The 56497-nt window shown below is 62.2% G+C and carries 54 protein-coding genes and 2 tRNA genes (2 of these 56 running past the window's edge); 23 read left to right on the top strand and 33 right to left on the bottom strand.

Features of this window, described 5'->3' with window-relative positions; translation table 11 throughout:
• On the top strand, positions 1 to 374 hold the 3' portion of the coding sequence (locus WNY80_RS11920; RefSeq protein WP_342887603.1) for a DUF808 domain-containing protein. It extends 565 nt beyond the left edge of the window; the window shows 374 of its 939 coding nt (coding positions 566-939); its start codon lies beyond the left edge, outside the window; its stop codon occupies positions 372 to 374.
• Between the two features lie 56 nt (positions 375 to 430).
• Here the strand turns inward: WNY80_RS11920 and WNY80_RS11915 are convergent, their stop codons facing one another.
• Both WNY80_RS11915 and WNY80_RS11910 read right to left on the bottom strand, forming a co-directional pair.
• On the bottom strand, positions 431 to 3541 hold the full coding sequence (locus WNY80_RS11915; RefSeq protein ID WP_342887987.1) for an efflux RND transporter permease subunit: 3111 nt from the start codon (positions 3539 to 3541) through the stop codon (positions 431 to 433).
• Between the two features lie 74 nt (positions 3542 to 3615).
• Positions 3616 to 4857 (bottom strand): efflux RND transporter periplasmic adaptor subunit, encoded by a 1242-nt coding sequence (locus tag WNY80_RS11910; RefSeq protein ID WP_342887602.1) that lies wholly within the window; start codon positions 4855 to 4857, stop codon positions 3616 to 3618.
• Positions 4858 to 5255: 398 nt separating this feature from the next.
• Here WNY80_RS11910 and WNY80_RS11905 point away from each other — a divergent pair, with 398 nt between their 5' ends.
• Positions 5256 to 5780, top strand: a complete 525-nt coding sequence (locus WNY80_RS11905; protein WP_342887601.1) for an NUDIX domain-containing protein — start codon at positions 5256 to 5258, stop codon at positions 5778 to 5780.
• A 21-nt stretch (positions 5781 to 5801) separates the two neighbouring features.
• On the opposite strand, the gene WNY80_RS11900 is transcribed toward WNY80_RS11905, so the two are convergent.
• Positions 5802 to 6965: an MFS transporter gene (locus WNY80_RS11900; protein ID WP_342887600.1), complete on the bottom strand. Its 1164-nt coding sequence runs from the start codon at positions 6963 to 6965 to the stop codon at positions 5802 to 5804.
• Between the two features lie 457 nt (positions 6966 to 7422).
• Between WNY80_RS11900 and WNY80_RS11895 the strand changes: the two genes are divergently transcribed.
• Both WNY80_RS11895 and WNY80_RS11890 read left to right on the top strand, forming a co-directional pair.
• Entirely contained in the window at positions 7423 to 7872 is a 450-nt protein-coding gene (locus tag WNY80_RS11895) for a DNA starvation/stationary phase protection protein (RefSeq protein WP_342887599.1), read from the top strand.
• A 131-nt stretch (positions 7873 to 8003) separates the two neighbouring features.
• Positions 8004 to 8249: a hypothetical protein gene (locus WNY80_RS11890; protein WP_342887598.1), complete on the top strand. Its 246-nt coding sequence runs from the start codon at positions 8004 to 8006 to the stop codon at positions 8247 to 8249.
• A gap of 288 nt (positions 8250 to 8537) precedes the next feature.
• Here WNY80_RS11890 and WNY80_RS11885 read toward each other — a convergent pair.
• Positions 8538 to 8614 (bottom strand) — tRNA-Pro (locus WNY80_RS11885).
• Between the two features lie 127 nt (positions 8615 to 8741).
• On the bottom strand, positions 8742 to 8990 hold the full coding sequence (locus WNY80_RS11880; RefSeq protein WP_342887597.1) for a hypothetical protein: 249 nt from the start codon (positions 8988 to 8990) through the stop codon (positions 8742 to 8744).
• A gap of 203 nt (positions 8991 to 9193) precedes the next feature.
• Here WNY80_RS11880 and WNY80_RS11875 point away from each other — a divergent pair, with 203 nt between their 5' ends.
• The 4 genes from WNY80_RS11875 to WNY80_RS11860 all read left to right on the top strand — a co-directional run bounded on the left by WNY80_RS11875 (position 9194) and on the right by WNY80_RS11860 (position 15905).
• Entirely contained in the window at positions 9194 to 10396 is a 1203-nt protein-coding gene (locus tag WNY80_RS11875) for a glycosyltransferase (protein WP_342887596.1), read from the top strand.
• Positions 10393 to 11532 carry a glycosyltransferase gene (locus tag WNY80_RS11870; RefSeq protein ID WP_342887595.1) on the top strand — a complete coding sequence of 380 codons (1140 nt, stop codon included), beginning with the start codon at positions 10393 to 10395 and terminating at the stop codon, positions 11530 to 11532. The genes WNY80_RS11875 and WNY80_RS11870 overlap by 4 nt, the downstream gene beginning before the upstream one ends.
• Before the next feature lie 189 nt (positions 11533 to 11721).
• A complete protein-coding gene (locus tag WNY80_RS11865) occupies positions 11722 to 12690 on the top strand; it encodes an efflux RND transporter periplasmic adaptor subunit (protein WP_342887594.1) in 969 nt (322 codons plus the stop codon).
• Complete coding sequence (locus WNY80_RS11860; protein WP_342887593.1) at positions 12687 to 15905, top strand: efflux RND transporter permease subunit; 3219 nt, start codon at positions 12687 to 12689, stop codon at positions 15903 to 15905. The genes WNY80_RS11865 and WNY80_RS11860 overlap by 4 nt, the downstream gene beginning before the upstream one ends.
• A gap of 40 nt (positions 15906 to 15945) precedes the next feature.
• On the opposite strand, the gene mog is transcribed toward WNY80_RS11860, so the two are convergent.
• From mog to WNY80_RS11845, 3 genes are all read right to left on the bottom strand, one after another.
• Complete coding sequence (gene mog / locus WNY80_RS11855) at positions 15946 to 16473, bottom strand: molybdopterin adenylyltransferase (protein ID WP_342887592.1); 528 nt, start codon at positions 16471 to 16473, stop codon at positions 15946 to 15948.
• Between the two features lie 112 nt (positions 16474 to 16585).
• On the bottom strand, positions 16586 to 18199 hold the full coding sequence (locus WNY80_RS11850; RefSeq protein ID WP_342887591.1) for a GMC family oxidoreductase N-terminal domain-containing protein: 1614 nt from the start codon (positions 18197 to 18199) through the stop codon (positions 16586 to 16588).
• A gap of 125 nt (positions 18200 to 18324) precedes the next feature.
• Entirely contained in the window at positions 18325 to 19050 is a 726-nt protein-coding gene (locus WNY80_RS11845) for a Crp/Fnr family transcriptional regulator (protein WP_342887590.1), read from the bottom strand.
• Positions 19051 to 19265: 215 nt separating this feature from the next.
• On the opposite strand from WNY80_RS11845, the gene WNY80_RS11840 reads away from it, so the two are divergent.
• Genes WNY80_RS11840 through WNY80_RS11830 form a run of 3 tightly spaced genes read left to right on the top strand, consistent with a single transcriptional unit; the run spans position 19266 to position 23582 of the window.
• The gene (locus WNY80_RS11840; RefSeq protein WP_342887589.1) at positions 19266 to 19994 is read left to right on the top strand and encodes an ABC transporter ATP-binding protein; all 729 of its coding nucleotides are present in this window, start codon (positions 19266 to 19268) and stop codon (positions 19992 to 19994) included.
• Positions 19991 to 22366, top strand: coding sequence for an FtsX-like permease family protein (locus tag WNY80_RS11835; protein WP_342887588.1), 2376 nt, complete (start codon positions 19991 to 19993; stop codon positions 22364 to 22366). Before WNY80_RS11840 ends, WNY80_RS11835 begins: the two co-directional genes overlap by 4 nt.
• Positions 22367 to 22370: 4 nt before the next feature.
• Complete coding sequence (locus WNY80_RS11830) at positions 22371 to 23582, top strand: HlyD family efflux transporter periplasmic adaptor subunit (protein ID WP_342887587.1); 1212 nt, start codon at positions 22371 to 22373, stop codon at positions 23580 to 23582.
• Between the two features lie 5 nt (positions 23583 to 23587).
• Here the strand turns inward: WNY80_RS11830 and WNY80_RS11825 are convergent, their stop codons facing one another.
• The 4 genes from WNY80_RS11825 to WNY80_RS11810 form a co-directional block, all read right to left on the bottom strand.
• Positions 23588 to 24196, bottom strand: a complete 609-nt coding sequence (locus tag WNY80_RS11825; protein WP_342887586.1) for an SCO family protein — start codon at positions 24194 to 24196, stop codon at positions 23588 to 23590.
• A gap of 3 nt (positions 24197 to 24199) precedes the next feature.
• A complete protein-coding gene (locus WNY80_RS11820) occupies positions 24200 to 24733 on the bottom strand; it encodes a copper chaperone PCu(A)C (RefSeq protein WP_342887585.1) in 534 nt (177 codons plus the stop codon).
• Positions 24734 to 24908: 175 nt separating this feature from the next.
• Entirely contained in the window at positions 24909 to 25304 is a 396-nt protein-coding gene (locus WNY80_RS11815; RefSeq protein ID WP_342887584.1) for a hypothetical protein, read from the bottom strand.
• 118 nt (positions 25305 to 25422) lie between these two features.
• Positions 25423 to 25782 carry a cupin domain-containing protein gene (locus WNY80_RS11810; RefSeq protein WP_342887583.1) on the bottom strand — a complete coding sequence of 120 codons (360 nt, stop codon included), beginning with the start codon at positions 25780 to 25782 and terminating at the stop codon, positions 25423 to 25425.
• A gap of 379 nt (positions 25783 to 26161) precedes the next feature.
• Here WNY80_RS11810 and fdhD point away from each other — a divergent pair, with 379 nt between their 5' ends.
• Genes fdhD through glp form a run of 4 tightly spaced genes read left to right on the top strand, consistent with a single transcriptional unit; the run spans position 26162 to position 29419 of the window.
• Positions 26162 to 27028, top strand: a complete 867-nt coding sequence (gene fdhD, locus WNY80_RS11805; protein WP_342887986.1) for a formate dehydrogenase accessory sulfurtransferase FdhD — start codon at positions 26162 to 26164, stop codon at positions 27026 to 27028.
• Positions 27025 to 27645, top strand: a complete 621-nt coding sequence (gene mobA / locus WNY80_RS11800) for a molybdenum cofactor guanylyltransferase MobA (protein ID WP_342887582.1) — start codon at positions 27025 to 27027, stop codon at positions 27643 to 27645. Before fdhD ends, mobA begins: the two co-directional genes overlap by 4 nt.
• On the top strand, positions 27642 to 28160 hold the full coding sequence (gene mobB / locus WNY80_RS11795) for a molybdopterin-guanine dinucleotide biosynthesis protein B (protein WP_342887581.1): 519 nt from the start codon (positions 27642 to 27644) through the stop codon (positions 28158 to 28160). Before mobA ends, mobB begins: the two co-directional genes overlap by 4 nt.
• Entirely contained in the window at positions 28157 to 29419 is a 1263-nt protein-coding gene (gene glp, locus WNY80_RS11790; protein ID WP_342887580.1) for a gephyrin-like molybdotransferase Glp, read from the top strand. The genes mobB and glp overlap by 4 nt, the downstream gene beginning before the upstream one ends.
• On the opposite strand, the gene WNY80_RS11785 is transcribed toward glp, so the two are convergent.
• Genes WNY80_RS11785 through WNY80_RS11770 form a run of 4 tightly spaced genes read right to left on the bottom strand, consistent with a single transcriptional unit; the run spans position 29420 to position 32910 of the window.
• Positions 29420 to 30235, bottom strand: a complete 816-nt coding sequence (locus WNY80_RS11785; protein ID WP_342887579.1) for a substrate-binding domain-containing protein — start codon at positions 30233 to 30235, stop codon at positions 29420 to 29422.
• Positions 30236 to 30257: 22 nt separating this feature from the next.
• Complete coding sequence (locus tag WNY80_RS11780) at positions 30258 to 31043, bottom strand: ATP-binding cassette domain-containing protein (RefSeq protein ID WP_342887578.1); 786 nt, start codon at positions 31041 to 31043, stop codon at positions 30258 to 30260.
• Positions 31036 to 31743 (bottom strand): ABC transporter permease, encoded by a 708-nt coding sequence (locus WNY80_RS11775; RefSeq protein WP_342887577.1) that lies wholly within the window; start codon positions 31741 to 31743, stop codon positions 31036 to 31038. The genes WNY80_RS11780 and WNY80_RS11775 overlap by 8 nt, the downstream gene beginning before the upstream one ends.
• 3 nt (positions 31744 to 31746) lie before the next feature.
• On the bottom strand, positions 31747 to 32910 hold the full coding sequence (locus WNY80_RS11770) for an Mrp/NBP35 family ATP-binding protein (RefSeq protein ID WP_342887576.1): 1164 nt from the start codon (positions 32908 to 32910) through the stop codon (positions 31747 to 31749).
• Positions 32911 to 33011: 101 nt separating this feature from the next.
• On the opposite strand from WNY80_RS11770, the gene WNY80_RS11765 reads away from it, so the two are divergent.
• On the top strand, positions 33012 to 33257 hold the full coding sequence (locus tag WNY80_RS11765; RefSeq protein WP_342887575.1) for a DUF3144 domain-containing protein: 246 nt from the start codon (positions 33012 to 33014) through the stop codon (positions 33255 to 33257).
• 8 nt (positions 33258 to 33265) lie between these two features.
• Here WNY80_RS11765 and WNY80_RS11760 read toward each other — a convergent pair whose 3' ends face one another.
• Complete coding sequence (locus WNY80_RS11760) at positions 33266 to 33955, bottom strand: DUF3306 domain-containing protein (protein ID WP_342887574.1); 690 nt, start codon at positions 33953 to 33955, stop codon at positions 33266 to 33268.
• Positions 33948 to 34472, bottom strand: a complete 525-nt coding sequence (locus tag WNY80_RS11755) for a DUF3305 domain-containing protein (protein WP_342887573.1) — start codon at positions 34470 to 34472, stop codon at positions 33948 to 33950. The genes WNY80_RS11760 and WNY80_RS11755 overlap by 8 nt, the downstream gene beginning before the upstream one ends.
• A gap of 162 nt (positions 34473 to 34634) precedes the next feature.
• On the opposite strand from WNY80_RS11755, the gene WNY80_RS11750 reads away from it, so the two are divergent.
• Both WNY80_RS11750 and WNY80_RS11745 read left to right on the top strand, forming a co-directional pair.
• Positions 34635 to 36623, top strand: coding sequence for a 4Fe-4S dicluster domain-containing protein (locus WNY80_RS11750; protein WP_342887572.1), 1989 nt, complete (start codon positions 34635 to 34637; stop codon positions 36621 to 36623).
• 126 nt (positions 36624 to 36749) lie between these two features.
• A complete protein-coding gene (locus WNY80_RS11745) occupies positions 36750 to 37013 on the top strand; it encodes a hypothetical protein (RefSeq protein ID WP_342887571.1) in 264 nt (87 codons plus the stop codon).
• A gap of 111 nt (positions 37014 to 37124) precedes the next feature.
• Here the strand turns inward: WNY80_RS11745 and WNY80_RS11740 are convergent, their stop codons facing one another.
• From WNY80_RS11740 to WNY80_RS11690, 11 genes are all read right to left on the bottom strand, one after another.
• Positions 37125 to 38147, bottom strand: a complete 1023-nt coding sequence (locus WNY80_RS11740) for a DUF6352 family protein (RefSeq protein ID WP_342887570.1) — start codon at positions 38145 to 38147, stop codon at positions 37125 to 37127.
• Positions 38144 to 38878 carry a biotin/lipoate--protein ligase family protein gene (locus WNY80_RS11735; protein WP_342887569.1) on the bottom strand — a complete coding sequence of 245 codons (735 nt, stop codon included), beginning with the start codon at positions 38876 to 38878 and terminating at the stop codon, positions 38144 to 38146. Before WNY80_RS11735 ends, WNY80_RS11740 begins: the two co-directional genes overlap by 4 nt.
• 8 nt (positions 38879 to 38886) lie before the next feature.
• Positions 38887 to 39078: a DUF6494 family protein gene (locus tag WNY80_RS11730; protein ID WP_342887985.1), complete on the bottom strand. Its 192-nt coding sequence runs from the start codon at positions 39076 to 39078 to the stop codon at positions 38887 to 38889.
• A gap of 26 nt (positions 39079 to 39104) precedes the next feature.
• Entirely contained in the window at positions 39105 to 39233 is a 129-nt protein-coding gene (locus WNY80_RS11725) for a hypothetical protein (protein WP_342887568.1), read from the bottom strand.
• A 19-nt stretch (positions 39234 to 39252) separates the two neighbouring features.
• Complete coding sequence (locus tag WNY80_RS11720) at positions 39253 to 40410, bottom strand: formate dehydrogenase subunit gamma (RefSeq protein WP_342887567.1); 1158 nt, start codon at positions 40408 to 40410, stop codon at positions 39253 to 39255.
• A 93-nt stretch (positions 40411 to 40503) separates the two neighbouring features.
• Positions 40504 to 41100, bottom strand: coding sequence for a formate dehydrogenase FDH3 subunit beta (fdh3B, locus tag WNY80_RS11715; protein ID WP_342887566.1), 597 nt, complete (start codon positions 41098 to 41100; stop codon positions 40504 to 40506).
• A 12-nt stretch (positions 41101 to 41112) separates the two neighbouring features.
• Entirely contained in the window at positions 41113 to 44031 is a 2919-nt protein-coding gene (locus WNY80_RS11710; RefSeq protein ID WP_342887565.1) for a formate dehydrogenase subunit alpha, read from the bottom strand.
• 53 nt (positions 44032 to 44084) lie between these two features.
• Positions 44085 to 44282, bottom strand: coding sequence for a twin-arginine translocation signal domain-containing protein (locus WNY80_RS11705; RefSeq protein ID WP_342887564.1), 198 nt, complete (start codon positions 44280 to 44282; stop codon positions 44085 to 44087).
• A 105-nt stretch (positions 44283 to 44387) separates the two neighbouring features.
• Positions 44388 to 45053, bottom strand: coding sequence for a molecular chaperone TorD family protein (locus WNY80_RS11700; RefSeq protein WP_342887563.1), 666 nt, complete (start codon positions 45051 to 45053; stop codon positions 44388 to 44390).
• A gap of 136 nt (positions 45054 to 45189) precedes the next feature.
• Positions 45190 to 45263 (bottom strand) — tRNA-Gln (locus WNY80_RS11695).
• 224 nt (positions 45264 to 45487) lie between these two features.
• Positions 45488 to 46069, bottom strand: a complete 582-nt coding sequence (locus tag WNY80_RS11690; RefSeq protein WP_342887562.1) for a biotin transporter BioY — start codon at positions 46067 to 46069, stop codon at positions 45488 to 45490.
• 172 nt (positions 46070 to 46241) lie between these two features.
• Here WNY80_RS11690 and WNY80_RS11685 point away from each other — a divergent pair, with 172 nt between their 5' ends.
• Entirely contained in the window at positions 46242 to 47150 is a 909-nt protein-coding gene (locus WNY80_RS11685; RefSeq protein ID WP_342887561.1) for an MBL fold metallo-hydrolase, read from the top strand.
• 7 nt (positions 47151 to 47157) lie between these two features.
• On the opposite strand, the gene WNY80_RS11680 is transcribed toward WNY80_RS11685, so the two are convergent.
• A complete protein-coding gene (locus tag WNY80_RS11680; RefSeq protein ID WP_342887560.1) occupies positions 47158 to 48075 on the bottom strand; it encodes a DUF1499 domain-containing protein in 918 nt (305 codons plus the stop codon).
• 180 nt (positions 48076 to 48255) lie between these two features.
• Here WNY80_RS11680 and WNY80_RS11675 point away from each other — a divergent pair, with 180 nt between their 5' ends.
• The 3 genes from WNY80_RS11675 (at position 48256) to WNY80_RS11665 (ending at position 50443) form a co-directional block, all read left to right on the top strand.
• On the top strand, positions 48256 to 48708 hold the full coding sequence (locus WNY80_RS11675) for a hypothetical protein (protein ID WP_342887559.1): 453 nt from the start codon (positions 48256 to 48258) through the stop codon (positions 48706 to 48708).
• A gap of 71 nt (positions 48709 to 48779) precedes the next feature.
• The gene (locus WNY80_RS11670) at positions 48780 to 50027 is read left to right on the top strand and encodes an aconitase X catalytic domain-containing protein (protein ID WP_342887984.1); all 1248 of its coding nucleotides are present in this window, start codon (positions 48780 to 48782) and stop codon (positions 50025 to 50027) included.
• A complete protein-coding gene (locus WNY80_RS11665) occupies positions 50024 to 50443 on the top strand; it encodes a DUF126 domain-containing protein (RefSeq protein WP_342887558.1) in 420 nt (139 codons plus the stop codon). The genes WNY80_RS11670 and WNY80_RS11665 overlap by 4 nt, the downstream gene beginning before the upstream one ends.
• On the opposite strand, the gene WNY80_RS11660 is transcribed toward WNY80_RS11665, so the two are convergent.
• Both WNY80_RS11660 and ppdK read right to left on the bottom strand, forming a co-directional pair.
• Positions 50427 to 51515, bottom strand: a complete 1089-nt coding sequence (locus WNY80_RS11660; RefSeq protein WP_342887557.1) for a YeeE/YedE family protein — start codon at positions 51513 to 51515, stop codon at positions 50427 to 50429. The genes WNY80_RS11665 and WNY80_RS11660 overlap by 17 nt on opposite strands.
• A gap of 176 nt (positions 51516 to 51691) precedes the next feature.
• On the bottom strand, positions 51692 to 54364 hold the full coding sequence (gene ppdK, locus WNY80_RS11655; protein ID WP_342887556.1) for a pyruvate, phosphate dikinase: 2673 nt from the start codon (positions 54362 to 54364) through the stop codon (positions 51692 to 51694).
• A 457-nt stretch (positions 54365 to 54821) separates the two neighbouring features.
• Here ppdK and WNY80_RS11650 point away from each other — a divergent pair, with 457 nt between their 5' ends.
• Positions 54822 to 55964, top strand: a complete 1143-nt coding sequence (locus WNY80_RS11650) for a DegT/DnrJ/EryC1/StrS aminotransferase family protein (protein WP_342887555.1) — start codon at positions 54822 to 54824, stop codon at positions 55962 to 55964.
• Between the two features lie 33 nt (positions 55965 to 55997).
• Here the strand turns inward: WNY80_RS11650 and WNY80_RS11645 are convergent, their stop codons facing one another.
• Positions 55998 to 56497 carry the 3' portion of an alpha/beta hydrolase gene (locus WNY80_RS11645; RefSeq protein WP_342887554.1) on the bottom strand. The gene runs 448 nt beyond the window's last position, so the window shows 500 of its 948 coding nt (coding positions 449-948); its start codon lies beyond the right edge, outside the window; it ends in the stop codon at positions 55998 to 56000.

Raw genomic sequence — 56497 nt, 5'->3', positions numbered from 1 at the left:
CAGTGCTGGTGAAGGCCGACGATGTCGGGCTCAAGATGGCCCAGGATGGCAGGTTCGAGGTCACCCGCAGCACGGGCCGCGCCATCGTGCGCGGCATGCCCGCCTTCATGGAAACGGTGGCCAGCATCGGCACCGCGGCCATGCTCTGGGTCGGCGGCTCGATCATCATTCACGGCCTGGAAAATTTCGGATTTTCCACCATCGGCCACTTTGTCGAGGACATGTCCGCCAAGGTGCGGGATGCGGTCAGCATTGCGCCGGATTTCCTTGGCTGGGCGGCAGAAGCCTCGATTAGCGGCGTCTTCGGCCTTGCTGTCGGACTGGTGCTGCTGGTGATCAGCAGCTCGGGCAAGCGCGTGTTTCAGCGCGGCTGAAACAGCGCTCCCCGAAGGATACGGTTATCAACGAATGATGCCCGCCTTGCCGCCGGTCATTCGCCCGGCGACAGCTCGGCCTGAGCGCCCTTGCGGCTGTTCAACTCGCTCGCCTCGCGCAATTCGGCATCAAGCCGCTGTTCCTCCTCGGCGGACGGCGTGGCGAAACGGGCCAGCAGCAGGTAGGCGACCGGGGTCAGGAACAGGGTGGCGATCATCGCCAAGCCGAGACCGCCGACGATCACCCAACCCAGTGCTATCCGCGCTTCAGCACCGGCACCGAAAGCCAGCAGCAACGGCACCGACCCGAGCACGGTCGAGATCATCGTCATCATGACCGGCCGCAGGCGGATGTTGGAGGCTTCCTCGATCGCCGTGCGGATATCCTTGCCGTTGTTGCGCAACTGATTGGCAAACTCGACGATCAGGATGCCGTTCTTGGCCATCACGCCCACCAGCAGCACAAGCCCGATCTGGCTGTAGACATTGAGCGAGCCGCCGGTCATGGCCATGGCGAAGATGGCGCATGCCAGTCCCAGCGGAACCGTCGAGATGATGATGAAGGCGCTGACGAAGCTTTCGAATTGGGCCGAGAGCACCAGCAGCACGACGATGATGGCGATGCCGAAGGTAATCAGCATGTCATTGGAAGACTGGTCCAGCGTCGCAGCCTCGGCAAGCGGGATGATGCGAACACCGGCAGGCATCAACGGCTCGGCAAGTTCGACCGCCGTGGACCAGGCGTCACCAAGCGCGAACGCCGGAGTCAGGCCGGCAGTGATCGAGACCGAGCGCATCTGGCTTTCGCGGCGAAGATCGGGTGCGACCGCCTTTTCAGTCAGTGTCGCAATCGTCGACATCGGCACGATACGGCCGTCCTTGGCCTTGAGATAGATCGATTCCAGATCGGTGGGATCGTTGATCGGGTTGTTGGTCGACATCAGCTTGACCGGAAACGACCGGTCGTGAATGAACACCTGCGCCACTTCCCTGCCGTCGAGCAGGGCCTGAAGCGCCTCGGCCAGTCCGTCGATGTTGACACCGAGATCGGAGGCGCGGGCGCGGTCTATCTGGACCGAGATCTGCGGCTGGGTGGTCTCGTAGGAGAGCTGGATCTGGCGGAAACGCGGGTCCTGTTCGAGCTTGTCGACCATCTGCCGGGCGACACCGGCGAGTTCATCGTAGCTGTTGCCGACGAAGGCAAACTGAAGGCCGTTGCCGGCACCGCGAATTCCCAGGCTGTTGGGCTGGATGGCAAATGCGCGCAAGCCCGGAACGGTCGCCACCGCACGGTTGAGTTCGGCGACGATATCGGCCTGCGAGCGCACCCGTTCACCCCAGGGCGCAAGGGTGAGCACCATGAACCCGTTGTTGGCCGAACCGCCGGTGCCGGCGATGGCGAAGATGTTTTGCACCTCGCCGCTGTCGAGCAGTGGCGTTACCAGGCGCTCGATCTCGGTCATGCGCGAACGGGTAAAATCGAGGCTGACGCCTTGCGGCGCGGAAATCCGGATAATTGCCACAGCCCGGTCTTCGGGCGGTGTCAGCTCCTGCGGAATGGTGGGTAGCAGCGCAAAGGCCGAGCCTGCGGCCAGCAAGGCGATGATGATGACAACCAGCGGCGCATCGAGCGCCCGGCGCAGCAGCTTCGCGTAAAGCCCTGACAGGTAGGTGCCGAAAGCTACGAAGCCGCTCTTCTTGGCGTTCACCTTGGACATGTCACGCCGCTTGATCAGCCTGGACGCCAGCATCGGGCACAGGGTCAGGGCGACGACACTGGAAATCATCACCGTGAAGGCCAGCACAAATCCGAATTCGGTAAACAGGCCGCCGGCCTGCCCGGGGAGGAACGAGATCGGAATGAAGACGGCCGCGAGCGTGGCGGTGGTGGTGATGACGGCGAAGAACACTTCGCGGGTGCCGATGACGGCCGCGGCGCGCACGCCCATGCCTTCATTGCGCTTTCGAACGATGTTCTCGAGCACCACGATGGCGTCGTCGACGACCATGCCGGTGGCCAGCACCAGCGCCAGCAGCGTCAGGATATTGACCGAGAACCCGGCAAGCCAGATCGCGGCAAAAGCACCGATCAGCGACACAGGCAGCGTGACGGCCGGAATGATGGTCGCGCGCCAGTCGCGCAGAAACAGGAAGATGATGCCGATAACGATAAGCACCGCGAGGACAAGCGTATTGCGGACCTCGTCGATGGCGCCACTGATGAAGGTGGCATCGTCACTGGTCACCCGGATGTCGACGCCTTCGGGCAGAATGGACTGGATCGCCTCGGTGGCGGCGCGCACGCCTTGCGAGATCTCGAGCGTGTTGGATGCGGACTGGCGGATGATGCCCATGCCGATGCCGGTACGGCCATTGGCGCGCAGCACGGAATCGCCCGGGTCGGCTCCAAGTGTCACGTTGGCAACATCGCGGAACCTTACCCGGTCGTTGATGTAGAGATCTTCAAACCCTTCCGGCGTGGTGACATCGGCGGTCGCGCGAACAACGATATCGGATGTCTGCGCGGTCAAGGAACCGGCCGGCACGTCAAGCGCCACATTGCTCAGGGCGCTGCGCAGATCAGCCAGGGTCAGGCCGAAGGCTGCGAGGCGGGTCTGGTCGACATCGACCCGGAAAATCTTCTCGCGGTCGCCATAGACATTGACGTCGGCGACACCCGGAACGGCAGCCAGGCGGTCCACCACCAGGTCCTCGACCAGGATGGTCATGTCCTGAACATTGTAACGGTCTGACGTGACCGCGAGACGCATCACCGGATCGGAATTGGCATCGGCCTTGATGATGCGGGGATCGTCGGCGCTGTCGGGCATGTTGTTGGTGACGCGGCCAAGCGCATCGCGGACATCGGAGGCTGCGACATTCAGATCGGTGCTGTCGGAGAACTCGATGGTGACCCGGCTGCGGCCCAGTGTCGAGGTCGACGACATCGAGGCAACACCGGCCACCCGCGCCACGGCCCCCTCGACGATCGCGGTCAGTTCGCGGTCGACGGTTTCGGGCGAAGCGCCGGCGAAATTGGTGGTGACGGTAATGACCGGCCGGTCGACATCGGGAAGCTCGCGGATTTCGGCACCATAAAGCCCGGCAAGGCCAGCCACGACGATGAGCAGGCTGATTACCGTTGCAAGCACCGGGCGGCGAACCATGAGGGCGGTGCCGCCGCCTGTTTCCACTTCACTCGCCGGCTGGTCCGGCTCGACAAGGTCTTCGTTTCGCTCGCTCATGCACCGCTTCCGCCGGATTTGCCGTTCTTCAATCTCTGGGCCGTCGGTTGCTGATCCGCCCCCTTCGGTTCGCTGCTGTCAGCCGGTTTCCGGCTGCCGCCGATGATGGTGACCGCCGCGCCGGGGCGGACGCTTTGCACGCCTTCGGTCACCACTTCGTCGCCAACCTCAAGGTCTGCCTTGACCAGAACGGAATCGGAGTTGCGCTGGATGATGGCAACATCGACGCGCTCGCCCTTGCCGTCGACAACCTTCCAGACGTAGGAGCCGGCCGAATCCCACTGGATTGCCAGCGGATCGACTGCCGGCCAGCGTTCGCCCTCGAAGCCGATGGTGACCTCGAACGACATACCAGCGCGCAATGTGTCATCGGGGTTGGCAATCTGGGCACGCACCCGCAAGGTACGGCTTGCCTCGTCGACGCGGTTGTCGACCGCGGAAATCGTACCGGTAAAGCGCTCGCCCGGACGGGAACTGGCGGTTGCGGTGACCTCCTTGCCGACTTCCATGCCCGAAGCAAAACGTTCAGGCACAAAAAACTCGATCAGGATCTGGCTGCGGTCATCGATGCTGGCGATCTCGCTCTGGCTGGTGACGTAGTCGCCGGCATTGACGGCCAGGATTCCAAGCGATCCGCTGATCGGCGCGGTAACGGTGCGGCGGGCGAGGTTGAGTTCGGCTTCCCTGAGCGCCACCTTTGCCGCATCAAACGCGTTCCGGGCCTGATCGGCCTCGACACTGGAGGCGGCGCGGCTGGCGACCAGGCTCTCCAGGCGCTCAACCTTGGCCTTGGCATCCTTGACGGTGAGCTTGGCCCTTTCGACCGCGAGCTCTTCCTGGGCGGCATCAAGGCGGATGAGCACATCGCCGCGTTCCACCTTGCTTCCCGGGCGGACCGGAATGTCGACAATCTGGCCCGAGACCAGCGTCCGTACCGATACCGAGCGGATGGCCTGGCCGGTTCCGATGGCGGTGAGCTTGTCGTTGACAATGCCTTCGCCAACCGGTGCGACAACGACAATTGCCTCGCGGGCCCCGCGGCGGCTGCCCGGGCCGCCTGCCCGCTGGGTCCCGGCGGCGTTGCCTTTCTCCGCGTCCGCAGACGGTGCAAACAGCGATATCCGTTCAAGTCCGTTGCGGACCAGGACATCATGCGCTCCGGGATAGACCCACGACCATGTCACGAACGCAACAGCGATCAGGACCAGCGACAAAAGTACTTGTTTCCAGAGTTTCAAATTCGTCTCTTTCACTAAAATCAGGCGAATCCCGCAGCCACCGCGCCTGCGGTTTCCTGCCTGGATCCGGATCCGGCATGCCGAAAACTCCGCGCTGAATTGTCTGTTCCGTTTGGGGACATAGCGCACCGTTCGCGAAAATCACCTTAACTATTAGACATCTTTCAGAATTTCGAAAGTCTGCATTTTCACGTTGCCCGACATTCTTTCGCGCCTACGGAAGTCCTGAAACGACAGCGGCAAGGACCGGGTGAGCATATCGGCGGCATGGACCATTGGCTACGGCTGACCTACATGCTCGACACAGGATGCAAACCCTGACTTGCCGCCCGGCTTTGGCGAGGTTATGGGCAAACTCCAAGCCGGGTGCCGGATTGCGCGAAGAACGGGACATGATCATGAACACGGCTCCAACAGTTATCCCGGCGATTGCAGCAGACGGATCGTTGTACCCGGTGGAAAAACTCAAGGCCCATACCGATGGGCTGTTTCACCTCGCCGTCTCGGTTTTCGTCTTTGACGGCGATCATCTGCTGATTCAGAAGCGGGCTTCATCGAAATATCATTGTGGCGGACAATGGGCCAACAGCTGTTGCACCCATCCGCACTGGAACGAATCCGTCGACAGTTGCGCGGAACGGCGGCTGACCGAAGAACTCGGATTTTCCGTGCCGTTGTCGCGCCGCAAGGTGGTCGAGTATTCCGCCGATGTCGGCAATGGTCTGCATGAGAACGAAAAGGTGACGATGTATACCGGCGTGGCCGACCGGACGACCCTCGAGATCCTGCCCAACCCGCTCGAGGTCGAGGACACCCGCTGGATCACGCGGGACGCGCTTCATGCCGAAATCGCGCAGCACCCCGAGCGGTTCACGCCCTGGATCCGGATCTACGCGGAACGGTATCCCGAGCTGACGTTCTGAGTTTGATCCCGCTATCGCCGCTCAGTCGGACGGATCCGGGCCGCGCATTCTGAGCGAGAGCTGCACCATCGCGATCGCAAGCGCCGAGAGCACCACGCAAATCCAGAAGGCGTTGACGCCGATCACGCCAAACGCGACGCCAAAGCTCGAGACAACCAGGATCGACAGCCCCTGCATCATCACCCCGAACAGGCTCTGCGCCTCGGCGGAGATGTCTTCGCTGGTGCGCTTGGCGATGAAGTAGAGGCAGCCGAGATAGGAGAAGGTGAAGGTCACCGCCTGACCCAGCTGCATGAGCACGATCACCCACAGCGGCGGCGACAGGGTCATGCCGATCCATCTGAGCACCGAGACCACGCCGGCAATCAGGATGAGAACGCGGGCGGGAAAGCGGATGTTGATGCGCTTCCAGGCAAACATGGTCGCGGCTTCCGCCCCGGCTCCCAGCGCGATCAGCAAGCCGATGGTGGATTCCGTCAGCCCCTGCTGTTTCCACACCAGCGACGAGAACGCGTTCATGACCATGTGGTTGGCAAACAGCACCGCGCCGGCAATCACCGGCAGCAGCACCCAGGGCCGGAATGCGGCGATGACTTCGCGCGACAGGAATGTTCCTTCAGGCTTGATGCGCGGCTGACCGGCATCGCGCAGCCGCGGCAGGCCGACTGCGGCGAGGAACCGCGCGAGGCAGGCAAAGGCGAACAGCCAGACGAACGAGGCTGCACCGAACCACAGGACCAGGTAACCGGTGACAAAACACATGGACAGGAAGCCGACGGTGCCCCAGGCCCGGGTCACCCCGAATGAAAAGCCAAGCCGCAATGACAGCCGCATGGTTGCCGCGTCGGCCACCGGACTGACAAGACCGGCCGGCAGTGTGGCCATGGTCCAGATCAGAAGGATCATCCAGAAGCCTTCGGCAAAACCAAGCAACAGCGAGCAGAATGCGGCCAGGCCGGTGCCGATCATGATCGCCTGTTTCCAGTCCGACGCCCTGTCGGCGAGGCGCCCGACGAAAACGCTGAACAGCAACATGCCCGCCATCGGCAGGGTGTTGATCACCCCGATCTGCGCGTCCGAGATGCCGCGCTCGTTGAGCCAGATCGGCAGGTAGGTGACCGTGACCGCAGGTGCCCAGAAGGCTGTGGCATAATAGCGGGTGGCTGCAAATTCCGGCTTGGACATCGGGGACAGGCCTTGAGCAAATCCAACAGGGAGCAAACCGTGCGGGCAACCGGTCCGACAAAACGAAACAGCCCCGGAAAGCTGATTCAGCTTTAGTCCAAACCGGCAGGCTGCGCCATGACCTATTGCCAGTGTTCATCCGCCAATTTGCGACGGTGGGCCGGCTGGGTGCCAACGGGCGACACGCGACGATTGACATGTGTCAAAGGCGGGCGTGCCATCCCTGTTAGCCTGCCTTGGTGACCGAACCACGCGCCCGGCAAGGCCTCGAGCACTCCAGAAAGTCTGATCTTCCGCATCGATAATGGGGGGTGGGACACGCCCGCTTTTTTACGACCAGCGGCGAGACCATCGCCCACCTCATCAAAGGCGGTGTCGCGACACTCGAGGCAAAACCGGACTTTGGCCACAACCGGAATTCTGCACCGAAACCCTGTCAAACGGAGAAACCGAAATCATGGCTGACAATTCCAAGAAAACCTGTGCCGACGCCCTGTCCAAGGTTCTGGCAAACGCCTACGTGCTTTACCTGAAAACGCACAACTACCACTGGAATGTCGAGGGCCCGAACTTCCGTTCGCTGCACTTGATGTTTGAAGAGCAGTACCAGGAAATGTGGACGGCGCTTGATGAAATCGCAGAGCGTATCCGGGCACTTGGCGAATATGCGCCAGGCACTTACGCAAAGTTTGCCGAGCTGGCGACGATCAAGGAAAACCAGACCATCCCTGCCGCCAACGACATGCTGGCCGAACTGCTGGCGGACAACGAGAAGATCATCACCATCATCGTGGAGGCCATAAAGGTTGCCCAGGACGCCGGCGATGAATCGTCCGTCGATCTTCTTATCGCTCGACAGACGGCACATCAGAAGGCAGCATGGATGATGCGATCAACGCTGGCCTAATTCAGCCGCGACGCCAATCCTTGCGTCTCATGAGAGGTCTTGCAGACAGTCTTGATCTGCAAGACCAATCGAGAGCGCGTGAGACGGAACGATGCCGCCCGGTCAGCGTTGGCGAGCGAAAGGAGTACTCCATGACAAGCAAGGACTACGAACTCGAACAGCGCAACGGCGGTTGGTCCTATGTGATCAAGGGCCGTCATTCGCCTGTCTATGCAAGCCGCGATGCGGCGATTGAAGCCGCCAAGGGTGATACATTCGATCAGGAACTCGACGACGAGCTGGAAGAAGGGCTGGAAGACACGTTTCCGGCCAGCGACCCGGTCTCGATCACCCGCAAAAGCCACACCGGAGGCCCGGACAGACACAAGAAGGATTGAACCCGAGTCCTCTGCGCCGGACTTGAAGGCAGCAAGCGAGATGCGCGTCGTCTCGCTGGCGGGTTTCTCCAGAATCGCGGCACCGGGCTCGGCAGCGCGAAAAACTGCACCGTTCGACGACGATGCCGCTGCCACACATGGCAGCGCTTCCTTCCAATGCCGGCCGCAAGCTTCGAGCCCGCATTGGGCCTTGCTTCCACTTTGGGCTGCAAGAGTGACAAGGCTCAGGTCAGCACTCCCCTGCCGACCAGCAAGAGAATGGGAAAGCTCAGTATTATCAAGATAAGCTGGTCGGAGTGAGAGGATTCGAACCTCCGACCCCGTCGTCCCGAACGACGTGCGCTACCAGGCTGCGCTACACTCCGTGACCAGCGGCTGGCTTATAGACCGGCAAAATCGTTGCTACAAGCCCCCAGCTGCGGAAAATCCTGGCTGAAGCGGATGATTTTTGCAATCCCGGCACCTGCCCGAATTGCTTTTGCCCGGATGCGGCTATTTCTGATCTTCCGATGGCGGCGTCTGCGCGGTCCCGGCTTCGCCGTCAAGCGGTGCATCGGGCTGTCCGGAGAGGAAGAACCCCCAGCCGACATAGGCCGAAAGCGCCAGGAAAAACACCAACCAGCCGGTGGAGCCCGAGAAAAACTCCACCCCGGTCCAGACCAGAAGCAGCACGAAGATGATGACCCGCCGCATCAGCGGCCGGTAAAAGGCGTGACCAAAATCTACCAGTGCCCATCTCATGGCGTCATCCTTCCTGGATGTGTCGTGTTTCCTGGGTCAATCGCCGTGCCGCGGGCCGCCATGTTCTGCGCATGCCAGCCCTGAAACGGGACTTCGCCGGACAAGAGACCCGATCCGCCGCGCCCGGTCAACAAGCAGAGCAAGCATGACACAAGTTTGATCTGGCAGGCTTGGATCAGACATGTGGCACATGAAAGCTCGCGATGGTTTACCTGACAGTCTGCCTGCCGACGCGAAATCGTCAGGCCTATTGCATCAAGACCATCGAGGCCATGGCCGCGGCGGACGGCGATGATTTCGAAGTCATCGTTGCCGACAACTCAGACGACCCTGCCCCGCTTGCGGACTATTTCGCCACCACTCTCAAGGACAGCCGATTCCGGCTGATCCCTCCCGTCCCTGCGGTGTTGTCGATGGTCGACAATTGGGAGCGTGCGCTTAAAGAGACCCGGGGGCGCTGGATTTCAGTCATCGGAGACGATGATTTCATCGACACGCGGGTGACCGGGCTGATCCAGCGGCTGGAGGTTCTCCACCGCGACGTCGATTCCATCAACTGGGATTGCATGATTTACCAGTGGCCGGACAACCGGCCGACCTCGACGCTTGCCAGCATTCCGATGAGCAGCGGCATCTCGGTGCACCCGAAACAGACACTGGCGGACCGCCTGTTCCGCTGGAGCGAAGGCAAGCGCCGTCCATCGGTGGGCATCGGCATCTACCATGGCGCGGTGAGAAAATCGCTGATGCAGCGTATCAAGGCAAGCTATGGAGACCGCTATTTCGAGCATCCGGTTGTCGATTGGGACAACACCTGCAAGGTCGTGGCGCAGGCCACCAAAATGGTTCACTGCGAACGGCCTTTCTCTGTTCTCGGCGCCTGCCTTGCATCCAACTCGGCGGCCAGCCATTCGCGCGAAGTGATGAAGCAGCGGCTCGATACATTCGAGCGCGAAAGCAAGGGCGGGATCGACCTGGTCCAGCCGGAGTTCCCGTTTTCGCTGATCGACCCCGGCGCGTCGGTATGCCTGACGATTGCAACTCTCACCGCTTGGTTCTGCCGCACCTATGCGATCGACCTCACCGGTTTCGGCCCCAATTTCGCCTCTGCCGCCATGGATGAATGCAAATATTGCTACACCCGCGAGGAATACGACGCCAAGGTCAGCTGTTTCGAGCGTGGCTTTGCGCTCTGGGAAGGCGGACAATGGGCAGGATTGTTCAAACCGGCCCCCTTCGTGGCGCCGAAGACGGTCAACGAGCTGTCGGGGCTTTCCGATGACGTGCTGCATATTCGCGAGACAGGCATCGCGCCCGCCACACCGGCCGAATTCTACCGGTTTGGCGAGAATGCGATCATGCCGGTCGAGCACCTTCTGGCTGGCACAAAGGTGTTCGCCCTGTGACCCTGCTGTCGATCTGCATCCCGGTGATGAAAGCGGACGCCGCGACTGCCGGCAATATCCGGCAGATGCTCGAGAGCACACGCAGCGATTTTGAAATCGTGATTGCGGATTTCACGGACGGCCCGGCAACCGGCCTGCCCGATCTCGTTCGGGAGCTGAAAGACAAACGGCTGCGGCTGGTTTCGCCCGGCCCGGATGACGGCGAAGCCCCAGCGGCAGATATCAGTGCCTGCTGGGACCGGATGATCCCGCAAACGCGTGGCGCGTGGATCAGCATCATCGGCGCATCCGACTATGCGGCGCCTGACATCGCCGAGGTGATCACGGCGGCGCTGAAGCGGGTACCCGACGCCGACGCGCTATCCTGGGGCCGGGCCGAATACATCCCGCCCGAACTCGGCACAGGGCGCGAGATTGCAAAAATTCCGACAGGGAGCCTCGTCACCCTGCCGGAGCAGAAAGACCTGATGCGGAGCCAGTTCTACTGGGACGGCGCCGGCGACCGGCCGGCGTGCGATTTCGGCGTCTGGCACGGCGCGGTCCGGCGGGAGCTGCTTGAGCGGACACGCGAGGCGTTTTCCAGGGTCTATTTCGAACAGGCAGCGCCGGCCATCGACAATATCTGCAAGACCGTCGTGCTTGCCCGGAGCGCGGTTTTCTGGGAGCGCCCGCTCTCGGTCCGGACCACGGCAGGCAGCCCTGCCCTGTCTGCCGACAAGGCAGAAGCAAAACCGTTCGAGGATTTCCCGTTCTCCGCCGCAATGGGAGCCGCAGCCTCCGCCGCGCTGGCGATCGAGGCATTCAAGCGGAGCTACGGCATAGAGCTCGACGGCTGGGAAGACAATTTCATCACCGCCTGCGCCCATGACTGCGAGACCGAGACTTCCGGGGAGCAGTTCCATGCGAGGAAGGCAGCTTACGCCAAGGCCATCGCGGACTGGCGTGGCAAACGGGTGCTGACGGGCTTCAAGCCGGAGTTCAGGCGCAACCCGAAACTGCCCCGCTTCCAGGGTGTCAGGAATGGCCACCTCCACTTCAACATGAAGATGGGCGACACCCGGACCGCGGGTGACTTCTACCGGATGATCGACGCGATGCTGTTCCCGGTTCATCTGCTCGACGACAAGCTCGCCTGAAACATCCGGTTCCCCGGTCTGCCAGCCCCCTCATTTGGCTCAAATTATTTTATATTTGCGATCTTACATATAAGCGCCTATATAGGTCGCAACTTGACACCGGGCGATTGATCTCGCGCAATGACAGGCGATCATTCCTCGACCATCTTCATCTGGTGTCCGCCCAGACCCTTTGAAATGAGGCAAACCATGAAAATGCTCAGCTTTGCGCTTCTTCTCTCCGTCTCCGCCAGTGTTGCGCAGGCCGAGACGTTGATGCTGTCGCCTACAGACGTCACCGAATGGAAAGCCGTGCAGGCGCGTGTCGAATCGCGCGACATCGTGCCGGCGCGCGCCCGTATCGGTGGGGTGATCGAGGAACTGACGATCAGCGAGGGCGACCTGGTCACTGCCGGACAGAAAATCGGCCTGGTCAAGGATGACAAGATTGCCTTCCAGATCGCGGCACTCGACGCACAGCTAGCGGCCTACGCCGCACAGCTTGAAACGGCAGAAGCCGAACTCAAGCGCGGCGAGACGCTGGTCGAACGCGGCGTTGTCACGCGGCAGCGGCTGGCGCAGCTGTCGACCGATGTCGAGGTGACCCGCAACCAGATCGCCGCGACGCAGGCTCAGCGCGCCGTGCTGACCCAGCAGGAGACCGAAGGCGCTGTCATTGCGCCCGCCGACGGACGGGTGCTGACCGTGCCCGCCAGCCGCGGATCGGTGATCATGCCGGGCGAACCGGTTGCGACCATCGGATCGGGTGGCTTTTTCTTGCGGCTTGCAGTGCCGGAGCGGTTTGCAGGCAGCCTGCAGGCTGGCGCTGAAATCCGCATTGCAACGGCAGGCGAAGAAGCCCAGGGCCGGCTGGCCAAGATCTATCCGCAGATCGACAATGGCCGGGTGATTGCCGATGTCGAGGTCGACAAGCTCGACACCGCCTTCGTCAATGCCCGCATCCTGGTCGAAGTACCGATCGGCACCCGCACCGCCCTGCTGGCGCCGCTGGAAGCGGTGGTGAACCGGCACGGCATCGATTTCATGTCGGTGGAAGACCACAATGGCGAGATCGTCGAACGCACGGTCATACTGGGTGCTGTTCAAGACGGCGAGCATTCCGGACTTGTTGAAGTGATCAGCGGCGTTTCGGCCGGCGACAAGGTGGTGTTGCCATGAAGACCACACCTTCCGGACTGGGAATCGCGGGCCAGCTGACGCGCGGTTTCATCACCTCCCCCCTCACCCCGCTGTTCCTGCTGGCGGCGTTCGCCTTCGGCATAGTCGCACTGCTGACGCTGCCGCGTGAAGAAGAGCCGCAGATCTCGGTTCCGATGGTCGACATCATGCTGGGCGCGCCGGGGCTGAAGGCCGATGATGCGGTCAAGCTGGTCACCGAGCCGCTCGAGACCATCGTCAAGAGCATTGACGGTGTCGAGCACGTCTACTCGCAGACCTCGGACAACAAGGTTCTGGTCACCGCCCGCTTCATCGTCGGCACGCAGACGGATTCAGCTATCCTGCGGGTGCATGACAAGGTGCGCGCCAATCTCGACCGGATCCCGGTCGGCATCCCCGAACCGCTGATCGTCGGCCGCGGCATCGATGACGTCGCCATTGTTTCCCTGACGCTGACGCCATCCCACGAAGGCGGGGAAACGGTCACCGCCAATGATCTGACCCGGGTGGCCCGCGAGCTCAGGACCGAACTGTCGAAAATCGACGATGTCGGGCTGACCTACCTGGTGGGCGACACCGACGAGATCATCCGCATTGCGCCCGACCCTAAGCGGCTGGCGCTCAATGGCGTGACGCTGCAGCAGCTTGCCGGCAAGGTCAGCGGCGCCAATCGCGCCTTTCCGGCAGGCGAAGTCACGATTGACGGCAAGTCGGCCGAACTGATGGTCGGCGAAACGCTTTACGCACCGGCCGAGATCGGCAACCTGCTGATCACCACCCGTGACGGACGGCCGGTCTATGTGCGTGACCTGGCCGACATCTCCTTTGCCACCGACAGCACGGCGCGGATCGTTGCAACGGTGACGCGTTCCGAGGACGGGACCGAAGGCGGCATCAACCGCACACCCGCCGTCACGCTGGCGATTGCCAAGCGCGCTGGCGCCAACGCGGTTCTGGTCGCCGAGCAGATCCTCGAACGCACCGAGGCGCTTGAGGGCTCCCTGATCCCGCATTCGATGGCGGTGGAAGTAACGCGTGACTACGGCGAGACCGCCAACGAGAAAGCCAACGAGCTGCTCTACCATCTGGGTCTGGCGACGGTGTCGATCATCATCCTGGTCTGGCTGGCGATCGGCTGGCGCGAGGCGCTGGTGGTGGCCATCGTCATCCCGGTGACGATCCTGCTGACCCTGTTTGCCTCAAGGGTGATGGGCTACACGCTCAACCGCGTCTCGCTGTTCGCGCTTATCTTCTCCATCGGTATCCTGGTGGATGACGCCATCGTGGTGATCGAGAACATTGCCCGGCACTGGGGCATGGGCGACGGGCGCGAGCGCAAGCAGGCGGCCATCGAAGCGGTGGCCGAAGTCGGCAATCCGACCATTGTCGCCACGCTGACCGTTGTGGCAGCACTGCTGCCGATGCTGTTTGTTTCCGGCATGATGGGCCCCTACATGAGCCCGATCCCGGCCAATGCGTCGGCTGCAATGGTGTTCTCGTTCTTTGTCGCGGTGATGGTGACGCCCTGGCTGATGCTGAAGATCGCGGGCCGCGCGCCGATGCACCATGGCCACGGTGAAGGCGAAGAGGCCGGCGGTGTGCTTGGCAGGATCTATCGTGCCGCGGCCCGCCCGATCCTTGCCAGCAAGACCAGTTCCTGGATCTTCCTGCTGGTCGTCGGCGCCATGACGCTGGGCTCGCTGTCGCTGTTCTACACCAAGCACGTGACGGTCAAGCTTTTGCCGTTCGACAACAAGTCGGAGTTGTCCGTTGTGATCGACATGCCCGAAGGCACCTCGGTGGAGACCACCGATGCCATCGCGCAGGCAATTGCCGGGGAAGTGCTCAAGCTCGAGGAAGTCAAATCGGTCCAGACCCATGCCGGAACCGCGGCGCCGTTCAACTTCAACGGCCTGGTGCGGCATTCGTTCCTGCGCTCGGAACCGCAGTTGGGTGATGTTGCGCTCAACCTCACGCCGAAGGGCGAACGGGACCGCTCGAGCCACGAGATTGCGCTTGATATCCGCTCGCGCATCGCCAGCATTCCGTTGCCGCAAGGCGCCAGCCTGAAGGTGGTCGAGCCGCCGCCAGGTCCGCCGGTGATGGCAACGCTGCTTGCTGAGATCTACGGCCCCGATGCGGAAACCCGCCGTGCGGTTGCGGCACGGGTGGAAGAGGCTTTCCGTTCGGCTGACTTCATTGTCGATATCGACAATTCCTGGGGCCAGCCGGCAGACAGGGTGCGGGTGAGGATCTCGACCGACGAACTCGAGTTCTTCCGGGTCGAGGAGCGGGACGTGTTCGACACGATCGCCATCCTCAACACCGGCCAGACCGTCGGCTATTCCCACCGTGGCGGCGGGCGCACGCCGGTCGCCATCCGGCTTGAACGCCCGCGTTCGGAACGCATGGTCGACGAGAGCTTCCTGACCACGCCGATCCCGGCCAATGTTCTGCCGGGTGACCGCTCGATCGTGGAGCTGGGTGACGTGGTGGACGTGTCCGAAGAACGCTCGTCGTTCCCGGTGTTTCGTCACAATGGCCGGGCCGCGGAAATGGTGATGGCGGAAATGGCCGGCACCTACGAAGCGCCACTCTATGGCATGATCGCGGTTCAGGAGGCTCTTGACGCGATGGACTGGACGGACCTTGAGAAGCCGGTGATCGCGCTGCATGGCCAGCCCGCCGACGAGCAGGTCTCGACCCTGCTTTGGGACGGTGAATGGGAAGTCACCTGGGTGACTTTCCGCGACATGGGAGCCGCCTTCGGTGTCGCCCTGCTCGGCATCTATATCCTGGTGGTCGCGCAGTTCGGCTCGTTCAAGGCGCCGCTGGTCATCCTCACCCCGGTGCCGCTGACCTTCATCGGCATCCTGATCGGCCACTGGCTGTTCGGCGCACCGTTCTCGGCCACTTCGATGATCGGATTTATCGCGCTGGCCGGCATCATAGTGCGCAACTCGATCCTGCTGGTGGATTTCATCCGCCATGCCCATGTTCCGGGCACGCCGCTGACACCGGTGCTGATCGAGGCAGGCGCGATCCGCTTCAAGCCGATCATCCTGACGGCTCTGGCGGCGATGATCGGGGCAGCGGTGATTTTGACCGATCCGATCTTCCAGGGACTGGCGATCTCGCTGCTGTTCGGGCTTGCCTCGTCAACGGCACTGACCGTGCTGGTGATCCCGGCGATCTACCGGGTGCTGCGGACCTGAAACGGTCCATAACCTTCCGGACTTGAAACTGCGCCGCCCGTCACTTCGACGGGCGGAATGCTTTCAGGATCTCATCATGGGTCTCGATGCGCCCTGCCCCGATCAAGTCAAGGCAAAACGGGATCGCCGGGAACACTGCCGTGAGGCAGGTGTCGATCGATCCGGGTTTGCCGGGAAGATTGACGATCAGGGTCTTGCCGCGGGTACCGGCGGTCTGGCGCGACAGGATGGCAGTGGGAACAAATTCCAGGCTGACCTTGCGCATCAGCTCGCCAAAGCCGGGCAGTTCCTTTTCCATCACCGCCTTCATCGCCTCGGGTGTCAGGTCGCGCGGGCTGGGGCCGGTGCCACCGGTGGTCAGCACCATATCCACCTTTTCCTCGTCACACAGCCGGATCAGCGTGTCGCGCACGCTTTCCAGCCCGTCGGGAATGACGTGCACCACGATTTCAGCCGGGCTCGACATGACGCGCTCAAGCCAGGCCTTGACCGCGGGACCGCCCAGATCCTCATACTCGCCGCGGCTGGCGCGATCGGACACGGTGAGGACGGCGATGCGAACGGTCATGTGAGTGGCTCCTGATGATCCGGGGAAGGCAGCGTCGTTTCTAGCAAGCAGCTGACCCACCGGCAACCGGCTCGACTGCCGCAGTTTCGGCCCCCTCGCCCAATCCCGGCATCTATGGTCTCGCGGCCGCCCTGATCATGTCAGCGGCCTTCTCGGCGATCATCACCGTGGGGGCATTGGTGTTGCCGCCGATCAGGGTCGGCATCACCGATGCGTCAACGACGCGCAAGCCCTGAACCCCGTGAACCTTAAGCTCCGGGTCGGTGACGGAAAGTGCGTCGCGTCCCATCTTGCAGGTGCCGACCGGATGATAGATGGTGTCGGCGCGGGCGCGGATATGCCCCATCAGCTCGGCGTCATCCATGCCCTCGCGGGTGTAAACTTCCCTGAGCCGGTACTTGCGCAGCGACGGCGCATCCATGATCTCGCGCGTGATCTTCGCCCCCTTGAGCATCAAGGCCGCATCACGCTCATCGGAGAGATATTTCGGGTCAATCCGCGGCGCGCGCATCGGGTCGGGCCCATCGAGCCCGACTTCGCCGCGGGAATAGGGCCTGAGAGCGCAGACATGGCAGGAATAGCCATACCCCCAATGCAGCTTGCGCGAATGGTCATCAACCAGGGCCGCAACGAAATGAAGCTGCAGGTCGGGGCGATCAAGACCCGGATCCGATTTGAGAAACGCGCCGCTCTCCGCACCCGGAGTCGCGACAAGGCCGGAACCATCACGTCGCCAGTCGAGAATGTGACGCAGCAGCTTGTAGGCGCCGACCGGGCCCAGACCCAACACCTCGGTATCACGGGTCTTGGCGGCGTAGATGAAATCGAGATGGTCCTGCAGGTTCTGGCCGACGCCGGGGAGATCCTTGAGCACGTCGATGCCCCTCGAGCGCAAATGCTCGCCCGGCCCGATGCCCGACAGCATCAGAAGCTGCGGCGAACTGAAAGCGCCGCCACAGAGAATTACCTCGGCGCGCGCGCTGACCTGATGGTCCGCCTTGCCCTGACGATAGGCCACGCCGGTGGCGCGCGTCCCGTCCATCACCACCCTGGTGGCATGCGCACCGGTGATCACTGTCAGGTTGGGCCGGTGCATCACCGGATGCAGATAGGCCGCGGCAACCGAGCAGCGCTCGCCCTGCCTGCCGTCGCGCCAGAACTGGGTAACCTGGTAGAGGCCCGCCCCTTCCTGCTCCGGGCCGTTGAAATCATCATTGCGGCGGATCTGCACCTCGGCTGCGGCATCGACAAAGGCGTGGCTGATCGGGCGCGGGCTTTGCTGCTCGCTCACCTGCAGCGGGCCGCTGCCGCCATGCAGGTCATCGTCACCGCGCACATTGCCTTCTGACCGGCGGAATATGGGGAGCACGTCCGACCAGCTCCAGCCATCGCACCCGGCCCTGGCCCAGTCATCGTAATCGGAAGGATGGCCCCGGACATAGAGCATGGCGTTGATGGCGCTGGATCCCCCCAGCGCCCGGCCACGCGGCTGGTAGCCGCGGCGGCCGCCAAGGCCCGGCTGAGGGATCGTCTCGAACGCCCAGTTGTTGATTTTCGGCCTGCCGGGCAGCATCGCGACCATGCCGAGCGGCGCACGCACCAGAATGCCCTTGCCGTCACCGCCCGCTTCAAGCAGGCAGACCTGTACCCTGGGATCCTCGCTCAGACGCGCGGCAAGCACCGAACCGGCGGACCCGCCGCCGACAATGACGTAGTCGAACTCCATGTGAGCCTCCTCCCAAAGACGGACAGGAAGACGAGCCTAGAGCAGAAGAGGATTGTTTCAAACAGGAATTGACGCGGCAATTGCAGAGCTGATCCGCGGAGGCGTGGCGTGTGGCTTCGGGTGACCTAGAAGCCGGCCTTGTCGGACAACCGGGCCAGATCGGGAACCGTGACATGGCGATTGTTGACGATGCGGATAACGTCTTCCTTGCGCAGTTTGGTCAATTGCCGGCTGACGGTTTCCATGGTGAGGCCAAGGAAATCGGCAATATCGGTCCGGCTCATCGGCAGGTCGAACGTCACCCAATCTTCTTCATTGTCGGGAAACGCATGGGTGGCGATCAACAGAAGAAAACTGGCGACTTTCTCGCCGGCGGTCTTGCGGCCAAGCGTCAGCATCCAGTCGCGGGCTTCGTCGAGTTCGGTCAGCGTCTGCTCGAGCAGCTTGTGCTCCAGTTCCGGCATTTCGCCGATCATGCGCTCAATGGCAGCCTTGGGGAAAGAGCAAACCTTGACGTCCGTGGCCGCCTCGGCGCTGACGCCGTTTTGCTTGCGGAACGGGCGGCCGAGGAAATCCGGGGCGAACTGCAGGCCGACGATCTGCTGGCGGCCATCGGCCATCATTTTCGACAGCTTGACCACACCCGAAATGATGTTCGAATAGGTTTTTGTCTGCAGGCTTTCGCCCACCAGTTCCGTGCCCGGCTCGACTGTGCGCCGGGTCGAATGCTTGCTCAGTTGCACGAGCTGATCGGGGGTCAAGGCTCCGCACACTCCGCGATGTCTGCTTTCACAAGCCTGACAAAGTACCGGTACGCCTGAATTGTGAACGTCTTTGCGTTGGATATCCATGGCACTCCCTGTTTTAGGGCACTCCCCGATTTAGCCGACACTACATCATTGCGGCTTATTTCAACAGAAGCAAAAAGTCGCATACATTTATTTTGCATCGCAACATCGCAAAGCCGTAGCAACCGATTGTGACTTTCATCGTGCAAAAACACCGCCCGTCTAAATAGATTGACCCGAATCAAAGACACCAATGACGGGTATGCTAAGGTCCTGCCATGAGATCCGAACCAGTTTCCGCCGCGGCTGCGATCTTCGATATTTCCGGACTGACCAAGATCTACCGGACAGGCGAGGTCGAGGTCCGTGCGCTCAATGGTGTCGACCTGACGCTGGAGGCCGGCGAAATGGCGGTGCTGCTTGGCCCGTCCGGCAGCGGCAAGTCCACGCTCTTGAACATTGTCGGCGGCCTCGACCGGCCGACATCGGGATCGGTCAAGTTCAAGGGCGAGGAACTGGCCGGTGCCAGCGACCGGGACCTGACCGCCTACCGGCGGGATCATGTCGGCTTCGTATTCCAGTTCTACAACCTGATCCCCAGCCTGACGGCCTGGGAGAATGTGGCGCTGATCACCGAAGTGGCATCAAACCCGATGACACCCGAGGATGCGCTGGCGCTGGTTGGCCTTGAAAGCCGCATGCACCATTTCCCGGCGCAGCTGTCGGGCGGCGAACAGCAGCGCGTGGCAATTGCCCGGGCGATCGCCAAACGTCCGGAGGTGCTGCTTTGCGACGAGCCGACGGGCGCGCTGGATTCCGCAACCGGCATCATCGTACTGGAGGCACTGGCACGGGTGAACGAGGAAACCGGCGCCACAACCGCGATCATCACCCACAATGCCGGCATCCGGAAAATCGCCCACCGGGTCTATTCGTTCATTGATGGCCGTATTGCTTCCAGCGAGGTCAATGAAAAGCGGATCAAGCCATCGGAGGTGAGCTGGTGAACGCTTTGAGCATGCTTGACCGCAAGCTGGTCCGCGATCTCGTCCGGCTTTGGGCGCAGTCGCTGGCGATTGCGCTGGTCATGGCATGCGGGGTCATGACGCTGATCCTGGCGCTGGGGGCGACGCGGGCGCTGGAAGACACGCGCGCTGCGTTTTACGACCGGACCCGGTTCGGCGACGTGTTCGCCTCGGCCACGCGGGCGCCTGAGAGCATCAAGACAGAAATTGCGGCCATCGACGGGGTTTCCGCCCTCTCGACGCGGATCGTCAACCCGGTGATAATCGACATAGAGGGCATGGCCGAACCCGCGACAGGCGTGGTGATCTCGATCCCCGATCACGGCGAACCTGCGGTCAACCGTCTTTACCTGCGGTCGGGGCGGTTCCCCGAACCGGGACGCGACAACGAGGCGACCATCATCGAGGCTTTCGCCGAAGCGCATGGTTTTCGTCCCGGCGACAGATTCGACGTGCTGATCAACGGGCGCAAGCGTCAAATTTCCATCACCGGGATCACCCTGTCGCCCGAATATGTCTATGCCATCGGCCCCGGAGACATGGTGCCTGACCAGAAGCGCTTCGGTGTCATTCACATGCACCGCTCGGTGCTCGAGGGCGTCTATGACATGAAGGGGGCGTTCAACGATGTGTCACTGACGCTTTCACGCAGCGCCGACCAGAAAGACGTGATTGCGCGGCTCGACACCATCCTCAAGCCGCATGGCGGAACCGGAGCCTATGGCCGCAAGGATCATATGTCCGATGCCTTTCTGGATTCCGAGCTGACCCAGCTCAAGGCGATGGCGCAGGTGATCCCGCCGATCTTCCTGCTGATTGCCGCGTTTCTGGTCAACATGATCCTGACCCGGCTGATCGCCCTGGAACGCGAACAGATCGGGCTTCTCAAGGCCGTCGGATACGCCAACAGCGCAATCGCCTGGCACTACGCCAAGCTCACCCTGGCGATTTCTATTGTTGGTGTGGCAATGGGCGGGATCGCCGGCACACGGCTGGGGCACGGCATGGCAGCGCTGTACGGGGAATTCTATTCGTTTCCCTTCCTGGTGTTCTCGCAGGAACCCGATCTCTATGTGATCTCGGCGCTGGTGACCTTCGCCGCCGCCCTAATTGGTGCCGCCAACGCCATCATGGGCGCGGTCCGGTTGCCGCCTGCGGTGGCCATGCGGCCACCGGCGCCAACCAGATACCACCGCCTGTTCGGCGGTTCAGCGGGCGGCTTTAGGTTGCCGTTTTCGCAACTCACCGTGATGGCGCTGAGACATCTGGTGCGCTGGCCGCTGCGCACCGCGTTGACGACGCTGGGTACGGCCTTGCCGGTGGCGCTGCTGATCACCTCGCTGTTTGCCTTCGATTCCGTCGATCACATGATCGATACGATCTGGTTTCAGGCCGACCGCCAGGATGCCACGCTGACCTTTGCCATGGACCGCTCGGAGGATGCGCTAAGGGATGTGGCCCGGTTGCCCGGCGTGATGGCGGCGGAACCGTTCCGCGCGGAAGCCGCGACGCTCAGGAACGGCCACCGGTCGCGCAATGTCCAGATCGTTGCCTCCAACCCCGAGACCGATATCAGCCGGGTGCTCGATCGTGATTTTGCCGCCACCAAGCTGCCGCCGGCCGGCATCCTGCTTTCCGAACGCCTGGCCGAACACCTTGGCCTTGTGACGGGCGACCAGGTCGAGGTTGAACTCAATGACGGACAGGGGCGCAAGGTGATGGTGCCGCTGGTGGGGGTGACCAACAGCTATGTCGGGCTGACCGCAAACATGAGCCGGGAGGCGCTTGACCGGTTGTCCGGCCAGGGCAGCCGGATATCGGGTGCGCGGGTGATGGTGGATGAAAGCCGGATCCTGGAGCTCTATGACGCGGTCAAGCAAACCCCGGCGATTGCCTCGGTGGCGTTGCAGGGAATTTCGCTCAAGCGTTTCCGTGCCGTGATCGAGGAGAACATCGGCATCAGCATCACCATCTACGTGTCGCTGGCGGTCATCATCACCTTCGGAGTGATCTACAATTCAGCCCGGATCCAGCTTTCCGAGCGCGCCCGCGAACTCGCCAGCCTGCGGGTTTTCGGTTTCACCAACCGGGAGGTGTCGAGCGTTCTCCTGACCGAGCTTGGCGTGATGGTGGTTCTGGCGCAACCGCTGGGCTGGCTGATCGGCCGTGGCTTTTCGGTGCTGGTGGCCAAGGGGTTCGAGAGCGACCTGTTCCGGATACCGCTGATCATCAACCCACCCACCTATGCCATATCAAGCCTGATCGTGCTTGGCGGAGCGCTGGTCTCGGCACTGATCGTGCGCCGCCGCATCGACCGGCTTGACCTTATCCGCGTCTTGAAAACAAGGGACTGAAACCATGGCCTCTGTGTTTGCCAAAAGCCTCGCAGGACTGGCGGTCGCCGCAGCGATCGGCGGGGCGCTTTATGTTGCCTTCAGCGAAAAGCCGATCCTTGTCGACCTCGCCACGGTGGAAACCGGTCCGCTGCAGGTGATTGTTGCCGAAGACGGGATTAGCCGCATCCGCAATGTCTATGCGATCTCCTCCCCCATCGCCGGACATCTTGACCGGGTCGAGTTTTCCGTCGGCGATCCGGTCGCCAAGGGTGAAAGCATCACCAGCATCCATCCGCTCGACCCGCCGTTTCTCGATACCAGAACGCGAAACGAGCTGATGGCGGCAATCGATGCGGCGCGCTCCAACCTCGCCGTTGCCGAGGTCGAACTGACACGCGCACGCACCGCGCGGGACCTGGCGGTCGCCAGCCAGAAAAGGGCAAGCAAGCTTGCGGAGACAAACATCGTCTCGCAAAGCGAGCTGGAACGGCTGGTCGGCGAAGTCGAATTCGCCGAGGCCCAGGTCCGGTCCGCGGAAGCCATGATCGCGCTGAGACAGGCAGAGCTTGCCAGTGCCCAGGCACGGCTGGTCCAGCCAGGCCAAACACCCGCCCACCCCGCCAACGGCCAATGCTGCGTCAACATCGTCTCGCCAATCGACGGCATCATCCTCTCGCTCAACGCCAAGAGTGAACAGGCAGCCTCAGTCGGCCAGCTGATCGCAGAGGTTGGCGATCCGTCCGACCTTGAAATCACGGTCGATCTCCTGTCCGCCGATGCCGTCAAGGTTCGTCCCGGAAGCCCGGTACTGATCACCGACTGGGGCGGGCCGGATGCGCTTGAGGCGGAAGTCGAACGCATTGAACCATCAGGCTTCACCAAGGTCTCCGCACTGGGGATTGCCGAGCAGCGGGTCAATGCCATCATAGCGCTGAAGGACCCGCCGCCGGCCGAACTCGGCCATGGCTTCCGGGTCATCGCCAACCTGATCATCTGGTCGTCGGACGCCGTCATGCAGGTACCGGTGAGCTCACTCTACCGCGATGGCGGCGACTGGGCCGTGTTCCGGATGGAAGACGGTCGGGCAAGGGTCACGCCGGTCGAGATCGGTCACATGACCGACCGGCGGGCGGAGATCATATCGGGCCTGAATGACGGCGACCAGGTGCTGCTGTATCCCGGCGATGCGCTGGAAGACGGCAGCCTGATCACAGATCGCGCAGCAGCCCGATAAGGCGGCTACGAAGCTCCAACCAGCCGCCTGAGTTTGGCAATTGCCGTATCCGGGTTCTCGCCATAGGCGATGGTGCCTTTGAAGTTGCCGTTCTCGTCCATGAGGAACACCGAAGCGGTGTGGTCCATGGTGTAATCGCCGTCATCGGTGGGGATCTTAGCGGCATAGACGTGCCAGGCAGCGATCACCCTTGCGATTTCGTCCGGATCGCCGGTGATCCCGGTGACCCGGTCGGTCAGCGCTTCGGCATAGCTCTTCATGATCTCGGGCGTGTCGCGTTCGGGATCGACCGAAATGAAGAACGCCTGCAGATCCCTGCCCTCTTCGCCAAGCGCCTCGAACCAGCCCGCCATCTCGTAAAGCGTGGTCGGGCACACCTCTGGGCAGCGGGTGAAACCAAAAAACACCATGGTCGGCCGCCCGGCAAATGCTGCCTGGGTAATGGGCGCACCATTGTGGTCGACAAGCGAGAAATCGGTCCCGAGCTTCAAGCCCGAGGTCAGCGACTGGTCGGTGCCCCGGACTGCATACTGCCAGCCCAGAAATCCGACCGAGAGCAGGAAAAGGACGGCTACCGCCGCCCAGATCCCGGCTTTGAGGCCAAGGCGCGGCATCGCCTAGTCGTCCTGCTTCTTCTTGCCGTGCTCCATCTTGCCATGGTCCATCTTGCCGTGGCCGTCCTTCTTCATGTGACCCTGCATCGCCTTCATGTCCTGCACCTTGAAGTCGACGTCGATGCTGCCGGCCTTCTCGAAGGTAAGCTTGACGTTGCGGGTTTCGCCGTCCTTGAACTGGCTGTCGATACCGATGAACATGATGTGGTATCCGCCGGGCTTGAGAACGACTTCACCGCCGGCCGGGATTTCGAGGCCATCGGCGAGCTGGCGCATTTTCATGACATCGCCATCCATGGCCATTTCATGGATCTCGACCCGCTCGGCAAAGTCGGCCTCGCCCGAGACCAGGCGGTCAGCCGCGTCACCGCTGTTGCGGATCGTCAGGTAACCGCCCGAGACCGGTGCATTGGGCGGCGTTGCGCGGGCAAAAGGATGTTCGATTTCAAGCGATCCCAGCTTGTAGTCATGGGCAGAGACCATGGCTGAGGACATGCCGAGGATGGCTGCGGAGAGAAGGATTGCAATGCGTTTCATTGGTTTGGCTTTCTGTTGGATGCCCTTCACGGGCGGGGCGTGATCATGATGGAATGACGCTTCGAAAAGCGGTTCCGGTCTGGAAAATCAAAGTGGGGACACAGGTTTGCCGACATGCGGCGAGGATCAATCCAGCCTCGCGGCTAACGCGGGAACGGATTATCCGTGCTGCAAGTCAGGCCGTCTTGAGCGGGGGGCCACGAGGCGAGGCGCTGGCGCGCAAGACGGGCCGCAGCGGCATGACGTCCTGGGGGGCCGTCAGCTCCGCAGCCGCACTCAGGCGGTTGACCACGTAGCCGTCAAAGGGGGACGGCAAATCAACCGAGGAGACAATGCGGCAGGCTTCGCAGTGGTTGGCAGCATGCTGATGACTGTCGTCATCATCGCTCAAACAGATATCGGGAAGGGTTCCGTCAGGCAGGACATAATCGGCAATATCGACGCCGACATAGCCTGACGCCGCGGCCGGTAAAATGATCGGAGTGTGGGCAAAGGCAACAAGCATCAGCGACAGCGCGCAAAGCATGCGCACCAGTCCCGAAATGCCCGTTTTCTTCCGTGTCCCGATCATGCCCATGGCCTGTTGTGAGAACCATTCACAGGATTATACGCCCGGTGCGGCGCTCGCAAGCCCATCGAAGACGGCTGCGTCAAGATGCGCGACAAGGCCACGGTTTCCGTTCCTGCGATCAGGGCAGACGGGTCAGCACGTAGGTCTTGCGCAGCTGCTCGTGAATGGTCCATTCGCCTTCCCAGCCGAGCGGCAGAACCAGCACATCGCCGGGACCGATGTTGCGCTCGTCACCACCGTGCTTGCCCACAACCGTGGCCGAACCGCTCAGGACATGGCAGATTTCGGAGGATTTGGTCCGGTCGGCGGAAAAGCGGCCCGGCGTGCATTCCCACACTCCGATCTGGGTCACGCCATCGGCGGAGGCCCAGAGCTGCTTTGCCGCCTCGACCTGACCGTCGGTGAAGCTTGTCGGCTTGGGCGCAAACGCGCCAAGATCGAGGCCGGACAGGTCGCCAAAGCTCTTGAGATCAATCATCGTCATTCCCTGATGCCGTCGCATCCGCCAAACTGCGGACCGATTGCGTTGCAGCCGTGCTGAGGGGGATCTGACCGGACTATTCAACTTCCGGCGCCGGGACGGCCCCTTCTTCAAGCCTCTGTTAAAACTAAGAAATCAAATTCACTTGGGATTGCGTTAAGACACGCATCGAGGCCAGTCAAGGATGAAGTGACCCCGGTTACAGGGCCGAACGGCGTTCGGTTCAGCCGGTGACGGCGGGCGGCCGGTATTTGCCGGTATTCGGGGCCCGGGCGAGTTGTGTTTGAGTGAAATCATTGTAGCATCCAAAGCCCATGCACTCGAAGCGAAAGTTGTCACCTTGACGATAGCCAAACCGCCGTCCGAGGACGGTTTCCTGCTCAGATCCGATCCATCCGATCCGCGGCTTTCCGCGGAGGTCACCGGCGTTGACCACAACGGGGAAAAGGTCACGACCCGGGTGGTGACCGAGAAGGCGCTGACGCTGTATCTCAACCGGCAGGAAATCGTCACCATGATGACGATCGGCGACCATCCCGACCTGATGGCGGTGGGCTATCTTCTCAACCAGAACATGCTGCATGCCGATGACGAGATCACGGCCATCGACTACGACGACGACCTCGAGGTGGTGGTGGTCCGCACCGAACGCGAAACCGATTACGAGGCCAAGCTGCAGAAGAAGGTGCGCACATCGGGATGTGCACAGGGAACCGTGTTTGGCGATGTGATGGAGAACTTCTCCGACATCAACCTGGCACCTGATGCACGGCTGAAAACCTCTTGGCTTTACACCCTCACCCACAAGATCAACACGGCGCCGAGCCTTTATCTGGAAGCCGGCGCCATTCATGGCTGCGTGCTTTGCCAGGGTGATACCCCGCTGGTCTACATGGAGGATGTCGGCCGGCACAATGCTGTCGACAAGATCGCCGGGTGGATGTTCATGAACAAGGTCAAACCGGACGACAAGATCTTCTACACCACCGGGCGGCTGACTTCGGAGATGGTGATCAAGACAGTGATGATGGGCATTCCCATCCTGGTATCGCGGTCCGGCTTCACCGCCTGGGGGGTGGAGCTCGCGAAGGAGGCCGGGCTGACGCTGATCGGCCGGGCGCGCGGCAAGCGCTTCCTGGCGCTCGCCGGGCTGGAGCGGATCGAATTTGACGGCGACCCGACAGAGGCCGCATCCGAGGAACCGCGGCATCGCCGCAAGGGTGCTGCGGAGGACCGTTCATGAGCAGTGAAATCGCCGGACTGGTGCTGGCAGGCGGGCTGTCACGGCGGATGGGCGGCGGCGAAAAAGGCCTGCAACTGCTGGCGGGACAATCGATGATCTCGCGGGTGATCGGACGGATCGCGCCGCAGGTCGATGCCTTGGCGATCAACGCAAATTCCGATCCGGAACCCTATCTTGAGTTCGGCCTGCCGGTTCTGCCCGACACCATCGGCGGTCATGTCGGCCCGCTGGCCGGGGTGCTGACCGGGCTTGAATGGGCGGCAACACTGCCGGGCGTCACCCACGTCGTCAGTGCCGCGACCGACACGCCGTTCCTGCCGCTTGACCTGGTCGAGCGTTTCGCCGTGCTAGCCGGGCCGGAACGCATCATCATCGCCCGCTCGGATGGCAACCGGCATCCGGTGTTCGGGCTGTGGCCAGTGACATTGCGCCAGGACCTGACCGAGTGGCTGACCACCAGCGACACCATGAAGGTGCTGGCATGGGTCCACCGGCACGATTTCGCATTTTGCGATTTCGAAGCCGACGGCGATGGTGCGCCGGACCCGTTCTTCAATGCCAACACGCCGGAAGAGCTGGCGGAAGCGGCAGCCTTCATCGCCAGAGACATTGCATGAAACAACGCATCTTCGGCATTACCGGATGGAAGAATTCCGGCAAGACCACACTGACCTGCAAGCTGGTGGAGGAATTCACGCGGCGCGGGTTCCGCGTTGCCACTCTCAAGCATGCGCATCACCTGTTCGATGTCGACCAGGAAGGAACCGACAGCCACCGCCATCGCAAGGCCGGTGCCGCGGAGGTGGCGATTGTCTCCGGCAACCGCTGGGCACTCATGCATGAGCTCGGCGAACAGGGCGAGCCATCGATGCAGGACATGCTGGCGCGGCTGTCGCCTTGCGACCTGGTGCTGATCGAAGGCTACAAGCGCGAGGACCATCCGAAAATCGAGGTGCGCCGGAAGGCCGCACTGGACCAGTCGCCCCTGCCCGACACGGGCGCCAGCATTCGCGCCATCGCCGCCGACCATGACATTGCCGAAGCACATGTTCCGGTCTTCTCGCTGGACGACATCAACGGAATCGCCGACATGATCGCGCTTGAAACCGGATTGGGAGAGACTGCCGCATGACCTCGCGAAAGCTGTTGAACGACTGTTTCCTTACCGACAAGGACCGGCTCAGCCATGAGGAATGCCTGGCGATCCTGACCGGCCGGCTGTCGGCGGTTGCAGCCATCGAGGAGCTGCCGCTGGTCGAGACCTCCGGCCGCTGGCTCGCTGCCGACATCGTTGCGCCCCGCAACGTGCCGCTGCATGACAATTCCGCCGTCGACGGCTACGCGTTTCAAGCGCCCGCAACCGGTCCGATGCCGGTGGTGATGCGGATTGCCGCCGGGGATCTGGGCAAGTACCGGCTCGAACCGGGTCAGGCTGCGCGCATTTTCACCGGCGCACCGATGCCCGAAGGCGCCGACACGGTGGCGATGCAGGAAGACTGCACTGTTGATGACGATGGCGATCACGTCTCCGTTCCGCTCGATCTCAAGCGCGGTGCCAATGCCCGCCGCGCCGGCGAGGATGTGGCGGAGGGCAGCGCGGTGCTGCAAGAAAGCGCCCGGCTGAGGCCGCAGGACATGGCCGCACTGGCGTCGTTCGGCCTGCCCAAGGTCAAGGTGCGCGCGCCCGTCCGGGTGGCAATCCTGTCGAATGGCGACGAGTTGCTCGAACCAGGAGCGGAGATTTCCCAGGGGCAGGTTTACGATTCCAACCGCGCGATGCTGCATGCGCTGCTGGGCACCCTGCCCTGCGAGATCACCGATCTCGGCATCCTGCCCGACGACGCTTCGCTGATCGAGGCCACTTTGGCCAAAACCGCCCAGACCCATGATGTCATTTTGACCAGTGGCGGTGCGTCACGCGGTGACGAGGATCATATCATCAATGCGATTGACCGCCTGGGCACACGGCATCTCTGGCAGATCGCGGTCAAGCCGGGCCGGCCGATGAGCTTTGGCCAGATCGGCGATTGCGTCTTTCTCGGACTGCCGGGCAATCCGGTCGCGGCCTTTGTCTGTTTCCTGCTTTATGTTCGCCCGGCTCTGACCGTGCTTGGCGGCGGCGCATATCACGAACCGGTGCGGTTTCCGGTGGCGGCCGGTTTCGACGTGCCGCGCAAGAAGGAAGGACGACGGGAATTCTGGCGGGGATGGCTTGAGCCCGGACCCGACGGTCGACCCGTCGCACACAAATTTGCACGCGACGGGTCGGGGCTGATTTCCGGCCTGAGGCAGGCCACGGGCCTTATCGAGATCACGGAATCCGTGACCTCGGTGGCGAAGGGCGAACTGGTGTCGTTCCTGCCCTTCACCGGGTTTGGTATCGACAGCTGATCAGCTGCCGGCGTTGGGGAAGAACAGCTGCTTGCCGTTCAGCTTGAAATCCGCGATCAGCTCCTGGCCATGCGCCGAAGTCAGCCAGTCGATGAACTGCTGACCCAGGTCAGCCTTCACGCTCGGGCATTTCTCCGGGTTGACCAGGATGATGCCGTACTGGTTGAACAGCACCGGATCGCCCTCGACGTCGATGTCATAGTCACCCTTGTTGCCAAAGCTGATCCAGGTTGCGCGGTCCGAGATCGTGTAGGCGCCCATGCCGACACTGGCATTGAGCGTCGCGCCCATGCCGGAGCCGGTGGCGCGATACCAGTCTCCCGAGGCAGTCTTGATGTCGATTCCGGCCTTGTTCCAGAGCTTGATCTCGGCCTTGTTGGTGCCGGAATCATCACCGCGGGAGGCAAACAGCGCCTTCTTTTCCGCAATGGTCTTGAAGGCGGCAACGGCATCCTTGCCACCGCCAATGCCTGCCGGATCGGCGGCCGGTCCGACAATGATGAAATCGTTGTACATGAGATCCGAGCGCGCCACGCCGTAGCCCTCGGCGACGAATTTTTCCTCGGCCGGTTTGGCGTGAACCAGCAACACGTCGGCATCGCAGTTCTGGGCGTTCTTGATCGCCTGCCCCGTGCCGACGGCCACCACGTTGACACTCACACCGGTCTCTGACTTGTAGATCGGCAGGATGTAATCGTAGAAGCCGGAATTCTGCGTGGACGTGGTCGACTGGACCAGGATCGACTGATCCTCGGCTGCTGCGGCAGTTGCCAGGACAGACAGCAAGGCAGCTCCAAGCAGGGTGGTACGCTTCATCTTCATTCTCCTCAGTTACAAATCAAAGTACAATCCTGCCCGACAGATAGGCTTGAGCAGACTCGGATGACGGGTTGGCAAAGAACTTCGCCGCCGGACCATGCTCGGCCAGTTGTCCATGGTGCAGAAATGCTACATCGCCGGCAAGGCGGCGTGCCTGACCAACGTCATGGGTGACGAAAATCACCTTAGTCTGGGCGGCGCTGGAGGCCAACACGATTTGTTCGATCATCTGCACCGATGCAGGGTCGAGGCTGGCGGTCGGCTCGTCAAGCAGCAGGACCTTCGGCCGTGTTGCCAGCGCCCGGGCCAGCGCCAGCCGCTGCTGCTCGCCGCCCGAGAGCAGCCGCGCGGGCTGTTGCGCCTGGCCGGCCAGCCCGACCAGCGTCAACAACTCGTCGCACCGGCTCCGGCGCTCGGCCCTGTTGCCCGAGCGATGCCGCAGCACGAAATCAATATTGGCAGCCACCGAGCGACGCAGCAGCACCGGCTTTTGAAACACCATGGCCTGGGTGGAGCGGGTTGCCTCGCCGCAGGCGACTTCGCCCCAGCTGATCCAGCCGCTGCTCGGCGCGATCAAACCGTGGATCAGGCGCAGGAAAAGACTTTTGCCCGCACCATTCGGGCCCATGATGATCGTGACCGACCGGGGATCGAGCAACAGCCTGTCGATATCGATCAGGGGTTTTCCGGCAACCTGAAGCGCCAGGCCCTCCACCCTGAGCGAGCCGGGCAATATCCTGTCGCGCGAGGTCTGCGGCCCGGCAACCGAGGCCGGATGCGGGATGAGCGGGGTCGGGTCAGGCATAGGCCTGCCTTTCGGCAAGCGCCCGCAGGGTGCCCGCGACAAGATTGACCGAAACCGCAATACTCATGAGGATGATGCCGAGCGCCAGGGCCATGCCGAGATCCCCCTTCGAGGTTTCAAGTGCAATGGCGGTGGTCATCACCCGGGTCAGGTGTTCGATATTGCCACCGACGATGATGACCGCCCCAACCTCGGCGATAGCGCGCCCGAAGCCCGCCAGCGCCACTGTAAGGAGGCCGTAACGTCCGTCGACAATCAGCGCCAGCATGGCGCGGCCGCGGGAGATTCCGAGCGAGCGGAACTGTTCGTCATATTCGGCCTGCAAAGCTTCCAGAACCTGCCGCGACAAGGCCGCGACAATGGGGGCAATCAGCAAAGTCTGGGCGATAATCATCGCCGTGGGGCTGTAGAGCAGGCCGAGCCAGCCCATCGGCCCTGCCCGTGACAGCGCGAGATAAACCAGGAGTCCGATCACCACCGGCGGAAAGCCCATCATCGAATTGACCAGCGCAATGACAATGCCGCGGCCGAAGAACTTGCGCACCACCAGAAGGGCACCGAAGGGAAAACCGATGAGGCACGACAGGACAAGGGCCGACAGGCTGACGCGCATCGAAAGGCCAACGATTTCGAACAGGTCCGCATCGCCCGATGCGATCAAACCGAAAGCCAACCCGAATGCTCCTGCGAAATCCTGCATGGCCTATCCCCGGTCTCCGGCCAGCATCCGTTCCTCGCCAAGGCGGGTCCAGATGCGCCCGGCGATGTCCCGGTAGATGCCGGATTGAACGCTGTCGGGATCGGTGGCGACGATGGGCGTGCCATTGTCCGATGTCTCGCGGATCGCCATGACCAGCGGCACCTCGCCAAGGAACGGCGCGCCGATGCGCTCGGCCTCGGCACGGGCTCCGCCATGGCCGAAGATTTCATGCTGGCCGCCGCAATCGGGGCAGATGAAACTGCTCATGTTCTCGATGATGCCGAGAATGGGCACATCGACCTTGCGGAACATCTTCAACCCCTTGCGGGCGTCGATCAGCGCCAGGTCCTGCGGCGTGGAAACGATAACGGCACCGGCCAGCGGAACATTCTGTGACATAGTCAGTTGCGCGTCGCCGGTGCCCGGCGGCATGTCGACGATCAGCACATCGAGTTCACCCCACGCCACTTCGCGCAGCATCTGGGTCAGGGCCTGCATCAGCATCGGTCCGCGCCAGACCATGGCGGTCTGTTCATCGACGAGAAACCCCATCGACATTACCTTCAGCCCGTAGCCTTCCAACGGGATCAGGATGCGATCTTCGCCAGCCTGCGGCTTGCCCGAAAGATTGAGCAGGCGCGGCATCGACGGCCCGTAGATGTCGGCGTCAAGAATGCCGACCTTCAGGCCGTTGGCCTGGAGGGCAAGCGCGACATTGACCGAGGTGGTGGATTTTCCGACCCCGCCCTTGCCCGAGGCGATGGCGATGATGGCGCCTACTCCGGGAACGGGGAGCTTGGCGCCGGGTGCTGGTTGCGGTGCGGCGGCACGTCCCTGCATAGGTGGCGGAACCGCCGCGGCCTGCGAGACGGTCGGGGCCGAACGCACCGGAGCGGATGCTGCAGCAGCGGGTTTGCCTGCCCGGTCCGGCACAAGCCTGATCGTTGCCCTGGTAACGCCGGATGCGGTCAGCGTGACCCTTTCGGCCGCCGCCCGCAACGGCTCCAACTGGTCGATGAGCCCGGCGGGAACGGTGATCGAGACCACGACCTCGTCATCGTTGAGGGTCATGTCAGAGACCAGACCAAGGTCCACGATGTTGCCGGACAGGCTGGGGCCCTTGACCCGTTTAAGCTGCTCGAGAATCTGGGCTTTGGAGATTGTCACTGCGTACCCCATGGCCGATAGTGCATTGAAGTTGTCGCAGTTCGCATTCCGGTTCCGGCCACGGCGCTTCGACAGAAAACGAGCGACGAGGAGATGATGCAATGGACAGCACCGAAACGGAGAAGTTTGTCAGGCTTGCGGACCGCTTCATCCGCGTGGCCAACTCGGCCAATGCCAAAATTCCCGCGACCGACATCCACATGGCATTCCTGTACGGCGCGGCGCGCTACAACGCGTTCGTGGCCAAGAACGTGCTCGACGTCGCCGACCACGAGGCGTTCGTCGCTGAAATGGTCGCTGCCTATAGCGAGATGTTGCGCAATCATCTGGCCGACCCCAACGTCTGACACTGGCATCATCCGTTCAGCCGCTGCCGGATCGAGACACGCTTTTGCGGCGGCTGGTCCGGTTCCTGATCAGGCGGAGTATCGGCTTCGGGCTGAATCGTGGCGGCATCAGCCTCCTCGGCCACGCCGGGCTGGGCCTCTTCGGCAGATGCAGCTTCGGCAGGGCTGTCTCCGTCGATTGCAGCCGGGGCATCTTCCGGTCCCGCTTCGAGGTATTCGGGCAGATCCGCCGGCACGGTGTCTTCGGGCGGCACATCCAGGGTGAGCCGTCCGGTTGCCTGCTGCAGCACTTTCTCGGCCTCGGTCAGGAAGCCGCGGCCGACATCCCAGGTCGATTTGTAGACCATGTGCAGCGGGTTGTTGAAATCCTCGTCATAGTCGTTCAACCCGTCCAGATTGGCCAGGACCGGGCTGGAGTTGAAAAATTTCTGCAGCGCCTTCTTGCGCAGCAGCTCGGGCACACCGCGTTTCATGAAAATCGAGAAATCGAACCCGTAACCGACCTCGTCGAGATCAACCGCTTCGGCCGCCAAACGGTTGGCCTCGGCTTCAGCGCGTTCAGCTTGCAGCTGCTCTTCGTCAACCTCAACCGAATGAACCGCAGGCGTCTCTTCGCCGGGTTCACCGTCGGGATTGGACAGTTGCGCCTGTTTGCGTTTTGACCAGCGGGCCAGAAAGCCTTCCTTGTCCTCAGCCATCCAGATCCCCCCGGTCCGAGCGTTTCCGGCTCAGGAATATCGGCTGCTTGCCGAATTTCTGTTCTTCGAGATCAAGCTTGTCGCGCCGCCGCTTTATGAAGGTCGTTTCCACATGATAGGCATCGAGGAACTCGAGAATTGCCTCGGTGATCTCAGGCGGCATGGGCAGGCGTTCGATGATGTCTTCGCTGCCGACTTCATAGTCCTGGGCGGCGTGCGGCGACGCCGTGACGCTCTGGACGTACCACTCAAGCGGATGCTGGTTTTCGCTGTCGCGCCGCAGCACCACGTAGAGCGCCGGGCTGCCGCTGTTGAAATTCTCGACATAGGCCTCGGTGTCGGCGGCATAACAAGTCAGATCGACGCGCCCCATGTAGTAGCGGGTCATTCGCTCATCGCTGATCAGGATGTCGCCGGGATTGAGATCGGCCGGAGCCAGCATCACACCGACGGGGATCCAGTAGTCCTTTGCCCACCGCGAAACTGACTGCCGCTTTTCCGCAATCACTCCCAGCATAATTGTCAATTCCCGCGACACGCTGGTCAGTTCCTCCCCGGTCTCGAGGCAATCACGGTTGTCTCTTCCCGTTGAAAGTATAAGGTGTTTGCAGACGACAACAAGGGTGTTCCAATGGTTTTAGATGCAACCAGGCTTTTTGTATGCAGCTGCGAAAAAACCATGGCCGTCGACCCCGCAAAACTCGGGGCGGCCTATGTGGAAGTGACAGGGCATCATCAACTGTGCCGCGGTGAAATGAAGGTCCTCGAGGCCGCTTTTTCCACAGAAACTCCGATCTGCATTGCCTGCACACAGGAGCGCCCGCTGTTTGAAGAGTTGGCCGCCGAAGCCGGTCACGAGGCGCTGTCCTTCGTCAATATTCGCGAGATGGCCGGCTGGTCGGCGGACAAGGCGTCCAAGACACCCAAAATGGAAGCGCTTCTGACTGCGGCGAACGTGCCGACTGTTCCCGCACGGCTGCGGGCGATCGAAAGCGACGGGCTCTGCCTGGTGATTGGCGCCGGCCAGGCAGCCTTTGATGCCGCGCAGCGGCTGAACCGGACCCTGTCGGTGACCCTGCTTCTGACCGGGGCGGACGATCTGGTGCTGCCATCGGAGCTGCAGTTTCCGATTTTTGCCGGGCGCGTGGTCTCGGCCAAGGGATCGCTGGGTGATTTTCAGCTGGTTGTCGATGGCTACGCTTCGATGCTGCCGTCCTCGCGCGCACGGCCGGAATTCGCAATGCCGCGCGACGGGGCCAAAACCTCCTGCAGCCTCATATTCGACATGTCCGGCGAGACTGCCCTGTTCAACCGGGCGCATGGCCGTGACGGCTATTTCAGGGCCGATCCCGGCAATCCCGTGACGATCCTGGAAGCAGTCATCGAGGCGTCGGACTACGTCGGCAGCTTCGAAAAGCCGATCTATGTCACCTATGATGCCTCGATCTGCGCGCATGAACGCTCGAGGAAAACCGGCTGCAGCAAGTGTATCGAGCAATGTCCTGCAGGTGCCATCACCGGAGAGGGCGACATTGTCGTCGTCGATCCCGGCATATGCGGCGGCTGCGGCAACTGTGCCGCCCATTGCCCCACCGGCGCTGTCGCCTATGCCTACCCGGCGCGCACCGACCAGATCTCGCGGGTGCAGACGCTGGCGCGGATATACCTTGCCGCCGGTGGCCAGGCCCCGGTTCTGCTGCTTCATGACGCAAGCCACGGCACCCCGCTGATCGGAGCGATGGCGCGGTTTGGCCGCGGCCTGCCGGCACGGGTCATCCCGCTGGAAATGCATGCGACGAGCGGCGTCGGCCATGACCTGATGGCTGCGGCCCTGGCCTCCGGATTCCGCCAGATCGTGGTGCTGGGCGATCCTCACAAGACTGAGGAATTTGCCGCCGTTGCCGAGGAAACCCTGCTGATGGAAAGCCTTCTTGCCGGGTTCGGTCACGCTGGCGGGCGGGTTGTGACATTGCTTGAAGCCGACCCGGACCAGGTTGAGGCCGCGCTCTACGCCCTGCCCGATCTGCCGGAAATTTCACGCGCCGCGCCGACGCCGCTTGGCGGAAAGCGCGAAGTCTCGCGCGCCGCACTCGGCGCGCTGGCTGACAGCGGCAAGCCCGCTTCCAGCATCGTGCCGCTTCCCGACAGCGCCCCGTACGGGACCGTGCTGGTGGATGCGGCTGCCTGCACATTGTGCATGGCCTGTGTCTCCTCCTGCCCGGCGGATGCGTTGCGCGACACGCCCGAGACGACGCAGCTGCGTTTCGTCGAGGCTGCCTGCGTTCAATGCGGGATCTGCGAGGCGACATGCCCGGAATCGGCAATAACCCTGGAACCGCGCTACAACCTTTCCAACAACGTCATGCAACCGCAAACCCTGCATGAGGATGAGCCCGCCTGCTGCACATCCTGCGGCAAAGCCTTCGCGGCGGGCGGAATGCTGCGCGCGGTGGAACGCCGTCTCCAGGGCAACTCGATGTTCGATACCGACGAGCGGCGCGCGCTCATTCACATGTGCGAGGATTGCCGGCTCGAAACGCTGTCGCGCGACGGTGCGGACCCGTTCGCCATTGCCAATCCGCGCCGGACGCGCACCCGCACGACCGACGACTACCTGGAGGCAGGGCGCCAGGGGCTTACGGTCGAGGATTTCCTCAACGAGGACTAGCAGCCCGCTATCGGACGCGACTGGGACAGCTGTGAAACAATCGTTTTGCGGCACGAATCAAAGTCGCTTGCGGGAAACCCGGGACAGGCGCATAGCTAGCTTCCATCAAGTCGTATGGAGGATCTCATGCGCCTGTTTTCTGCAATCACAATTCTCGGATCAATCCTGGTAACGCCGGCTCTGGCTGACACCACCGGGGGCGTCGTCGTCGCCTATGACCGGGTCGATCATGTGCTCGTTCTGGATGACAAGACGGTCTGGGATCTGGCCCCGGCCGGTGATCTCGTTCCCGAAGGACTGAGCGCCGGTGACAGAGTCAGCATCGATTACGACTCCGCCGGCGACAATGGCGTCGGGGTCATCACGGCCATCTCGATCGACGCCAACTAGGCTCCGGCAAAATCCGCCAGTGCCAAGGATCGCGGACAGATTCTAGCCGGAAGCGATGCTTTCGGCCGGGTGCGAGGCTTTGCCGCCTTTCCGGTCACACGACCGCAGCAATTATTGCAGCACCGGGTTGAGCGGCAGGTTGATCAGCAGATTTTGCGGCTTCATGCGAATGCGGTCACGGGAATCCACGGCCAGTCCGAGGAAGGCCGGTTTGCGGCGCATTCTCTCCAGAACCCGGTCCTGATCGAGGAACTCCATCCGGAACAAGGCAACGATGCTGCCCTGCCCTTCCTCGGGAAGGTATTCGCCTTCGTAGAGCGCATTCATGATGCGGGTGGCTTCGGCATCAAGGCCGACATGCCAGGACCAGCGTTCATCCTTGACCGATTGCAGCGGCTGCACCCGGACCCGCAAATCCAGGAAATGCCTGATCCAGCGTTCGATCAGCCGGGCAAAGGCATCCTGCCCCGGTTCGGAGAAGCGGAAATCCAGGGCCAGATCGAAATGGTCGGCACGGGCCCAATAGTCCTCGCTGCCTTCCGCATTGAGAACCTCGAGTGCGACTTCCGCCCGTCCAGGATCGGTGGAAGCCGCAAGGGCTGCGTCCTTTGCGCGGGTTTCGACCACCTCGGTATCGGCGAGCATCATTCGCTCGTTCGACGTGGTGGCGGTCTGCTCGCGGAAGAACAGCTCGGCTGCCCGCGCCACCATCGCGTCGCGTTCGCCCACCAGGATGTTGCCCATGATCAAATGCGCCATCTGGCTGATGAACACCGGCGGAATCATCGGCGCACCGGGGCTGAACAAGGACGCGTAGGCGGCCTCGATCGATCCCTTGGCAACAAGGTGATCCCGGAAGCGGAGGACAAGCGCGTAATTGTCCGCCGCATCCGGATCGGCAATCGCGGCAAGATCATCAGCGCCAACCGGAGCAAACGGATCCGCCATCAGCCGTTCAAACAGCGCGTGCTCGACGGCGCAGCTTTCCTCGACGGGATGGATTTCCGGGCGCGTGTAATAGGCGCGCATGAAATCATCGCTGACGGCAAGCCAGCCATTGTCCAGCCGGTAGGTCAGATGCTGTCCGGCCGATTTCCAGATCACGCCCGGTCCGTTGTCTTTTGTCAGTTTCACCCGATGATCCCCAATCCCTGAGCCAGCGACAATCCCTCGACCCTTCCGCCGCCATCAAGCAGCAAGCCGCCGTCCTCATCTATACCGACCATCCGGCCCTGGTGCGTGACCGGCCCGGTCTGCACCACAAGCTTGTCTGCCGGTTGCATGCGGCCGAGGTAATCCGGGTGGGCGGCAGCGAAGCCGTCATGCTCCCAGGTATCGACCCATGAGAGGAAATGCCGCGCCACGGCCTCCAGAACCTGCGTCCGGTCGAGATCGCCGCATCCCTCTTCAAACAGCGCGGTGGCATGCCTGGCAAGACCCGGCGCCTCGATGATGTCTGGCGGCAGGCTCATCGCCACGGAGAACCCGAGCACCAGGAATTCCGGCGTGTCCTCCAGTCCGGTATCTTCCGGTACGTGCAGAAACACCTCGCCGACTTCACCGCCATTGACGAGAATCGTCGAAGGCCACCGGTACATCAGCGCCAGATTGGGCGGACCGATTGCTCCCAGCGCATCGCCGATGGCGATCATCAGCACGGGCACCATCTGCAACGCCTTGCCAAGCGGGCAATCGGGCTCAAGAACAATGGCAGCGCGTGCATGGGTTTCAGCCATCGACCAGCAGAGGTCGCCGGCACCGAAACTGGCGTCGCGCGCACTTTCCAGCGCCACCTGCAGCGGATCCTGCCCGGCGGTTACCGCATGCCCGGTCAGGAGCGGTGGAAATTCGGGAATGGGCAGCATGCCAGCGGTCAGGGCAACTCTACTTCACCGGTGACAATGTGTTCCAGGTCTGTGCCTTCGGCTGTCAGCACGACCTTGAGTTTCAGCGGCCCCGAGCCCGCAGCGCCGGAGCGGACCAGCTCTTCGATCTGCTGCTGCGATGTCACTCCGACCTGCTTGAGAAACTTCCGCATCGACAAGTTAAAGGATTCGTCGCTCATCATGTCACCTTCTTTTCCTGGCCGGTTCAATCCAGGCGCACATTGTCAGTGGAATAGGCTTCTGCCGATGGCATGTCCCACAACGGTTTGAGACCGAAGCGGGCGCCGGCCACGACGACCAGCAAAACGACGATACTGAGAAGAAATGCTTTCATGTCCGGTTCCTTCCCGCCGTCATTCCGCCGGTGCGGCAGCTGCGCCGTCAGTCTTTTTGGCCATGACCTCTTCAACCCAGAGGGAATGGTGTTCCTTGGCCCAATTCAAGTCAACCTCGCCCGAGCCCATTGCATCAAAGGCGCCCTGCATGCCGATGGTGCCGATGTAGATATGGGCGAGGATCAGGCAGATCATCACGACAGCGATAATGCCATGCCAGGCACTGTTGAACTGCTGCTCCTGAATGGCGCTGTAGGGCGGCTCGGGCAGCCCCAGGATGGCGGGCACATCAATGCCCATATTGCCAAAAAGCACAAACGTGTCGGTAAACAGGCTGTGCTCGAAGGGGAACAGCAAGGTCCATCCCGAAACAGACAGCGACAGTCCGAGAACCATGACGCCCCAGAAGATGACCTTCTGGCCTGCATTGAATTTCTTCGCCGGAGGGTGGCTCGACTTGCTGAACAATCCGCCGCCCTTTGCCAGCCAGTTCAGATCGGTCCGGTCGGGTATATTGTGAACAATCCAAAGCACGAAGGCGAGAGCCAGCCCGAGCATGAAGGCAAAGGCGGTATAATTGTGGGTGGCCTTGAGGAAGCCCGACATCGGGCCGAAGACATCCTTGCCGACAAGCGGCAGGACCAGTGACCGTCCAAAGGTGATGTTCAGGCCGCTGATGCCGAGGGTGATGAATGACAGCGCCATGAGCCAGTGACTCATCCGCTCCAGCGTCGAGAAGCGCTTGATCTTTACGCCGGACAGACCATGCTCGACCTTGATGCGGCCACGTATGGCGAAAAACAGTGCCAGCAGCACGATCGTGGCCAGCATCGCATAGCCGAGATAATCATGCGTCGCGCCGTTTCTATAGAGCCGCCAGTCCTCGCCCTGCGACTGGATCATCTGGCCCGCCGAACGGTTCGGAATCGACACATTTCCGGTCTCGCCAAGACGGATATCGTGCCAGATTTCCGCATCCGACTGGGTGCCCTGCACCCCGCCCCGAAGCGCGGGTCCGGGCGGAGCGATGGATGTGGTCGCATTCTCGGGCGGGCGAACCGTGCTCTGGGCATGGGCCTGCAGCGGCAACCAAAGCCCCACCAGTGCGACAATGGCAAAGGCAATCCCGGGTAGGAGATATCGCGCAGACGCGCGGCGCGTCTTCTGAATTTTCATCGGTAAGCTCCCGGTGTCCGGATACAATCTAGCGAAGATCGGCAGGCGGACTCTCGTCCACCTGCCGATGTGACTGCGAGTGACCGAATCCGATCAACCGCCACTCTTCTGGTCGTAGGCTGTACCCCAACCCCAGGCGCCAGCGCCAAAGCCGCGGGCAACCACACGTTCGCGATAGATTTGCGACACGGTGTCTCCGTCACCCGCCAGAAGCGCCTTGGTGGAGCACATTTCGGCACAGAGCGGCAACTTGCCCTCGGCAATCCGGTTACGCCCGTACTTCTGGAATTCTGCAGCGGAGTTGTCCTCTTCCGGGCCACCAGCGCAGAAGGTGCACTTGTCCATCTTGCCGCGCGAACCGAAGTTGGATGCCTGCGGGAATTGCGGCGCACCGAACGGGCACGCATAGAAGCAATAGCCGCAACCGATGCACAGGTCCTTGTCGTGCAACACGATGCCGTCGGCCGTCTGGTAGAAGCAGTCGACCGGGCAGACCGCCATGCACGGCGCATCCGAGCAGTGCATGCAGGCCACCGAGATCGACCGTTCCCCGGGCTTGCCGTCATTGATGGTGACGACACGGCGCCGGTTGACGCCCCAAGGCACTTCGTTCTCGTTCTTGCAGGCGGTGACACAGGCGTTGCACTCGATACAACGTTCGGCATCGCAGAGGAATTTCATTCTAGCCATTTTGTATCCTCCCTAGGCCCGCTCGACGCGGCAAAGCGTGGTTTTTGTTTCCTGCATCTGGGTGACCATATCGTAGCCGTAGGTCTGCGCAGTGTTACTGGCTTCGCCAAGCACGATCGGATCGGCCCCTTCAGGATATTTGTCCCTCAGGTCTACACCCTGGAACTGTCCACCGAAATGGAAGGGACAGAAGACAACGCCCCGGCCCACCCGTTCGGTGACCATGGCCATGACCTTGATCTTGCCGCCGGACGGGCTGTGCACCCAGACCGTTTCACGATCCCTGATGCCCAGGTTGTTGGCGTCGAAGGTGTTGATTTCGACGAACATGTCCTGCTGCAACTCGGCCAGCCACGGGTTGGAGCGGGTTTCGTCACCGCCACCCTCGTATTCGACCAGCCGTCCCGAAGTCATGATCATCGGGTAGTCCTTGGAGTGATCGACATCCTGGATCGACTTGAAGGCCGTCGGCACACGCCAGAAGGTCTTGTCGGCAATCGTCGGATAGTCGGCGACGAGTTCGCGATTGGGCGCATAGAGCGGTTCGCGATGCAGCGGTACCGGATCGGGGAAGGTCCAGACCACGGCACGGGCCTTGGCGTTGCCGTAAGGCGCACAGCCATGCTTGATCGCGACGCGCTGGATACCGCCGGAAAGGTCGACCTTCCAGTTCACTCCATCGATCTTCGCCGGATCGTCGGAGCCGGCAACCATCTTGATCGTGTCCAGCTCCTCCGCGGTCAGGTCCTTGTCCCAGCCGAGGCCCTTGAGCATCGCCATGGTGAACTCGGGATAACCGTCCTCGATCTCGGATCCAACCGGCCAGCTGTCTTCCGCCAGCAGGTTGTCGCCGTTGCGTTCGACGCCGAAGCGGGCACGGAAACCCATCCCGCCCTTGGCCACCGGAACCGACACATCGTAGAGGTTGGCCGAGCCCGTGTGCTTCATCTCGGGCGTTCCCCAGCAAGGCCAGGGCAAGCCGTAGAATTCACCATCATGCGGCCCGCCGACACCACGCAAGGTGGTCTTGTCGAAGGTGTACTGATGCTCCATGTGCGACTTCAGACGCTCGGGCGACTGCCCGGTCATGCCGATGGTCCACATGCCGCGGTTCCATTCGCGGGTGATATCCTCGACCAGCGGCTCTTCGCCGTTGACCTCGATGTTGCGGAACATCCGGTCCTCAAAACCGAATTTCTTGGCAAACTTGTACATGATGGTGTGGTCGGGCAGCGATTCAAACAGCGGATCAACCACGGCCTCGCGCCACTGGATGGACCGGTTAGACGCCGTCACCGAACCGTAGGTCTCGAACTGGGTCGAGGCCGGCAGCAGGTAAACGCCATCCTGGCGGTCCTGAAGTACCGCTGTCATTGTCGGATAAGGGTCAACAACGACCAGCAGATCCAGCATTCCCATCGCCTTCTGCATTTCAGGCAGACGGGTCTGCGAGTTCGGCGCATGACCCCAGAACACCATGACCTTGGTGTTGTCGGGCTGATCGAGGTTTTCCTTGGCTTCCAGAACACCGTCGATCCAGCGCGACACCGGAATACCGGTCTCGTTCATCATCGCCTTGTTCTTTCCGTCCTTGCCTTTCATGGTGGCAAAGCGGCCCTTGAGCCAGTCAAGGTCTTCACCCCAGACGCGGGCCCAATGGGCGTAAGCGCCTGCCGTCAGGCCGTAATAGCCCGGCAAGGTGTCGGCAAGCACGCCAAGGTCGGTGGCGCCCTGCACGTTGTCGTGGCCACGGAAAATGTTGGCGCCGCCTCCCGACGTGCCGATATTTCCGAGCGCCAGCTGCAGGATCGAATAGGCCCGGGTGTTGGAAGAGCCGTTCGAGTGCTGCGTGCCACCCATGCACCAGATCAGCGTGCCGGGTCGGTTGTTGGCGAGAGTTCGGGCAACCCGCTCAAGCTGCGAACCGGGAACTCCGGTCACCCGCTCGACTTCTTCCGGGTTCCACTTCTTCACCTCGTCACGGATCTGATCCATGCCCCAGACGCGGGTGCGGATGTATTCCTTGTCTTCCCAGCCATTCTCGAAAATATGGTAGAGAATGCCCCAGATCAGCGCCACGTCGGTGCCGGGCCGGAACCGCACGAACTCGTCGGCGTGGGCGGCTGTGCGGGTAAACCGGGGATCGCAAACGATCAGCGGCGCGTTGTTTTCTTCCTTGCACTTGAGAAGATGCAGCAGCGACACCGGATGCGCTTCAGCGGGGTTGGACCCGATGAGGATCATCGACTTCGAATTGTGGATGTCGTTGTAGGAGTTGGTCATCGCGCCATAGCCCCAGGTGTTGGCAACACCTGACACCGTGGTCGAATGACAAATGCGCGCCTGGTGGTCGACGTTGTTCGTCCCCCAGTAGGCCGCGAACTTGCGGAACAGATAGGCCTGTTCGTTGGAGTGCTTGGCCGAGCCGAGCCAGTAGACCGAATCCGGTCCGGAGGCTTCGCGGACCGCCAGCATCTTGTCGCCGATCTCGTTGATGGCGTCGTCCCAGGAGACGCGCTGCCATTTGCCGCCGACCAGCTTCATCGGATATTTCAGCCGCCGGTCACCATGGGCATGCTCGCGCACCGATGCGCCCTTGGCGCAATGGGCACCCAGGTTGAACGGAGAATCATAGCCAGGAGCCTGACGTGTCCAGACACCGTTTTCGACCTCGGCAATCACCGTGCAACCGACTGAACAATGTGTACAGACCGATTTCTTGGTTTCGGTTTTTCCGGTGCCTGCGGCTGTCTGAGCTTCCGCCCGCTTGACCATTCCGCCCGAAAGCGTGGAAATGGCTGCAGCCCCACCAATGGTGAGACCCGAACGTTTCAGGAATGTCCGGCGATCGATCGCCGTCGCTCCAAGCTCTGCTACCGTCGAGGACAGCCGGGGGCCTCGCGCAACCCCATTTGTCTTCTTCCTGAGCATTTCATCCTCCGTTGGGTTTATTCCGTCGCAATGACGATCAGCAATGGTTCTCCTCAGAACCGAGTGCTGGCATAGTAAGCCTTGATATGATCGGTTTCCCGATACCCGGCGCCCGCCTGCGGTTCGGCAATTTCGGCTGCCTCACTTGCAGTGCCTGCGACCAGGGCCGCGCCGCTGGCAATCGTGCCCAGCCCGGCGAACTTCAGAAAACCGCGACGGTCAGTCGTGGCATCTTCTGTTTTAGCCTTCATCTTGGTCTCCACTTTCCGACATCCGGAACCGTCTGCAGCAGCCTGACCGGATGTCGGTGCCAGACTGCAATACGCGCTTGCAAAAACACTCGCCGCAACAGCGGCCTACATCTCGAACGCACCCTCTTCAATTGCCATGAACAGGCCGCCGATGCGACCTACAGGCTTGTAGAAACGTGCTGAAGAACACGCTTCGAGATCCTTGAAAAAATGCGGCGCCCAACTGCCAACGTGGCTGTCGAAGAACGTCTTTTGCACCGATACCGGTTGTGCTGCGCCGAAGCTACCATCGATCAGACCGGCCATCATTTCCATCAGAGCGGCAATGTGGTCCTCGGGATCCTTGACATCGTCGCTGCGGGCGATGCCGAGCGGGCGCATATCGTTGCGCAGCCGCGCCAACGGCTTTTCGTGCATGAATCCGGTCAGATAGTAGGAACCGAAGGGGGTCAGTATTCCGCGCCCCAAGCCTATGAACAGGACGTTGTATTCATCACGGCTGGCCTCAAGACCTATCGTGGAGGCAACGCTCGAAAGATCCGTGATCGCCTGACCAAGTTCGGACCCGTCACCTGTCATCTGGGAAAGAAGTGCAAGAAGCGCGTCATCAGCTGGCTCACGCAGCAGCCGGGCAAGAAGCCTGTAGACATTCACCCGCAACTGATCTGCTTCATCAACCGGATCTATCGAAAGAGCTTTCTGAGTCAACGCGCGCCGCCTCCTTTGCCAGATGAGACCATTTTTCCGTTTCCAAATCAATGCAATTCGCATTCGCCGGCAACAATCAAGCCGCAAGCACGGGCGCGCATGAACCGCCCGGCGATTTGCCCCGCGTAATGCCACAGGCAGAGCCGTCCGCGAAGACCGGCAACGAGGAAATTCGAGGGATAGATGGAACCAAGAGAGGTGGCTGGGGTACCTGGATTCGAACCAGGGATGGCGATACCAAAAACCGCTGCCTTACCGCTTGGCTATACCCCAACACTTCATCCGGACAAGCGGATCATTCGCCCGGCGCAAACCGGTAACGCCCGGAAGCACCGCGGGGATAGCAAAAGACGCGACCGATCACAAGCGCGGAAACCGGCACTGATCGCGGATTTTCCACCATGAAAAGAAACCCGCGCGGCAGGTCTGCCGCACGGGTTCCGAATTCTATGTCCGACAGGACCTTCACGCGAAGGCCTTGCGGTCTGTCTCGGCTGTTAGCGCCGGAACATGTTGGCGATCTGCCAGCCGGCGGGAACAATCGCTGCGGCAAGTGCTGCCTTGATCACGTCGGTTGCGATGAACGGGCCGACGCCCCAGGCCAGTGCCTTTTCGGTGCCGAAAGCAATGGCGATCCAGGCAGCCCCCAGCAGAAGGATGGTTGCAGTGCCAGCCAGGTTGACGATGAAGAGCTTGAAGGCGTTGCGGTCAAGTCCGTTGTCCGCGGCCCAGCCGGTCAGGCCGGCGGCGATGACGAAGCCTGCAAGATATCCGGTGGTGGGGCCGGCGAAATAGGCCAGGCCACCGCCATTGGTGAACACCGGAAGGCCGGCTGCGCCTTCGACCAGGTAGGCTGCCAGGGTCGCCAGCGCCAGCTTGCGGCCAAAGGCGGCGGCGATGACAAAAATCGCCAGGGTCTGAAGCGTTGCAGGAACCGGCCAGAACGGAACGGTGATCTTGCCGGCAACCGCAATCAGCAAGCTGCCGAAAAGCACCAGCGCACCATAGGTGGCGTAGCGTGCGGCGGCACCTTCAGGGGCAAGCGATTGCGCGAACGAACGGGCGGGGACAGTGGCCATGGTTCAATCTCCAGAAATTTCGAAAGAGCGCACCAAAGCAGCCGCTCACTGGAAGCGGTATATTGACTTAGCCGCGCGACAGCAAGACAGTCCGGCCCAAATCCATGGCCGTCCACAATGGGCCGCCGCCCCGGCAAGACATGCCGGATTCAGCCCCAGACCGGAGACGTGCGTGACCGAACCGCAATTTGACAAGACTTTCGTGCCCGCCCATGGCGAGGCAGTGCCCGTTGCCGAGGACATTCTGCGGGTGACGGCACCGAACGCAGGGCCGCTGACCTTCCATGGCACCAACAGCTACATTGTCGGGCGCGACACGCTTGCGGTGATCGATCCCGGCCCGGAGGACGATAGCCACTGGGACACCTTGCTGGCTGCGATTGCCGGTCGTCCGGTCAGCCATATCTTCGTGAGCCACACCCACCGGGATCATTCGCCACTGGCCGCCCGGCTGAAGGCCGAGACCGGGGCTATCACGGTTGCCGAAGGCCCGCACCGGGCGGCGCGTCCGCTCCATACCGGCGAGGTCAACCCGCTTAAGGAAAGTGCCGACATGGACTTTGTCCCCGACATCGCGGCAAACCACGGGCATGTGGTTTCAGGAGACGGCTGGACGATTGAAACGCTGCATACGCCGGGACACACCGCCAACCACGCGGCCTTTGCGCTCACCGGCACCGGCCTGGTATTTTCCGCCGACCACGTGATGGCATGGGCGACATCGATCATTGCGCCGCCGGACGGGGCGATGAGCGATTTCATGGCCTCGCTCGACATGCTGGCCGCACGCGACGACCGCGCCTATCTGCCCGGTCACGGCGGCCCGGTACGGAAGCCGCAGCAGTTTGTCCGAGCGCTGAAAACCCACAGGATCATGCGTGAACGCGCCGTGCTCGGCCGTGTCGAAAAAGGCGACAGGCTGATTGCCGACATGGTCAAGGCAATCTACCGCGACACCGACCCGCGGCTGCATGGTGCGGCGGCGCTGTCGGTGCTGGCTCATTTGGAAGACCTGGTTGGCCGGGGTGAAGTGGTGACCGACGGTCCTCCGTCGATCCACGGCGAATACCGCCCCGCCTGACCGGTCACTATCCGCCGGCTATCCCGAGCAACCGGATGTCCAGATCGCGCAGGAACGTCCGGATCACACTGGCATTCAGCCCAAGATCGTGATCGCCGTCGCGCGTTGACGCGCGCATGTCGACAAATGTCGTCTCTTCCTCTTCCGACAGGCGGATGAGGATATCGAGCGGGATGCCGAGAATCAGCGTTTTGGTCTGGTACTGGAGCAGCGCAAATGCTGGCAGCGGGGCGAGCGGCTGGTTCTCGATATCCGGCCGCGGCGCGGGCAACGGCGCACGGGCCGGGTCTGCTTCGCCGTTCGAGGCGACGGCACCGGCCTGGGCCGCGCTCCCCGCGGCATTTGGCTCAAGGCCATCGACCAGGGCCTCGACCCCGACATTGGCCACCGGTGTCCACTTCTTCTCCTGCGCAACGGCCTGAACCGCGACCAGCACGCGGTCGATGGCGCCTTCGTAGCGGCGGCCGGTGATTTGCGCATAGGCCCCGGCCTGCAACCGGCGCTTGGCGGGATCCGAACCGTCGGAACGCGGCATCCACGATAGTTTGATTTCCGGCTCTTCAAGCCATTCCGGCGGATTGGCAATATCAGTCGAGATGTCGTGAATGCGCGGCAACATGACGAAACGGCTGGCCGCAAGCCCGACCGGAATCAGGATCAGCAGCGCCATGACCATGCCGCTGAACGACGCATGGCCGCCTTTCGCGCCGATGTGCCAGAGCATGAAAAACCCGATCATCGACAAGCCCAGCACGAACACCGCAATGAAAGCCGCCAGCAGGATGGCAGCAATCGCATTGGGCATGTCCAGCATGCCGATCCGGTGCAGCACCAGGGACATCAATGCCAGCATAAGGGCAAACCAGCCCAGCCTGCGCGACCAGGCGGCGGCAATCGAGTGAGGGCGGACGGGACGGAAGGGCATGGCGCGGCCAGGGTCTCCGGGACGGGTGGAGCGCGGGATGCGCGTCTGGTTGTGGTTGAATTCATTAGCCGCTCATGGCTGCCGCGGCAAGCGCCTCACTTCAGCCATGCTTGAAAGCAACGCTTGATGCCGGGGGGTAGATCAGACCGGACAGGTTTCAGGTTCGGAAGGAGATCCACCATGACGACAGACGCCCATACCATGCCTGTTTACGGCCCGACGCGGCCGGTAAACATGACTGCCACCGGGCGCTCGCCCCTGTCTTCCGGCGTTCCGGGGGATCCGGCACAGGCCCAACGGCCCAAGCACCCTGCCCCGCTGGCACTGGACCTGGTCGAGCTGGATCTGGCGCTCGATCTCAGCGACATCGCCGATCGCGGCTTTGCCGACGCAGTGCGCGATGCCGCAAAGGTGATCGGTGGCGAATTCCTGTTCGACCTGCCCGCCTCCGGGCTCGTGGATGACGCGCAACGGATCGCGGTTGTCTGCCTCTCGCGTGACAATGGCGGGCGTTTCGGCCTTGTGTTGCTCAGCGCCGGCGGCGAGCGGGTCGAGACCACTGAAGCCGACGAAGCGACGGCGGGCCTGGTGCAATTCGCCAGGGCCTTCGTGGCCGTGCTGGAAAAACTCTGATTGCCGGGTTGAAGCCTTTTGTGGCCAGCCTTTAGCGGCTAGTCTCGCCGCCGCAACACGGGCGACGGAGACTGGCAGTGCAATTGAGTGCAACTGATCGCGAGATCATCAATGGAGATCATGGCCGCGCTGCGGCGGACGCACTGGGGCTTGTGCTGAAATTCGCCGAAGCTGTTGGTGCCGAACGCTTGCTGCCCTGCGCCAGTTCCCATGTCGACGGATGCCTGTATCACGGGCAGGCGAGCCTCGATTTTGTCGAGCGGTTCGTGGCGCTTGAAGGCCGCGTCAAAGTCCCCACGACGCTCAGTGTCGGCTCGGTCGATCTCATTCATCCCGAACTGTTCATCGGTGACGCCGCTCTTGGCGCTGCGGGCAAGCGGCTGATGGAAGCCCATATCGAGCTTGGCTGCACGCCAAGTTTCACCTGCGCACCCTACCAGACCTTGCTCAGACCCCGGCTCGGAGATCAGCTGGCTTGGGCCGAATCCAACGCCATCGTGTTTGCCAATTCCGTCATCGGTGCACGCACCAACCGTTATGGCGATTTCATTGACCTGGCTTGTGCGCTCACCGGCCGGGTGCCGGATTACGGGCTGCACAGGAGCGAGAACCGCCGCGCGCGCGCGGTTGTCGAGATGTCGGGGCTTACCGGTGCCGGTGCGGATGAGGCCGGGGGAATAGCGGTGGCAGCGGGCCTCGTCGTCGGCAGGGAATGCGGCGACACGATTGCCGCGATCACTGGTCTGCCTGACTGTACCAGCGAAGACGATCTCAAGGCCCTCGGTGCGGCTGCAGCTTCCTCGGGCAGTGTCGCCATGTTCCACGCCGTCGGCCTCACCCCTGAAGCCCCTGACCTGGAAACGGCGACCGGCGGAGAGGATGCGCCGGTGGTTATACGGCTGGAGCAGCAAGACATCTCCGGCATTCTGGCCAGTCTCAGCACGGTCACGGATGGCACCCCGCTGACAGCCGTGGCTCTCGGGACACCGCATTTTTCACTGACGGAGTTTGACCGGCTGATGCCGATGCTCGACCTCGCGCCTTTCGCGGTGCCTATCTATGTCAACACCGGGCGGCATGAATGGGAAAGGCTCAACGCCGACGGGCGCGCGCAACGCCTTGAAGACGCAGGAGTAACGGTCGTGGTCGATACCTGCACCTATGTGACATCGATCATCCGGGATCTGTCAGGAGCAGTGATGACCAATTCGGGCAAATGGGCCTATTACGCGCCGGGCAATCTCGGCATCGACGTCGCCTTCGGCACGCTGGCAGATACGGTTTTGTCGGCCAAGGCCGGACGGGTGGTGCGGGCATGAGCGCGCGCTGCCTGGTCCAGGGAACGGCTCAAGGGGACGGCTTGAAGCTTGATGATCCGCTGAGCTTCTGGGGCGGCTTTGACAGCGCCAGCGGCAAGGTGATCGACCGGTTTCATCCGCAGCATGGCGCCTGCCTCAGCGGTACGATCCTGTTCATGGAACGTGGACGCGGATCGTCGTCGGGCGCGTCGGTGCTGGCTGAAGCAATCCGGCTCGGCACCGCGCCGGCGGCGCTCGTCCTGCTGGATGAAGACGCCATCATCACCACGGGCGCACTGGTGGCGCAGATGCTGTACGGGATTGATTGTCCGGTGGTGGCGATCCGGAACAAAGCAGAGTGGCAGAAACTGTCCGCCCTGCCCCGGCTCCTGGTCAAAGCCGGGGCGGACAAGGTTGTTGTTACTCCGCAGCCATGATCGCGGCAGATTCGGTCTGCCGGCTTGCAACCGAGCGCAGCAAAAGCTGGGTCAGCGCAGCACCTGTGATCATCGAGCCCAGGCCGAGCAGTGACGAGACTGCCAGCACCGAACCGCCGGTGAGACCGGCACCGATGGTGCAACCAACAGCGAGAATGCCGCCAAAGCCCATCAGCACCGAGCCTGCAGCGTAGCGCCAGACCGACGGCACACCCGGCTCGGAGAAAGTCGAGATGCGGAATTCGCCCGAGAGCAGTGCGGCGACAAATGCACCGATGATCGCGCCAAGCAGAACGCCCTGATCGAGCCCGGCAAACCCACTCTCAAGCGCCAGTTCACCGGTGGTGGCAAGCGGACGGATGAAGGACAGGCTTTCGGCCTGGATCGGATCAAAGACCTGGGTGGAGAGCTGCCAGGTGAAATACCAGCCAGCCGCGACAGTCAGGCCGATCATGACGCCGCCAAACAGCCGCCAGAGCGACAGCTTCGCCTTGAGCGCAAAGCCGATGGCGACAACGGCCAGCGCCAGGCCCAGGGCAATACCGGCCCAGCGCTCGAGATCGGCGTGGACCAGCAGATCATTGCCGCCGATTGCAGCCGTGTTCCACAGACCGCCAATGCCATCGCGCAGCGGCACGAGCACACCGCTGTAGGTCGCAAGCGCGGTTACCGCGATGATGGCAATGGAAAAGACGCCGCGCAGGTTGCCTGACGCTCCGAGCACCAGAAGCCGCGAGACGCAGCCGCGCGCAAGCACCATGCCGGTTCCGAACAGGAGGCCGCCGATGATCGCGCCGGACAGGCTCTGCGCGGTCGAGAAGAAGCGGGTTTCGGCGACATCGATCATGTCAGCGCCGAGCAACAGCTGCACGGCAAGTATGGCGGCGGCAAAGCCGGCGGCCCAGGTGGCGAACGGCTTGAGATCGCTTTCGCCCATGACGGACAAAACCGCCGAGCGGGTGCAATAGCGGCTGCGCTGGGCGAAAACGCCGAAGGCCAGTCCGAGGACAAGGCCGCCAACAAGTGCTGTTTGCGGCTCGCCGATAAGGTCGATCAGAGGGACGAGGTCCATTGCATCAGTCTCCATGGATTGTATCTGCAAAATACAATCCATGGAGACCGCTGGCAGGGTCCGGAGTTACAGCCCGGACGCCGGAATTGGTTTATTGTTCTCAGGAACTCCGGATTGTTGGAACCGGAATCCTCGAAGCCAATTTGCCCGTACTCTGCCCCAGAACCGGGAACCGGTCAGGCGTTACGGGTTTTCTCGATCGCCGCCTGCGCAGCGGCAAGGCGTGCGATCGGCACGCGGAACGGCGAGCAACTGACATAATCAAGCCCGATGGAGTCGCAGAAGCGCACCGATGCCGGATCGCCGCCGTGTTCACCGCAGATGCCGAGCTTGATATCGGGCCGGGTCGCCCTGCCCTTGTCGGATGCGATGCGAACCAGCTCGCCGACGCCGTCGATATCGAGCGTGACGAAAGGATCCTGCTCGATGATGCCCTTTTGCTGGTAGGTCATCAGGAAGGAGGACGCATCATCGCGCGAGATGCCGAAGGTGGTCTGGGTCAGGTCGTTGGTACCGAAGGAGAAGAACTCCGCCACTTCCGCAATTGCATGCGCGCGGATGGCGGCACGCGGCAATTCGATCATGGTGCCGACGAGATAGGTGATGTCGACACCAGCCTCGCCGATGACTTCACGCGCCACGGCATCGATCCGCGCCTTGACGAAATCGAGCTCCTCGCGAAGGCCGACCAGCGGCACCATGATTTCCGGCACAACCGGCGCGCCGGTGGACTTGGCAGCTTCGACCGCGGCTTCAAAGATGGCGCGGGCCTGCATTTCGGCAATTTCCGGATAGGAAATGGCCAGACGGCAACCACGATGGCCGAGCATCGGGTTGAACTCGTGCAGTTCGTCGACGCGCTGGCTGAGCTTTTCGACAGACACCCCGATGATGCTCGCCACTTCGGCGATCTCTTCATCGGTTTTGGGCAAGAACTCGTGCAGTGGCGGGTCGAGCAAACGTATGGTGACCGGCAGGCCCTTCATGATCTCGAACAGCTCGATGAAGTCGGAACGCTGCATCGGCAACAGTTTCGCCAGTGCCGTGCGCCGCCCATCCTCGGCATCCGCCAGGATCATTTCGCGCATGGCGGTGATGCGGTCGCCGTCGAAGAACATGTGCTCGGTGCGGCACAGGCCGATGCCCTCGGCACCGAATGAGCGCGCCGCGCGGGCGTCGGCCGGAGTTTCGGCATTGGTGCGGACCTTCATCCGCCGGGTGGCGTCGGCCCATTCCATGATCAGGCCGAAATCGCCGGAGAGTTCAGGCTGCAGCATGGCCACGGCGCCCTTGAGCACCTGGCCGGTGGAGCCGTCCAGCGTGATGACGTCGCCGGCCTTGAGCGTTGCGCCGAGAGAGACAAGCGTGCCGTTGCGCGCATCGATGCGCAATCCGCCTGCGCCGGACACGCAGGGTGTGCCCATGCCGCGGGCGACAACGGCGGCGTGGCTGGTCATGCCGCCGCGCGAGGTGAGAATGCCTTCGGCGGCATGCATACCGTGAATGTCTTCCGGGCTGGTTTCCACCCGCACCAGAATGACCTTGCGGCCGGTCTTTGCCGCTTCAACAGCTTCTTCAGAGGTGAAGACGATCTCGCCGGTGGCAGCCCCCGGTGAGGCCGGCAAGCCGGAGCCGATGATATCGCGTGTCGCATGCGGATCGATGGTTGGATGCAGAAGCTGGTCGAGCGAAGCGGGATCAATGCGCATGACCGCTTCTTCGCGGGAGATCAGACCTTCGGCGGCCATGTCGACAGCAATCTTCAAGGCCGCCTTGGCGGTGCGCTTGCCGGACCGGGTCTGCAGCATCCACAGCTTGCCTGCCTGGATGGTGAATTCGAGATCCTGCATGTCGCGGTAATGGCGCTCGAGCCGGTCGCAGATGGCGAGGAACTCGGCAAAGGCCTCGGGCATCAGCTTTTCGAGCGAAGGCCGGTCGGAACCGGCTTCGATGCGGGCGGCTTCGGTGATCGATTGCGGCGTGCGGATACCGGCCACGACGTCCTCGCCCTGGGCGTTGACGAGGAACTCGCCATAAAGCTCGTTGGAGCCCGTCGAGGGATTGCGGGTAAAGGCCACGCCGGTGGCGGACTGATCGCCGAGATTGCCGAACACCATGGCCTGGACATTGACCGCGGTGCCCCAGGAGGCCGGAATATCGTGCAGCTGGCGATAGGTGATGGCGCGGGCATTCATCCAGCTGGCAAAGACGGCGCCGATGGCGCCCCAGAGCTGCTGATGCGGATCCTGCGGGAACGGAACGCCGAGTTCTTCCTCGATGATCGCCATGTAGCGAGCAATGATCTCGCGCCATTCGGCTGCGGTGACATCGGTGTCGAGTTCATGGCCGAGACGCGCCTTCTCGTCTTCGAGGATCTCCTCGAAGACCTCGTGGTCGAGGCCCATGACCACATCGGCATACATCTGGATGAAGCGGCGGTAGCTGTCGAAGGCAAAACGCTCGTCGCCGGAATCGCGGGCAACGGCAAGAACCGTCTCGTCGTTGAGGCCGAGATTGAGCACCGTGTCCATCATGCCGGGCATTGAGGCGCGGGCGCCGGAGCGGACCGACAGCAGCAACGGTTTTTCCGGATCGCCAAAGGCGCGACCCGCAATGGCTCCGACCTGGACCAGGGCATCGGTCACCGCGGCTTCCAGTCCGTCAGGCATCTTGCGGCCGTTGTCATAGTACCAGACGCAGGCTTCGGTGGTGATGGTCAGTCCCGGCGGCACCGGAAGGCCGAGATTGCACATTTCGGCAAGGTTTGCGCCCTTGCCGCCCAACAGATTGCGATCAGCGGCGGAGCCTTCGGCCTGCCCGTCTCCAAAAGTGTAGACCCACTTCGTCATCACTTGACCTTCCCTCGTCAGCAACCTTCACCGCCGCCGGAAAGTGACACCCAAACCCGGCTTCCCGGGCGGTTGCCGATCCGGCAAGACGCTGTTTTCAATAACCTTGACTGGGGTGCTAAGCGTATGACGAACGAAATACAATGCGCAATTTGGCCGAAACGGCGACTAAATCGATCCAACACACAAGGATGGTGTTCAGATTGTTGCGCGTATGACGCAGTGCGGCAGAATGCGCGCAGACAGCCGTTTTCCGAGCGTTATCGGCGCGAATCAACTCTCACGGCGCATCACCAAAGGCAACGCAAAGTGATTGTGGCAACCGCACAATCGACACCGGGGTGCAGATTGACGTATGGACCCGGCCGCAGCAGGGCTTTAACAGGGTAAAAAAATCCGGCTGCTCTTGGGCTCGCGGCCAGATTCGATATTCGTTTGAGCCCGGAGGCACGCAAGCATGTCGTCTGTATCCCGCGCACCGGTTCCCTTCGTCGATCTCGGCGCTCAGAAGGCGCGTATCCGTGACCGCATTGATGCGGCGATCGCCGGAGTTCTGGACCACGGGCAATTCATCATGGGGCCTGAAGTCGCCGAGCTTGAGGCGCAGCTTGCAGCCCACAGCGGCGCACAGCATGCAATCGCCTGCTCGTCGGGCACCGATGCGCTGGCAATGGTGCTGATGGCCAAGAACGTCCGTCCCGGCCAGGCGATCTTCTGCCCGGCCTTCACATTTGTCGCGACGGCTGAAGTGGTGGCCTGGCTTGGTGCGCATATCTGGTTCGTCGATGTCGACGCAGAAACATTCAACATGGACCCGGCCTCGCTCGAAATCGCCATCGCAGCCGCAAGAGAGGCCGGACAGGAACCGGTCGGCGTCATTCCGGTCGATCTGTTCGGACTTCCCGCCGATTACGATGCCGTGTCAAAAATCGCCGCGCGCGAAGGGCTGTGGATCCTGGGCGACGGCGCGCAGGCTTATGGCGCGCGCTATCACAACCGCCGGGTCGGCACACTTGCGATGGCAACGGCGACCAGCTTCTTTCCGGCCAAGCCGCTGGGCGCCTATGGCGACGGCGGCGCAATCTTCACCGATGATGCAGAGCTTGCCGAGACCCTGCGCTCGATCCTGTTTCACGGCAAGGGCGCAAACCAGTATGACAATGTGCGCATCGGCATGACCGGCCGCATTGATACGATGCAGGCGGCTATCCTGATCGAGAAGCTGGCGATCTTTGACGACGAAATCGAGGCGCGCAACCGGATTGCCGCCCGCTACAAAGCGTTGCTTGAAGGCCATGTGGCAATGCCGAAGGTGCCTGACGGGCTGCAGTCGGTCTGGGCGCAATACACAATCAAGCTGCCCGAAGGTGCAGACCGCGCGGCGATCCAGGCCAGCATGAAGCAGGAAGGCATCCCAACAGCGGTGTATTACGCCAAGCCGCTGCACCGTCAGGACGCCTACAGCCAGTACGGGATTGCAGGCGGCAGCCTGCCGGTCACCGACATGCTTTCTCAATGCGTGCTCAGCCTGCCGATGCATCCCTATCTCGACGAAGACACCCAGGACCGGGTGGTTTCAGCCCTGATTTCTGCGTTGTAGCACCGCCGCTGGCGGCAGCGGTCCAGCACCCGTCTAGCGTGCGATAGCAGCCATGCGCCGGATGAAATCGGCGCAGGCCCCGGGGGCGGTGACCGGTATCATGTGTCCGCGCCCCGGCAGTTCCTCGTAGTGAAGACCATAAGCCTGCATCGACCGCCCGTGCTGTTGGGGCGACAGCAGCTGGTCGTCGCTGCCGAACAGAATGCCGCCGGGGACATCGAGCTCCGACGCATACCGCACCGTCTGCTCCGGCATCGACAGTGTCACGCCGTGCAGATCCGCCGAGGCGGCGATGAAGGATGCAGGCCGCAAGCCGAGAATACCGCCGCCCCTGGCCATGAAGTCGGCGGGCCCCTTCTCGGGCGCGAAGACCTGGGTAACCACCGTGTCACTGGTCAGACGGGCAACCGGCGCTGCAATGGTATGCCCGATCAGGCGGCGCAATACCGCGGAGCGGACCACCAGGGGTTTGAACACTGCCGGTGGTGCCGGCATGACAGCGGTCAGGGGGCTGAGAAGAGCCAGTGCCCCGA

Origin of the sequence: Hoeflea sp. AS16, from assembly GCF_038900095.1 — a bacterium.
In the GTDB taxonomy this organism is placed as follows: Bacteria; Pseudomonadota; Alphaproteobacteria; order Rhizobiales; family Rhizobiaceae; genus Hoeflea.
This window is presented reverse-complemented; position numbering and strand designations above follow the sequence as displayed.

Excerpts from the sequence above, each read along its gene's own strand:
- WNY80_RS11915 (WP_342887987.1), bottom strand. The coding sequence starts at position 3,541 with ATGGTTCGCCGCCCGGTGCTTGCAACGGTAATCAGCCTGCTCATCGTC.
- WNY80_RS11905 (WP_342887601.1), top strand. The coding sequence starts at position 5,256 with ATGAACACGGCTCCAACAGTTATCCCGGCGATTGCAGCAGACGGATCG.
- WNY80_RS11900 (WP_342887600.1), bottom strand. The coding sequence starts at position 6,965 with ATGTCCAAGCCGGAATTTGCAGCCACCCGCTATTATGCCACAGCCTTC.
- WNY80_RS11895 (WP_342887599.1), top strand. The coding sequence starts at position 7,423 with ATGGCTGACAATTCCAAGAAAACCTGTGCCGACGCCCTGTCCAAGGTT.
- WNY80_RS11890 (WP_342887598.1), top strand. The coding sequence starts at position 8,004 with ATGACAAGCAAGGACTACGAACTCGAACAGCGCAACGGCGGTTGGTCC.
- WNY80_RS11880 (WP_342887597.1), bottom strand. The coding sequence starts at position 8,990 with ATGAGATGGGCACTGGTAGATTTTGGTCACGCCTTTTACCGGCCGCTG.
- WNY80_RS11875 (WP_342887596.1), top strand. The coding sequence starts at position 9,194 with ATGGTTTACCTGACAGTCTGCCTGCCGACGCGAAATCGTCAGGCCTAT.
- WNY80_RS11865 (WP_342887594.1), top strand. The coding sequence starts at position 11,722 with ATGAAAATGCTCAGCTTTGCGCTTCTTCTCTCCGTCTCCGCCAGTGTT.
- WNY80_RS11860 (WP_342887593.1), top strand. The coding sequence starts at position 12,687 with ATGAAGACCACACCTTCCGGACTGGGAATCGCGGGCCAGCTGACGCGC.
- mog (WP_342887592.1), bottom strand. The coding sequence starts at position 16,473 with ATGACCGTTCGCATCGCCGTCCTCACCGTGTCCGATCGCGCCAGCCGC.
- WNY80_RS11850 (WP_342887591.1), bottom strand. The coding sequence starts at position 18,199 with ATGGAGTTCGACTACGTCATTGTCGGCGGCGGGTCCGCCGGTTCGGTG.
- WNY80_RS11845 (WP_342887590.1), bottom strand. The coding sequence starts at position 19,050 with ATGGATATCCAACGCAAAGACGTTCACAATTCAGGCGTACCGGTACTT.
- WNY80_RS11840 (WP_342887589.1), top strand. The coding sequence starts at position 19,266 with ATGAGATCCGAACCAGTTTCCGCCGCGGCTGCGATCTTCGATATTTCC.
- WNY80_RS11830 (WP_342887587.1), top strand. The coding sequence starts at position 22,371 with ATGGCCTCTGTGTTTGCCAAAAGCCTCGCAGGACTGGCGGTCGCCGCA.
- WNY80_RS11825 (WP_342887586.1), bottom strand. The coding sequence starts at position 24,196 with ATGCCGCGCCTTGGCCTCAAAGCCGGGATCTGGGCGGCGGTAGCCGTC.
- WNY80_RS11820 (WP_342887585.1), bottom strand. The coding sequence starts at position 24,733 with ATGAAACGCATTGCAATCCTTCTCTCCGCAGCCATCCTCGGCATGTCC.
- WNY80_RS11815 (WP_342887584.1), bottom strand. The coding sequence starts at position 25,304 with ATGATCGGGACACGGAAGAAAACGGGCATTTCGGGACTGGTGCGCATG.
- WNY80_RS11810 (WP_342887583.1), bottom strand. The coding sequence starts at position 25,782 with ATGATTGATCTCAAGAGCTTTGGCGACCTGTCCGGCCTCGATCTTGGC.
- mobA (WP_342887582.1), top strand. The coding sequence starts at position 27,025 with ATGAGCAGTGAAATCGCCGGACTGGTGCTGGCAGGCGGGCTGTCACGG.
- mobB (WP_342887581.1), top strand. The coding sequence starts at position 27,642 with ATGAAACAACGCATCTTCGGCATTACCGGATGGAAGAATTCCGGCAAG.
- glp (WP_342887580.1), top strand. The coding sequence starts at position 28,157 with ATGACCTCGCGAAAGCTGTTGAACGACTGTTTCCTTACCGACAAGGAC.
- WNY80_RS11785 (WP_342887579.1), bottom strand. The coding sequence starts at position 30,235 with ATGAAGCGTACCACCCTGCTTGGAGCTGCCTTGCTGTCTGTCCTGGCA.
- WNY80_RS11780 (WP_342887578.1), bottom strand. The coding sequence starts at position 31,043 with ATGCCTGACCCGACCCCGCTCATCCCGCATCCGGCCTCGGTTGCCGGG.
- WNY80_RS11775 (WP_342887577.1), bottom strand. The coding sequence starts at position 31,743 with ATGCAGGATTTCGCAGGAGCATTCGGGTTGGCTTTCGGTTTGATCGCA.
- WNY80_RS11765 (WP_342887575.1), top strand. The coding sequence starts at position 33,012 with ATGGACAGCACCGAAACGGAGAAGTTTGTCAGGCTTGCGGACCGCTTC.
- WNY80_RS11760 (WP_342887574.1), bottom strand. The coding sequence starts at position 33,955 with ATGGCTGAGGACAAGGAAGGCTTTCTGGCCCGCTGGTCAAAACGCAAA.
- WNY80_RS11755 (WP_342887573.1), bottom strand. The coding sequence starts at position 34,472 with ATGCTGGGAGTGATTGCGGAAAAGCGGCAGTCAGTTTCGCGGTGGGCA.
- WNY80_RS11750 (WP_342887572.1), top strand. The coding sequence starts at position 34,635 with ATGGCCGTCGACCCCGCAAAACTCGGGGCGGCCTATGTGGAAGTGACA.
- WNY80_RS11745 (WP_342887571.1), top strand. The coding sequence starts at position 36,750 with ATGCGCCTGTTTTCTGCAATCACAATTCTCGGATCAATCCTGGTAACG.
- WNY80_RS11735 (WP_342887569.1), bottom strand. The coding sequence starts at position 38,878 with ATGCTGCCCATTCCCGAATTTCCACCGCTCCTGACCGGGCATGCGGTA.
- WNY80_RS11730 (WP_342887985.1), bottom strand. The coding sequence starts at position 39,078 with ATGAGCGACGAATCCTTTAACTTGTCGATGCGGAAGTTTCTCAAGCAG.
- WNY80_RS11725 (WP_342887568.1), bottom strand. The coding sequence starts at position 39,233 with ATGAAAGCATTTCTTCTCAGTATCGTCGTTTTGCTGGTCGTCGTGGCC.
- WNY80_RS11720 (WP_342887567.1), bottom strand. The coding sequence starts at position 40,410 with ATGAAAATTCAGAAGACGCGCCGCGCGTCTGCGCGATATCTCCTACCC.
- fdh3B (WP_342887566.1), bottom strand. The coding sequence starts at position 41,100 with ATGGCTAGAATGAAATTCCTCTGCGATGCCGAACGTTGTATCGAGTGC.
- WNY80_RS11710 (WP_342887565.1), bottom strand. The coding sequence starts at position 44,031 with ATGCTCAGGAAGAAGACAAATGGGGTTGCGCGAGGCCCCCGGCTGTCC.
- WNY80_RS11705 (WP_342887564.1), bottom strand. The coding sequence starts at position 44,282 with ATGAAGGCTAAAACAGAAGATGCCACGACTGACCGTCGCGGTTTTCTG.
- WNY80_RS11700 (WP_342887563.1), bottom strand. The coding sequence starts at position 45,053 with ATGCGAATTGCATTGATTTGGAAACGGAAAAATGGTCTCATCTGGCAA.
- WNY80_RS11690 (WP_342887562.1), bottom strand. The coding sequence starts at position 46,069 with ATGGCCACTGTCCCCGCCCGTTCGTTCGCGCAATCGCTTGCCCCTGAA.
- WNY80_RS11680 (WP_342887560.1), bottom strand. The coding sequence starts at position 48,075 with ATGCCCTTCCGTCCCGTCCGCCCTCACTCGATTGCCGCCGCCTGGTCG.
- WNY80_RS11675 (WP_342887559.1), top strand. The coding sequence starts at position 48,256 with ATGACGACAGACGCCCATACCATGCCTGTTTACGGCCCGACGCGGCCG.
- WNY80_RS11665 (WP_342887558.1), top strand. The coding sequence starts at position 50,024 with ATGAGCGCGCGCTGCCTGGTCCAGGGAACGGCTCAAGGGGACGGCTTG.
- WNY80_RS11660 (WP_342887557.1), bottom strand. The coding sequence starts at position 51,515 with ATGGACCTCGTCCCTCTGATCGACCTTATCGGCGAGCCGCAAACAGCA.
- ppdK (WP_342887556.1), bottom strand. The coding sequence starts at position 54,364 with ATGACGAAGTGGGTCTACACTTTTGGAGACGGGCAGGCCGAAGGCTCC.
- WNY80_RS11650 (WP_342887555.1), top strand. The coding sequence starts at position 54,822 with ATGTCGTCTGTATCCCGCGCACCGGTTCCCTTCGTCGATCTCGGCGCT.